The organism is Bacterioplanoides sp. SCSIO 12839 (genome assembly GCF_024397975.1).
In the GTDB taxonomy this organism is placed as follows: Bacteria; Pseudomonadota; Gammaproteobacteria; order Pseudomonadales; family Oceanobacteraceae; genus Bacterioplanoides.
This window is the reverse complement of record NZ_CP073745.1, coordinates 115,343-173,013: the sequence shown is the minus strand read 5'-3', so window position 1 is coordinate 173,013 and position 57,671 is coordinate 115,343. Positions and strand designations below refer to the sequence as shown.

Here is a 57,671-nt window from a genome sequence, read left to right as displayed (position 1 = left end):
ACGAGTTAATCAGACCAATGTTTGGACCTTCCGGCGTTTCAATAGGACATACGCGACCGTAGTGAGTCGCGTGTACGTCACGCACCTCGAAGCCAGCACGTTCACGGGTCAGACCACCCGGGCCTAACGCAGAAATACGACGCTTGTGAGTTACCTCAGACAGCGGGTTGTTCTGGTCCATAAACTGAGACAGCTGGGATGAGCCGAAGAACTCTTTAACCGCAGCAGCAACCGGCTTGGCATTGATCAAATCCTGAGGCATCAGGCCTTCAGATTCCGCCATGCTCAGACGCTCACGTACCGCACGCTCAACACGAACCAGACCCACACGGAATTGGTTCTCAGCCATTTCACCCACAGAACGGATACGACGGTTACCCAGGTGGTCGATATCATCGACGATGCCTTTACCGTTACGGATCGAGATCAGGGTACGCAGTACTTCAATGATGTCCTGCTTATCCAGAACGCCAGCACCCAGAATTTCTTCACGGCCGATACGACGGTTGAACTTCATACGACCTACTGCAGACAGGTCATAACGCTCATCAGTGAAGAACAGGTTTTCGAACAGCGCTTCGGCAGATTCTTTGGTTGGTGGCTCACCAGGACGCATCATACGGTAGATTTCTACCAGTGCTTCCAGCTGGTTGGTGGTCGGGTCAGTACGCATGGTGTCTGACAGGAACGGACCACAATCCAGTTCGTTGGTGTAAATTGTTTCAAACGCATCCACGCCTGCTTCTGCCAGAGAAGCCAGCAGCTCAGCGCTGATTTCAGAGTTGGCCGGAGCCAGAACTTCACCGGTACGGGTGTCGATCACGTCTTTTGCAATCGCTTTACCCAGCAGGTACTCAGCTGGAACAGACAGCTCTTCCACACCGGCTTTTTCTAACTGGCGAATGTGACGCGCGGTAATACGACGGCCGCTTTCAACAATCACATTACCTTCGTTATCCATGATATCGAAGGCCGCAGTTTCACCACGCAGACGCGCAGGAATCAGCTTCAGCATGGCGCCATCGGCACTTAAACGGTAGCTGTCGTTCTCGAAGAATTCCGCCAGAATTTCTTCAGTGCTGTAACCCAGAGCGCGCAGCAGAATAGATGCTGGCAGCTTACGGCGACGGTCGATACGAACGTAAACCAGATCTTTCGGATCGAATTCAAAGTCCAGCCAGGAACCACGGTAAGGAATAACACGTGCGTTATACAGCAGCTTACCGGAAGAGTGTGTCTTACCTTTGTCGTGATCGAAGAATACACCCGGAGAACGGTGTAACTGAGATACGATCACACGCTCAGTACCATTAACAATAAAGGTACCGTTATCGGTCATCAGGGGCATTTCGCCCATGTAGACTTCTTGTTCTTTAATATCTTTGATGGCTTTGGTGGAAGATTCTTTGTCGTAAATGATCAGACGAACCTTCACACGCAGCGGTGCAGCGTATGTTACGCCACGCAGCATACATTCTTTTTCATCAAACGTAGGTGTACCCAGACGGTAGCTTACGTATTCAAGTGCTGCATTCCCGGAATAGCTTACGATAGGGAAAACAGATTTAAATGCAGCATGTAAACCAAGATCGATGCGATCTTCGGAGTTAGCTCCCTCTTGCAGGAACTTGCGATATGAATCGATTTGAATGGCCAGAAGGTATGGCACATCCATGACGTTCGGCAGTTTACCGAAATCCTTTCGGATACGTTTTTTCTCAGTATATGAGTAAGCCATCAGTTATCCCCGGACTGTTGCCCCGATTGGGTCATCATTGGACCTGTGTACAAGCTAGCGCTTGCTGACTGAGCCAGTAAAGGCTGGTAATTCTTGCGCCATTTAGTGTCAGCGCTAGGACAATCGCGTAGAACGCGAAAAGGCTGACGGGTTTAACCCCGCCAGCCAATCGTCGCATCAGACTTTAATGCGACAGTAACGGCATTGCAACAATGCGCAAATTACTTAACTTCAACAACTGCGCCAGCTGCTTCCAGCTCTTCTTTAGCTGCTTCAGCGTCTTCTTTCGATACGCCTTCTTTAACAGCAGCAGGAGCGCCATCAACGATTGCTTTAGCTTCTTTCAGACCCAGACCAGTCAGACCGCGAACAGCTTTGATCACGTTAACTTTCTTGTCGCCTGCAGCGCTCAGGATTACGTCGAATTCAGTTTGTGCTTCAGCAGCTTCAGCGCCACCTGCAGCAGGACCAGCAGCTACAGCAGCAGCAGCAGATACACCGAATTTTTCTTCCATCGCTTCGATCAGCTCAACAACGTCTTTTACAGACATTTCAGCTACAGCATTGATGATATCTTCTTTTGTCAGAGACATGAGACAATTCCTAAATTTAAAGGAGCTTTAAATAGCTCGCTAAATTGTTGGTAGAAAAGGCTTATTTTGTTAAAAATTAAGCCGCTTCTGATTCTTTTTGGTCGCGGATAGCAGCAATGGTACGTACCAGCTTGCCAGCGGATGCTTCTTTCATAACGCTCATCAGTTTCGCGATAGCTTCGTCGTATGTTGGCAGGCTTGCCAGCATCGCTACGTCTACCACTTCACCTTCGAAGGCACCAGCCTTAACTTCAAACGCGTCGTTACCTTTTGCGAACTCTTTGAAAATACGAGCTGCAGCACCAGGGTGCTCGGTGTTAAATGCGATTAAAGTTGGGCCTTTAAACGAGTCAGTCAGACACTCGTAATCAGTACCTTCAACAGCACGACGTGCCAGCGTGTTACGGACAACCTTCATCCATACGCCTGCTTCACGTGCTTCTTTACGTAGAGCGGTCATGGCTTCTACTGTTACGCCACGAGAGTCGGCAACAACAGCAGAAAGAGCACCTTGAGCTGCTTCCTGGACTTCGGCGACAATCGCCTTCTTATCTTCGAGTCCTAAGGCCACGATTAACTCCTACAAGTTAAATTGAGCTCTTACGAGCCAGTCTCGGTGTGACAATTCAGAATTCTGAAGGGGCCACACACCATCTACGCAGGAAATAATTAAGCTCAGAGGTCAGTGACCTCATTGCTCCTGCGGTCTTTGACAGCTACCGCCGGTACAGCTCTGCAGTGCAGAATCCGGCGATAACCCCAAAGATGATTTTGATACTCAGATCAGATGTCTAAAAGGGCTTAGATATCCAGAGCAGAGTGATCAACAGTCAAGCCAGGACCCATAGTCGTAGACAGAGTCACTTTCTTCATGAATACGCCTTTGGCGGAAGAAGGCTTGGCTTTTTTCAGATCAGCCAGCAATGCAGTCAGGTTTTCTTTCAGTGCGTCTGCAGTGAAATCAGCCTTACCGATTGTGGTGTGAATAATACCGTTCTTGTCGTTACGGTAACGAACCTGACCTGCTTTTGCGTTCTTAACCGCAGTAGCAACGTCTGGCGTTACAGTACCAACTTTTGGGTTTGGCATCAGGCCACGAGGACCCAGAACCTGACCCAGCTGACCAACAACACGCATTGCGTCTGGAGAAGCGATCACAACGTCGAAGTTCAGATCACCTTCTTTCATTTTCGCAGCCAGTTCATCCATACCAACTTCGTCTGCACCAGCTTCTTTAGCGGCATCAGCGTTAGCACCCTGAGTGAACACAGCAACACGCATAGTTTTACCAGTACCGTTTGGCAGTACAGTAGAGCTACGAACGTTTTGGTCAGATTTACGAGCGTCGATGCCCAGATTTACAGCAACATCAACAGACTCTTTGAATTTTGCAGCAGGCAGAGAAGCCAGTACTTCAACCGCTTCTTCTACAGAGTAAACTTTGCCAGCTTCTACTTTTTCAGCGATCAGCTTTTGGCGCTTAGTCAGCTTAGCCATTACTCAACTCCTTCCACATTCAGACCCATTGCACGAGCAGAACCAGCGATGGTACGAACAGCAGCGTCCATATCAGCAGCGGTCAGGTCTTTCATTTTAACTTCTGCGATTTCTTCCAGCTGAGCACGGTTTACAGTACCGACTTTCTCAGTGTTTGGACGACCAGAACCGCTCTTGATACCAGCGGCTTTTTTCAGCAGGAAGGATGCTGGCGGAGTTTTGATCTCGAAAGAAAAACTACGGTCGTTGTATACAGAAATAATTACAGGAACTGGTGCGCCCGCTTCCATACCTTGGGTCTGTGCGTTGAACGCTTTACAGAATTCCATGATATTCAGACCGTGCTGACCCAGAGCAGGACCAACCGGCGGACTTGGGTTTGCTTTACCAGCACCTACTTGCAGCTTGATATAAGCTTCGACTTTCTTAGCCATGATTTACTCCAAATGGGTAATAACGCCTTACGGCTTCCCGACACTTAGCACTCGGTTAAGCGTCATTTAATTGCGTTTTACGCGGATTTTTCGACCTGAGTAAACTCAAGCTCAACCGGCGTAGAACGACCAAAAATAGTGACAGCCACCTGCAAACGTGATTTCTCATAATCAACGCTTTCAACCACACCGTTAAAGTCGGCAAATGGGCCGTCAATAACACGAACCACTTCACCTGGCTCGTAAATGGTTTTGTGAGTAGGCTTATCAGCACCATCCTGAACACGCTGCAGAATGGCATCCGCTTCACGCTCAGTAATTGGCGCAGGCTTATCAGCAGTACCGCCGATAAAACCCATCACACGCGGCGTCTGCTTAACCAGATGCCACGAGTCATCATTCATATCCATTTGCACAAGCACGTAGCCTGGGTAGAACTTACGCTCACTCTTGCGCTTTTTACCGTCACGAACTTCAACCACTTCTTCGGTTGGCACCAACACATCACCAAACAAGTGCTGCATTTCGTGCAGTTCGATTCGTTCTTTTAAAGTGTTTTGAACACGCTTTTCGTAACCAGAGTAGGCGTGTACCACATACCAGCGCATAGCCATATCGATTTACCTTCAGCCTACGATTAACGAAACCAGCCAACCCAGCAGAGAATCCAGACCCCACAAGATTAAAGCCATTACAAACACAACAACCACAACAATCATTGTGGTTTGGGTTGTTTCCTGACGCGTCGGCCATACAACTTTGCGACGCTCGATATTGGCTTCTTTCAGCAACTGCAGAAAGGCCTGACCTTTCGCAGTCGTTAACGCTGCGCCCGCAGACAACAACATTAACGCAACAACTGCCAACACTTGGAACAACAGAGGCAGCTCTTCGCCTTGCGCTTCCAGATAGAGATCCGGAGCCATGTAGTTACCCACTACAGCGGCGGCAAAAAGAGCAATCGCTACCAGCCATTTAACAATATCTAATGGCGAATTATTTGCTTTGCTTTCGGTACTCATTACTATTCCCTGAAGCCAAAAAAGGCAGCCGAAGCTGCCATTTAGGAATGTGGCAGGCCAGGAGGGATTCGAACCCCCAACATGCGGATTTGGAATCCGCCGTTCTGCCAATTGGAACTACTGGCCTAAAGTTCACTCAATTAGGGCGCTGTACTATACAGCAGCTTTTTCATTAATCAAGTGCTAGCTCTTGAAAAATCAAGAAATTTTAGGTTTTAACCACAAAGAAAATACTCTTCATGGCCGGAGTGGCGAGCCCATTCACAACCCACCACCCCAAAAGCCAAGTCAAACTGGCTTTTTGAGATAAAACTTACGTTTTACTCTACGATAGTCGCTACAACACCAGCGCCTACAGTACGGCCGCCTTCACGGATCGCAAAACGCAGACCTTCGTCCATCGCGATCGGAGCGATCAGCTCAACAGACAGAGTCACGTTGTCACCTGGCATTACCATTTCAACGCCTTCTGGCAGCTCAACAGCACCGGTTACGTCAGTCGTACGGAAGTAGAACTGTGGACGGTAGCCTTTGAAGAATGGCGTGTGACGACCACCTTCATCTTTACCCAGTACGTAAACTTCTGAAGTGAACTTGGTGTGAGGAGTGATAGAACCTGGCTTAGCCAGTACCTGACCACGCTCAACTTCGTCACGCTTAGTACCACGCAGCAGAACACCAACGTTCTCACCTGCACGGCCTTCGTCCAGAATCTTACGGAACATTTCTACACCAGTACAAGTAGTGGTAGTAGTTTCCTTGATACCGATGATCGCAACTTCTTCACCAGTATTGATGATGCCGCGCTCAACACGACCAGTTACAACAGTACCACGGCCCTGGATAGAGAATACGTCTTCGATTGGCATGATGAAGTCGCCGTCGATTGCACGCTCTGGCTCTGGGATGTATTCGTCCAGAGTTTCTACCAGCTTCTTAACAGCGGTAGTACCCATTTCGTTGTCGTCTTCGCCGTTCAGAGCCATCAGAGCAGAACCTGGGATGATTGGCGTGTCGTCACCTGGGAAGTCGTATTCAGACAGCAGGTCACGCAGTTCCATTTCAACCAGTTCCAGCATCTCTGCGTATTCTTCAGAGTCTGCGCCGCCGCAGTCTTCAGCCAGCAGGTCAGCTTTGTTCAGGAATACCACGATGTATGGCACGCCAACCTGACGAGACAGCAGGATGTGCTCACGAGTCTGAGGCATTGGGCCGTCAGTAGAACCACATACCAGGATAGCGCCGTCCATTTGAGCAGCACCGGTGATCATGTTCTTAACATAATCCGCGTGTCCCGGGCAGTCTACGTGTGCGTAGTGACGGCTTGGGGATTCGTATTCAACGTGAGAAGTTGAGATGGTGATACCACGCTCACGCTCTTCTGGTGCGTTATCGATACCTTCAAAAGCTACCAATTCGCCGCCCCATACTTCTGCACAAACGCGTGTCAGCGCTGCAGTCAGAGTGGTTTTACCATGGTCAACGTGACCGATGGTGCCTACGTTTACGTGCGGTTTGGAGCGCTCAAACGTTTCCTTTGCCATGACTCAATTCTCTTTAAGTTGAGGTTTAACAGTTTTCGATACCGAAAACACTTTTCAAAATCACATACACAAAAAGGCAGACCAATGGCCTACCTTTCTGAATTCTAAATAATGGTGCTGATAGGCAGATTCGAACTGCCGACCTCATCCTTACCAAGGATGCGCTCTACCGACTGAGCTATATCAGCAAACTGGAGCGGGTAGCGGGAATCGAACCCGCATCATTAGCTTGGAAGGCTAAGGTTCTACCATTGAACTATACCCGCGACCTTACAAGTAGGTTCAAACGACCAAGCCTACCTGCTTGCTCCAATAGCCGTATCCGACAGCTATCAAAAATAGTGGTGGTGGGGGCTGGATTCGAACCAGCGAAGCTTTCGCGTCAGATTTACAGTCTGATCCCTTTGGCCGCTCGGGAACCCCACCGAAGTGGCGCGTACTATATTGAGCAGTGCCCTACCTGTCAACAACTTTTTTCTTATTTTTTATAAACTTATCGCAGACACTGCAATGAGTGCCGCAAACATTATTCGGAACAAGCCACCAGCTGCCAGTCGATATTACTGTCACCCGCCTGAATTCGTTCGCGCATCTTTTCATTCAGCTGTGCAACCTGATCAATTTCAACCCAATACTCACGCACCGACTTGGTAATGACACGAATTTCTACTGGAATATCAAAGCGTTCAACTTTCTTTTGCACACTCTGCGCCGACTTCTGATTACGGAACAGACCCAGTGAAACGCCTTCTGCCAGATCCCCCTGAGTAATGATGTAAGAATCTACCTTGCGCTGCTGCAATTCACGCAATGTCTTTAATGCTGCTGCGCGAGTGGCTCTGGGTGGTACATGCACCCAATATTCCGAGGGTTCATCAGTCGAGATATCCACCGAATTAATTTTTCCGGCCAGCGCCAACGCCTGAGCACGAGCCAGCAAATGCCTGGCATCCAATTCATCCGAATACGGCCCGGCAACATAACAACGCGCCTGGCGCACTTCAGAGTCTTCCGGGCGCTCAACAACAGCAACCAACGGCGATTTCAGCTCAGATACCAACTCAAGCTGCTTGTTACTATCAACCACCTGAACGGTTTGCGGAATAGGACGCGTGTCATTTCCCTGCTGCTGCCAAAACACGGCAAAGAGCAGCAAATTGGCAAACACTAGGGCAAAAAAGATCCAGCGCATAAGGATTCCATACCTTCAAAAATTAATTCCGGTGAATGCGTTATATCCACATCCACACCGCCATCAGATTGTAATGCCTGCGATAGCCATAAGCCGTCACCACCACAAACCCAAACACCGCAGCCTGGAAAATCAGTCATCACAGACAACACCAGTGCCAGTAATTGGCGCTGCACACCCGAACTGACACACCCCAGAGTATCTTGCCCAGGCCCGGCATGAGCTGCACCTCTCTCATCAGCAAAGGGATTAACCCGCTGCGTATGCTGAAACAACGCCAGCTGGGCCAGCTGCAATCCAGGAACAATCCAGCCGCCCTGATGGTGATTGTCTTTAGTCAGCAAATCAAGCGTCAGCGCCGTACCGGCATCCACGACTAACACATCACCATCATGCAGCTGACGGGCACCCAACATTGCCAGCCAACGGTCCACCCCCAACCGGCGGTGATCCGCGTAACAATGAACAAACAGTGGAAAGCTTGCCAACGGCTCACTCAGCCAAACCAGTTTATCAGCAAACACCTGCTGCAATTGCTGATGCAGCTGAGGCTTATCCCGCACACAAGACACAACCAGACGCGTGATATCAAACGGCCAGCTGAGCGCAAAAAAATCCGAATCCTGGCAAGCGCCGGTAGTCCAGTGAGCCGCATCGGTAGCAGAGCGGTAACCCCACTTGATACGGGTATTGCCAATATCAAGAAACAGGTCGGACACTGATCTCTCCGGCCACAATAACCTCCATACCCTTATCAGTATGCAACAACAACTCGCCTTTGCGGTTGACGCCTTTCACAATGCCACGCTTATCATTACCCGGACTAAGGATCACAACCTCCTGATTGTGATAAATGTCTCGCTGCGACCAATACTCCTGAAACACCGCAAACCCCTGCTTCTGGAACTCATCCACCGCCAACAGCAGCTCATTCAACAGCACGGTTGCAACATCATTGCGGGATAAGTCCGGGCGGATATTTTTTAATGCCGTCCAGGGCTGGCCGATGTCTTCGGCGTCTTTATCACTCAGTGACAAGTTCAGACCAATACCAATCACCACCTGGCAGTGGCTGTTATATTCTCCGGTGACCTCCAGCAGAATGCCCGCCAGCTTTTTACCATCGGCATAAATATCATTCGGCCATTTAAGGCCAACATCTTTAATACCCAACTTCAGCAATGCCCTTTCAACCGCAATCGCCGTCACCAGACTCAAACCTTCGAGTGCTGCAACACCACCACTGAATGACACCAACAGAGAGAGATAGATATTTTTGCCAAACGGACTGACCCACTGACGACCACGGCGACCACGACCAGCAGCCTGTTTCTCCGCCATCACAGCATAACGTTTGCCCATATGGTCTGAGGCTTTCTGAAACAGATACGAGTTAGTGGAATCAACATCCAGCAGTACCTCCAGACAATCCAGGCGCTGACTGATACCTGACTGAATACGCTCGCCATCCAACAGTTCAATTTCGTCATGCAACCGGTAGCCCTTGCCCTTCACCGAAGAATAAGGAATATCGAGGTCATCAAGCTTCTTGAGCTGCTTCCAGACGGCGGCACGACTGACACCCAAGGACTCTCCCAACTCTTCACCAGAGTGGAACTGCCCATCGGACAATAAGCCTAATAATTTATTCAGCATGTCAGCCTCCCGATCTTTGTTGTTATCAACAAACAATAATTGTCATCGACAAACTATATCAGAAGCCATGCTCGACGAAAGCAGACAACCAGAAAAGTCAGAGTGGTTTACAACGAATAGCCATTTCAAAGACATAAAAAAGGCCACGCAGTTCGCTGCGTGGCCTCACTCATATTCGCTTTAAAGCATTCGAAAAGCGATATCAGAAACGTGCATTCAATGACAGCTTAAAGCCGCGCCCAGGTTGCGCCACCTGGTTTTTCACGAAGGACGTATGGTAACGAATATCTTCATTCAGCAGGTTGTTGCCCTGCAGATCAATACGATATTCAGCACCTTCTGTACTGATAAGATATCCCACACCCGCGGTTAACTGCTGATAGCTATCGGTTTCGATTTCTTCGATTTCATCACCGCCATCCGAGACACCAAAGGTAGCCGTGCGATCCTGTTTAGCAACAAAGGTATGCTGCGCATAAGCGGTCCAGCTGGTTGATTCGAAATTCACCCCAAAACCGACACGATCGGACGGCATACGTGGTAAATAATCACCATTATCGAGCTTGCCACGCACGCCATCGGCCATTGCTGTGACTTCCCAGAAATCAGCCAACTGATAAGCCAGCTGCAATTCAGCACCCGTCAACGTTGCCTCATCCTGTTCAAAGCGATAAGCCTGCAGCCCCTCAACTTCAAGCAAATCCCCCTCCGCGACAACCGCATTCTGGAAAATAAAATCATCAATCTGATTGCGGTATACACTCAGAGAGCCTGTCAGCGCGCCGCTGTTTTTACGCAACGCCAGGTCGACATTTAACGCCTGCTCTTCATCCAGATCCGGATTACCAATGTCATAGCTCAGGGTGGATTCATGAGCACCACAAGAAAACAGTTCTTCAACCGCCGGAGCACGCTGCGCACTGGTCAATGAGCCGGCAACCTGCCAGCCTTCTGATAATTCCTGAATCAGGCCAACCGACACACTGTGATTGGTGAAATCTTTATCATCGACATCCGCAGCAACAAAACCACAGGCTGCATCCAATTCACCCGGATTCGATGGTTTGTGTGAAACACTATCGAGACGCGCACCCACCTCTAAGGTCAGGTCTTGCCACTGCTTCTCACCTAACCAGAATACAGCCAGCTCCTGAGTATCAGTTTCCGGCACCAGAGCCTCACCACCAATGGCCGAAAATTCTTTAGCTGCGATCTGACTGCCTAACACATGTGTCACACCCAGCATTTCCTCCAGCACTAATTCTGCACGCAATTCCTGAGCTTTGTTTTTGAACGTGGTTGGGCCGTGTTCATGTTCGTCTTCATGCTCCTCACCCTCTTCATGTTCTTCTTCCTCGTCGTGCTCTTCTTCACCATGAGCTTCTTCATGCCCTTCGGTGTGTTCATAATCCGTCAGTGCCAGCTTAATACTGAGCGACTCTGCTCCCGCAAACGGCGCTTTAAACAAACCATCCAGATCAATACGGGTACTTTCTAATTCAACCCGAGCCGGGCCTTCTTCCTCTTCGTGGTGCTCTTCACCCTCTTCTTCGTGTTCTTCGCCTTCTTCTTCATGCTCGTCTTCATGACCATGACCTGGCAAACCAAATTCGGCATCCAGACGGCTCACAGCAATACCCACATGACCACCGTCGGCTAACTCGTAACTGCCACCCAAGGCGAACTGACGATTATGCTCAACATCACTATTGTCCTGACGCTTGCCTTCGGCATCGTGACGCTCGATTTCACCATCCTCTTCGCGGTGAATCTCTCCGGCATCAGATGGGATACGGTAATCGTCCGAGCTGGTTTGTGCTGCATCCAGGTGCCAATGCCACTGGTCTTTTTTACCTTCATGGCTCAGCGCAATTTCTTTGCCGTCGTTAACGCTGTTAACACCCAAGCGCACATTGGTTTCAATACCTTCGTGATCATCGGCGTGAGGTACACGATCATCCACCACATTCACCACACCACCAAAAGCACCATTGCCATAGAGCAGTGAGGCCGGGCCACGCAATACTTCCACCTGCTTGGCACCATGGGTATGTACAGCAACAGCGTGATCCGGGCTGACTGATGACGCATCAATGGCCTCTAAGCCTGACTGCAGCACTTTCACTCGAGCTCCGCCCAGACCACGAATCACCGGACGACCCACCTCCGTACCAAAACTGGCATTGTGAACACCTGGCTGCTGCGCCAGAGTTTCACCCAATGATTGAGCACGATGACGATCCAGCTCTTCACCGGTTAACACAATGCTTGGCTGAGCAATTTCAGACTGCGATTGATTGGTTGGTGTTGCCGTAACACGAACCTTATCCAGCTCAACATTTTCCTGAGCATGAACAGGGGTAAAAGACGCACTGGCAACGGCCAACGCCAACAGGTGCTTACGCATGAGGTACTTCTCCAAAATACAGATAAAAATTTGGTTTTATAGTGTTAATAAAGGTGACTGAGAAACAGTGACCATTGGAGGAGCACGAGCCGGAGCACCGACATTGATACGACGTGGCGCAACAAACGCCAGCAACAGTTGAGGAGAGAGGTCCAGCACCAGGGCTGGCAACGCAATTAATAGCGGAGGAATAACACCGGATGGATCTAACGCCTGCAAACAATATTCACAGTGCGTCGTCATGCCGTCATGAGCAAGCTGCTCATGCAGTGTTTGCATACTCGCAACCAGCACCATCAGGACACTGAATACGATCGCTAACAACGATGTATGACGACGAAACGGCATAAGCCAACCAAAAGAGACGTTATAAGATTACAAAGTCTGTCATCACCAAACGAAAGAGTAAAGACAGCAATCCGCTCTATAGGATGCCAGCAAACCGAAAAAGTTCAGATCAGATTTTCCATACGCTTATTAAAGTGCACTTCTATCGCGCGCTGAATATCACGAACACACACTGGCCGCTCGGTATGCACCAGTAAAATCAGAGACTGGGCGTGAACATGGTGATCGCCATCCGGATGTTTGATCACCGAACCTTCTTTGGTTACATACGCCAGCGGTGTACCAAGGTTGGCCTGCACCACTGCATTAACAACATCTGCCCAGCGCTCCCCTTCGAGCCAGACCGGAAATCGCACTGTGTGGTCATCAGCATGGGTAAACATATCCTCAATCACCTGCTCAGATCCAGGCGCTACCATGGCGCGTACGATGATCTCGGGGTATGAACGAATCGGACGCAGAATCACCGGAATATCCAATTCCCTGAGCCGCCCACGATTCGCATCATCCACACATTCGACCATGACTTTATTGCTGATGTGCAACGAGTACAGGCGATGCGCCACATCAAAGGTGAAACTGTCACTGTCAGTGGAATATTCATCCCGGGCCAGCACCACGATGTGGCGAGCACGCTCAGCGCCGGCACGTTTAAGGTCTTCCGGGCGACTGGCTGAACCGCTGACATGCACAACACCCAGCTGACGCAGGCAATCTGGTAAGCCGTCGGTAAAGGCTTCATTCAACAACAAGATGGGAGTTTCCGGATATTCACCACTCTCACGGATCTGGCTGATCAGGCGTACAAAGTAAGCTTCGTGATTGTACTTCGGCGAATTAATAATCAGGATGTGATCGGCCATATTCCAGTCCCAGTGTCCGGTTCGGATTCGCTCCCGTCGCGCGATGCGGAAATCCACATAGTCACTGATCAGAAACGTCATTAACGTAATACCACAAACATACATCAGCACTACCGTTGCCAGCTGCCCTACCGGCGTCGATGCCGACACGTCACCATAACCAACTGTGGTAATGGTGGTGAGTGTCAACCAGATTGCCGTCCAGACCGACATGCCTTCAATCGAAACCATGGCGGCAATATGCAAGCTGACAAACGACAACAAAATAGCCGCCGTGCGTAACACTGCACGGCGGATATTGGCATCGGTCTGATACACCGCATGACGGACACGCTGATGCTGACGAATAAAACGGGTTACCTTGTTCATAGCCGTCATAATAACAGCCTGAAGCAACGCGTCATCCGTCAGACTTGATCTGATGCAAGGGAGCGATACACTGCCATCAACTTATTCCTGATATCGGCTGATTTCCGATATCCACCGACAATAAACAGAGACAATATATGACGTATCACATTTATGGCATCGGCAACGCGCTGGTTGATAAAGAGTTCGAAGTACAGGACGAGTTCTTCACCAAGGCTGGCATTGAAAAAGGCATGATGACCTTAATCGAAGAAGATCAGCTGCATACTATGCTCGATACGTTAAGCACGGACTATGGTCTGAAAAAACGCGCTTGCGGTGGCAGTGCGGCGAACTCCATTATTGGCGCCAGCTATTTTGGCGCCAAAACCTTTTACACCTGCAACGTCGCCAATGACGAAGCCGGTGATTTTTACGTACAAGACCTGCAAGCCGCCGGCGTTGATACCAATATGGACGGTGATCGTGACTCAGGCGTTACTGGTAAATGCCTGGTGATGGTCACACCGGATGCCGAGCGCACCATGAACACTTACCTGGGTATCACCAGCGAATTACACGCCAAACACATCAACGAAGAGGCGTTAAAAAATTCAGACTACGTGTATATCGAAGGTTACCTGGTCACGTCCGACACTTCACGCGCAGCTGCCATTCAGGTGATGGAGCTGGCAAAGAAACACGGTGTGAAAACCGCCATCACCTTCTCCGACCCGGCCATGGTTCAGTTCTTTAAAGACGGCTTAAAAGAAATCATCGGTGACGGCGTTGATCTGCTGTTCTGCAACGAACAGGAAGCCATGTTATTTGCCGATACCGACAACCTGGATGATGCCGTTGAAGCCATGAAAAGTGTTGCCAAAACCTTCGCCATTACTCTGGGTTCCAAAGGCGCACTGGCCTTTGATGGTGAGTTGATGCACCCGATCATTCCGAACCCAACCACCGCCGTCGACTCTAACGGTGCTGGCGACATGTTTGCCGGAGCCTTCTTATATGCCATCACCCACGGTCACGATTTTGCCGCTGCTGGTCGTTTAGCCAGTGCCGCATCTTCCAAAGTCGTTAGTCAGTTTGGCCCTCGCCTGGAGGCTGAACAGCACGAACCATTAAAGTCAGCCCTCGACGGTTAATATCTTTCCCACATTTCTGAACAAGAAATGCCACTAAGAGATACCCGTTTCGGGTATCTCGCTCTGCCAAATCCAGCTATCCTGTATTGATTCAATTGCATTCTTCAGTGGATCCTCAGGCTATGTCCATCACCACTCGTATCATCGGCTTATTACTTTTTTTCGTATTGAGTGCACACGCGCCTGCGCAACCAGAGACAGGATCAAACCAGCCTGCAGAATTAACTCAACATGCGGTCGCAGAAGCACAAATTGAGCAACTGGATAAACCGCTCTACAGTGCTTTTACCGAGCGTTACATCCTGGGTGAGGTTAAAGACCTGCGACAGAGCATTGCCGATGTTCGTCTGGAGTTAACCAGCAAAATTATTGATAAAGAAATTGAGTTAGCCGACCGTGCGTTAACTTATGCCACCGATACCGTTACCTATTTCTTTTATCTGTTGGCTGGTGCGTCGTCATTGCTGGTAATTATTGGCTGGAATTCATTGCGGGATGTGAAAGAACGGGTTGGTTCCTATGCCAACGAGGAAATCAGCCGCATTACCGCATCGTATGAAGAACGTCTGGAAAACCTGGAGAAAGAATTACATCGCAAGTCACGCCACATTAAAGCCGCTCAGGAAGAAATTGTATTAACCAACGAAATTCATTCACTGTGGTTAAAAGCCTCACAAGAAAACAGCCCACAGAATAAAATTTCGATATACGATCAGATTCTGGCGCTGCGCCCGGAAGACCTTGAAGCTCTGACCTACAAAGCCGATGCAGCGTTATTACTTGGGCAAACCGAATGGGCAACCAGTCTTGCGAACCGGGCACTGGAAATTGATCCGGAAAACAGCCATGCCTTTTACCAACGTGCCTGTGCTTATGCCGAATCCGGTTTTGTTGAGGAGGCGTTACGTGATTTGGCGGAGGCGATTCAGCGTTCTGAATCATTACGTATTCAGGCTGGCGTGGATGCCAGTTTTGATAGCCTGAAAGATAATGAGCAGTTTAATGAGATGGTGTTATTGCAAAAGCCGGAAGAAAGTAACGTTATTATCACCGACGATATTTAGGGCCTGTTACACCTCAATCGGTTAAAAACAACGCCAGCAATTCATTTAAATATTGCTGGCCTTTTTCAGTCGCATAAATGCGTTTATCAATATTCAACAAACCCAGCTGTTGGGCTTTAGTGATGGGTTCAGCAACCGCATCCAAGGATAAAAAGGTTCGTTCTTCAAAATCGTCCACCGCAATACCTTGCCGCAGTCGCAACGCATTCATCAGACATTCCAACCCAATATCTTCCGGCTCAATGGTTTGTTTTCCGGCCAAAAAGTGTTTATCCGGATTCAAATAATCCTTCGGTAAACGGGTTTTATTCGTGCGCATAATGGTATTGGCTTCAGAGAGTGTCACTTTACCGTGAGCACCGGCGCCGATGCCAAGGTAGTCACCAAACTGCCAATAATTCAGATTGTGCTTCGAGGCTTTGCCAGGCTGGCAAAAAGCCGAAATTTCATAATGCTCAAAGCCGTGTTGGGCCAATAACTCCAGCCCCGCTTCTTGTATATCCCATAAGGTGTCGTCTTCGGGTAACAATGGTGGGCGTTTATAAAATTCAGTATTGGGTTCTATGGTTAATTGATACCAGGACAGGTGTTGCGGTTCAAAATTGAGTGCCGTTTTCAGGTCGTCTATGGCCTGTTCAATAGTTTGTCCGGGCAAGCCATGCATTAAGTCCAGATTAAAATTATCAAAGCCAGACTCTCGCGCCAGACGAACTGCATTCAGAGCTTGCTCTCGATCATGTACCCGCCCGAGTTTTTCCAGATGCTGCGGCTGAAAGCTCTGAATACCAATGCTCAGGCGATTAATGCCCAGCTGGCGATAACCGGCAAATTTTTCCGCTTCAAACGTTCCTGGATTGGCTTCCAATGTGATTTCGATATCATCCGCAAAATGCAGACGTTTTTTTAATTCGGAAAATAAAGTCTGATAGGCAGACACCGATAATAAACTGGGGGTACCGCCACCGATAAAAATACTTTGGATATCACGTCCCTGTACCCAATGAAGATCCTGTTCAAGATCCGCCAGCAGTGCCTGTATATACTCCCGCTCAGGCAGTGTTTCATCGGCTTTATGTGAATTAAAGTCACAATAAGGGCACTTACGAATACACCAGGGTACGTGAATATAAAGGCTGAGTGGCGGGAGTATGAACATGTTAAGCGGTTTTCTGAGCAGCGGCTTCTTCTTCCGCTAACGCCAGTACATCAAGAATGGATTCAACCTTGGTCGCCCAGGCATTTTTTTCATGAGTCAGCTGGGTAATATCCTGCTTTAACTGTTCCACTTCGTTAATAACGTTTTGTTTTTCTTCCATTAATTGCGCTTTTTCATTTTGCAACACTTCGATGGCGTCTTGAAGTTGTTGCTTTTCGTGTTGTAACGCCTGAACTTCCTGTTGCGTAGTTTCCAGCTCAGAGCGCAATGATAAACGCTCGGCATCACTTTCAATCAGCTGGGCATTGGTGTTTTTCAGCTGATCTTTTTTATTGCCCAGTTCGCTTCTCAGCTCTTCAACCGAGCTGATGGTGTCTAAAATTTTACTTTCAAGTTTTTCTAAAATATCCAAAATACAACTTCTTTTCTAAGATATTAATGCATGTTTATTTATGTGTTGTCTGACATGTTGATTGAGGCTTAAAGCTTAATGTCAGCCATCAGTTTTTGCATGGCGGTGCCCCGGTGAGAAATCCGGTTTTTATGTTCTTTGCTTAATGCCGCAGCGGTGCACTGTTCGCTCTCGACAAAAAATAACGGATCGTAGCCAAACCCTTCGTGACCTTCCGGATTTAACACAATACGGCCTTCCCAGCTTCCCTGAAAAACCTGCGGCGTTGAATCATTGGCATGGCGCATATAAACGAGGACACATTGGAACCGTGCCGTACGTTGTGCGTCAGGCACCTCCTTTAAAGCCTGTAATAACATGGCATTATTGGCGGCATCCCCCGATTCTTCTCCGCGATACCCTTCACGCTGTGCATAACGGGCACTGTAAATACCCGGCGCACCGTTAAGGGCATCCACTTCAATACCCGAATCATCGGCTAATGCAGGTAAGCCCGTTTGTTGTGCGGCATTGCGCGCTTTCAGGATGGCATTCTCTACGAAACTTAAGCCATTTTCTTCTGCCTCTGTCACATTAAAATCATTCTGAGGAATGACTTCGATGGCTTGTTCAGAAAAATGGTTGGCAAACATGGCCGAGAACTCTCTTAACTTACCGGCATTGCCGCTAGCGAGGACGATTTTTTTCATATTTAAAACAGACCTTCCGGTCGACTCTGGTGTTTATTTTCTGACACGCGGTAGATACATCCATGTACGCTCGACTGCCACATCCCTGTGGCAGACGGTCAGAAAACAAACACCAGATTCAACCGTTAAACTTTGAAGAAGAAAATGCGTAATAAGAGAAGGGTTACTCTTTATAAAAACGCTGGCTGAATTTCACATCATAACTGCGCGACTGACCATCTGGCGTAGCCTGCAAGTTAATGTGGTACATATCGCCATCATCAAAACGAAACGTGCTGATGTAATACACCGCATTGGTTTCTTTAATTTCTTTAAATTCAAGCTCTTTTGATTGGCCAATTAAGTTGCGCAGCTGACCGGTTACCTTGCCAGTCACCGGCATGGGTAATTCTGAATTTTTATCATTTTTCAGAATCGAAATACTCAGGTACCCCAAAGAGCCGGAACGGGTGATGCCATAAGCTTCGGCAACATCTGGCGTTAAAAACGTTGAGTTCAAGCCAATGTAATGAACTTCATAATCGCCGAACACCTGTTTTTGTTCACCACGGTCTGCAGCCAATGCGAATGAAGCCATCAGGCTTAACATCAGAGTCAGCATCAGATTTTTGAGAATATTCATGGTTGATCTCCTCATCGATTGTTATTTGCGGGTAATGTGATACACCGCGATTTCTCCCAGCATGGCTGGCCATAACCGAATCGTCCAGTGTTGCTTATGCTCACCATCGACAACGGTCTTTTTAAGAATTTTAATATTTTTTTCGCGACATAAAATTTCAAAGTCACGGAAGGTACACATGTGAATATTTGGCGTGTCATACCAGTTATACGGTAAGGTTTCTGACATCGGCATACGGCCTTTAAACATCAGATAAAAACGCGTGCGCCAGTAACCAAAGTTAGGGAAGGTCACAATCGCTTCATTACCGATACGCAACATTTCATCCAACAATAAATCCGGGCGCTCAACCGCCTGTAACGCCTGAGTCATGATGACGGTATCAATGCTGTTGTCTTCAAAATTGCGCAAGCCGTTATCTAAGTCTTGCTCAATCACATTCACACCGTTACGGATGCAGGCGGTGATATTGTCCGGATTAATTTCCAGGCCATAACCACGCACATTTTTATGCTGTTGCAGGTATTGCAGTAAAGCACCCTGACCACACCCCAAATCCAATACCTGACTGCCGGGCTTTACACCACGCTGAATCAGCGCGTGATCGTCACGCAATACGTCGTTAGCAATATTCATGACTGACCTCCAGCCGTTGGTATGTCAGCAGCCACACGCTCCATATACGCCGAAAAAATATCCAGATAACGTGGAATTGGCAGTAAAAAGGCATCATGACCATTATCGGATTCGATACAGGCATAACTGACGTTTTTATCGGCATGCATCAAAGCATCAACAATTTCCTGCGAGCGCTCAGGAGAGAAACGCCAGTCTGTGGTAAACGACACCACCAGAAAATCGCATTGCGCCTGACTCAGACATTGCACCAGATCGTTGTCGTAATCCGCCGCCGGATCAAAATAGTCCAGTGCTTTGGTCATCAACATATAGGTGTTGGCATCAAACCGGGTAGAAAATTTTTCGCCCTGATAATGCAGGTAACTTTCGACCTGGAATTCCGGCGCAAAACTGTAATTTAATTTGCCTTCTTTCAGCTCACGGCCAAACTTCTGCTTCATCGCATCGTCAGACAGATAGGTCAGGTGACCTAACATACGGGCCTGCATCAAACCGGTTTTCGGAATGGTGCCATGCTCCAGATAATGACCATCGTGGAACTCCGGGTCTTTGGCAATCGCCTGGCGCGCGACTTCATTAAAGGCAATATTCTGCGCAGACAACTTGGGGGCCGATGCAATCACAACCGCATGACGCAAACGTTCAGGGAACTGAATTGACCAACGTAATACCTGCATACCGCCCAGGCTACCACCAACAACGGCGGCCCATTGATCAATCTCTAAGACGTCTGCCAGCCTGGCCTGTGCATTCACCCAATCCCGTACCGCCACAATCGGGAAGTCCGGTCCCCAGGGTTTGCCGGTTTCCGGGTTGATGCTGGTCGGCCCGGACGACCCTGCACAACCACCCAGATTATTCAGCGCTACGACAAAAAAGCGATTGGTATCGATGGCTTTACCCGGGCCAATGGCACTGTCCCACCAGCCGGGCTTTTTGTCCTCCATGCTGTGGTAACCCGCGGCATGGTGGTCGCCGCTTAACGCATGGCAAATTAACACGGCATTGGAGTGATCGGCGTTCAGCTCACCATATGTTTCATACACCAGGTCATAACTGGGTAACACCCGGCCGCTGCGCAGTGTCAGTGGCTGATCAAAATGATGGACTTTGGGAATAACCAAACCAACAGAATCGTTGGGGATTTGTTCCGGCATGACTCAGCAATCCGTACAAAGAAAACGCTTAAGTTTATCAGGCAACCGGAATGATGTAGAGGGTTTACGGCTCGAGACAAGCGATCAGTGTTGGATACACTGTCTTATCAGCGTTACTATGAAATCAACGCAGCTCGGCGGAGAATGGTGATGGCTTATCAGCAACTGATTGGTGTGTATAACGCCGAAGGTTCGATACTGGGAGAAGTTCGTTATGTTGTTGGCAAACTGACCGGCAGCCGTGAGTGTGCTTTGTGTGATATCAGCCACCGGCTTGCCTGGGAAAAAGACAGCTTTTCCACCTTCAAAAATAACTTTCCGATTCCTTTTTTTAACCGCCATCTGGATGAGCTGGAACCCGAACAGCTGACCCTCGCGAAAGACCGCGCTCCCTGTGTATTGGCATTGGATGAAGAAGGCTGGCAGGTGGTGGCCACCAGCCAGCATTTGCAGCAATGTGAACGTTCGGTTAAACGCTTCAGTGAACTGATGTATTCACTGCTGGATTAATTACGAAGCTATTTGTTACGGAACTGGGCGGCGGTAATAAACTGGCCAAACGACTCACACCAGACAATCGCCGTAGTAAAGTCTTCCAGATTCACCGATTCATCCAGCGGCAAAATAAAGCGGTCGAAGGTTTTAATATTGCCAACCGGCGTCATGGTTGACTTCAAACGGTTAAAATCGGCTTCGGTTTCGACAAACTCCGGCGATAAATACAGAATATAATCTGGCCCTGGTGCCAGCTCACCGTCAAAGGCAATAAAGTCGCTACCGACCCGTAATTTGCCTTCTCCCCAATGCAAAAAGTCACTGTCTTTTAAATCACGTTGTACATCAGCCACATATTCGGTGCTGTTAAGCTTTTGCATCATAGCGATATCTGATGGCGAATCGGGCGCGGTCAGAATAGGTAACATATAAATACCTAAAGCAAATCCGATAAACCCAACACCACCATGAGTGGCCAGTAACAATAAGCGATTAAACCATGCATTGGCGAACATTCTGTTTAACTCCTTCGATCCGTATACCCAGAACACTATAGACTACCCAGATCAGACCACCCAGATCATAAAAAGTGCCCTAAGTATTACAGATTACGGCGTGGCGGCATCAGCACATTGGCAAAAATCAGCCCGGCAATCAGCGACATCAGAATCAGAAACACCTGAGGGCCAATCGCCACCTGATTCAGCATCACCTCACCGGACACCATGGCATTTAAACCAATGTACGCTTTGCTGCCCGGCACCAGAATCACAATGCCTTGTAGCAGAGCAATTGAAGCGGGGGCTTTCATCCAGCGGGAATACAAATTGGCGTACACACCCACCGCCAGTGCGCCAAAAAAAATACCGATTGAGCTGGTGAAATATAACATCGCCACTTCGGCCACACTGTAAGCAATCACTCCGGCCAAAACGCCCCACAACATGTCTTTCAGACGGGCACGGAAGATAAACGCCAGTGATAACGATAACAGCGGCACTCCCAACCAGTGCACCCAGGGAGCGACGGCGACCGGCTCAACAAATGCCACCGAACCAAAAAAGGCGCGGCCCAGCGTCATGCCCAACACAGCACCAAAATACAATTTGAACAACAGCATCATGGCGTCCATCACCCGTGCCGTGCCAGAAATCAGATCACGGGCCGCCAGTTCGGCCAGGCCAATGGTGAGTGCCAGCCCCGGTATAAAGACAATAATGCCCGACAGAATCACCACCGGAATATCAATACCGGGGTCCACTAACGCCACGGCACAACCACCAACACCACACAGAATGGCTGCCAACGGCTCCAGCATATCGGCCATGCGTGTTGACCGTTCAGCAAGGTACACCAGCCCGTACACCAGCAGACCAAACAAAGCTGACCACAGCACATTATTCCAGCTGCTTTCCATTAACATGGCAAAGCCCATCGCCACGGTAGCGAATGAAGCGCCCGTCAGTAACGGCCCATACGGGTTCGGCCGGGACTGAATATCCGCCAGGCGCTGCATCGCCTCAGCCAGATTCCGCTGGCCACTGGTCAGTTCATCCACCAGCTCGTCACAACGCGCCAGTGACCCCAGATCCAGCTCCCCGGGATTCACCCGGGCAATGTGGTTATATTCCTGCTCATCATCGTGATTCAGCACAAACGTCATGGTGGTTGGTGTAATCAGGAAATATCCGGTCACCCCCAGATTGGCGGCGACATTCTGCAGATGACTCTCAAGCCGATAAGCCGGGGTGCCAAATTTATGCAGCGCTTTGCCAAGCTGAATAATAAAACGACGTTTTTCTGTAAATTCTTCAGTGCTCACAACATACTTCTCAAACGTGCAGACCAGTGGCCTGCTATTCCTGCCAGTCGGCAAAATGATCCAATAAATACTGGATGGCTAACCGCGCTCTGGCGGGTAAAAAGCGACGATTAGGATAGACCACCCAGCTGTTAATTCCCTGATACCAGTATGGTTCCAAAACCGGAGTTAATAGCCCTTTCTCCACCAAAGGCTGCAGATTCCGTTTGGGCATATAAGAAATCCCTAAGCCACACTCACAGGCGTGTACCAATGCATGCTGGTTATTCGTATGAATGCGGCCAGCCACTTTCACCGTTAACACCCGCTCCGCTTCCTGAAACGTCCAGTGGTCGTTGTTATACACACATTGATGATGGCGCAGGTGGTCGGGGTGTTTTGGCAAACCAAAGCGACGAATATATTCCGGGCTGGCGGCGGCCATCATGGAACGTTTCACCAGTTTGCGAGCCACCAGACCCGAATCCTGTAACTGTCCGAAACGAATAGCAAAGTCGAAACCGCTCTCAACAAAATTCACAATGTGGGTATTAAAGTCGAGCTGCAAACGCAACTCCGGATGTTGTTGTGCAAATGCCACCAGCGCAGGCATCACATGCGTTTCTGCAAAGGTGCCTGCCAGACTCACCCGCAATACACCACTGAGCTGGTACTGCTGCGATCCCAGTTGTTCATTCGCTTGTTGCAGACCGTTTAATAATTCCCGGCACTGCTGATAATACTGATTACCCGCTTCGGTCAGGCTCACCAACCGGGTGGTACGTGCCACCAGCGCCGACCCCAGGCGTTGCTCTAAACGCGACACCTGACGACTGACATGGCTGGTGCTACATTCCAGCTCCCGTGCCGCAGCAGAGAAGCTTTGTTTCTCCGCCACCGCAACAAATTCAACAATACCTTCAAAGCTATCCATGATGCTTCGCTCTTCTTTATAAGACTTTTGTCTTTGCCATACAGCAATAATGATTTTCAGGTTAGCCCCATTATCACCATTACAGCAAACCAATACTATGGTCGTCATTGCGAAGCGCCCCAAACAGCAGCACCCCAAGCAGCGCACTTCGCTACTTAAAGAATCATGTTCTATACAGAGGAATCTGAGATGAAAAAGGTTTTAATCCCGGTAACGAACCATGCCACCCTGGGCACTACCGATCAGGCAAATGGCACCTACTCACCGGAGCTGACACACGTCGTTCATCTGCTGGATGAAGCCAATATTGGTTACGACATCGTGTCGATTCTGGGCGGTAAAGCACCGATCTACGGCACCGACCTTGAGAATGACCCGGTGAATGACCAGGTGCTGGCCGACGACAACTTCACCAGCCGTATGAACAACACCATTCCGGTAGCTCAGGTGAACATCGACGACTATGACGCCATCTTCTACCCAGGCGGCTTTGGTTTGTTATCGGACCTGGCAGAGAACAAGCAGGTGGCGGATCTGGCAGCAGCGCATTACGAAGCTGGCGGTGTTTTAGCAGCGGTGTGTCATGGTCCGGCGAGCTTATTGCCAATCACCTTATCTAATGGTGAAAAGCTGTTAGCCAATAAAGAAGTGACTGGTTTCACCCGTGAAGAGGAAGTCGACTACGGCACCATCAATGACATCCCATTCCTGCTGGAAGAGTCTCTGGCTCGTACCGCCGCAAAATATTCTAAGGTGCAGCCATGGGGTGAGTTTGTCATTGAAGATGACCGTGTGATCACCGGTCAGAATCCATCCAGCGCACACGCTGTTGGTAGTGCACTGGTTAAGGCATTACAGGCGTAATCACATAACCAGTCTGTTGTAGCGATCAGCCTGTTACAACAATCAGCCCACCTCAGCAGTGGGCTGTTTCATGGGTGCCATTGCGGCAATTTCAGCATCCAGTTCATCAATGGTGTTTTGCACCAGCGTATGGCAATGATCGGCCAGCGCTCTGACGTCCTCTTCGCCCATGCCCTCGGTCGAGATTGGGTCCAGATATTTCACCAGACACGTACCTGACTTCAGTCGGCCCGGGTCGATATTTTTATCGCTGCTGGAAAATACGACCGGCACAATCGGCAAACCCGATTCAATCGCCAACGCAAACGCGCCCGATTTAAACGGCATCAAACCACGGCCACGGCTGCGAGTGCCTTCGGGAAAGATATAGACCGAGCATTTTTTCTCTTTCACCTGTTTGGCAACCAGCCCCATGGTTTCCCACGCTTTGGCTTTGTTCTTGCGATTAATAAACAAATTGCCCGCCAACCAGAAAGCGGTACCAAATACCGGAATGTACTTTAACGTGCTTTTACCCAGATACGCCGTATTGGCTGGCACCTGAGCCGTCACGGTAAATACATCCAGGCTGTCCTGATGATTGGAAATATAAATCGCTTGCTGATCGTCGCTCAGCGGATTACGGCGCACAACCTTAAAACGCAGGCCCAGCAGATAACGCCCCAGACTGAGAATCCAGGACCCTTGTTGATTGTTTTTGCGATGAAATGGACGCACTAAACATAAAATAACCACGGCGCCACAGGCAATCAGAAAATACGCGGTTAACAGCAAAACTCGGAGATAAAACAACATAGCATTCTCGTTATTATTATTCAGGGGTTACAGACACATACGGCTGCCGACTCCCTGGCTGTCATCATTTTGTCATTATTTGGCTTTATTGGTCGTCAGGCAAGTTTCTGACTCCAACTCAGTTGTGCCAAAAAAGAAAAAGACAGGCTAAAAACCTGTCTTTTGTATCTTTTTTAGAATTGGTATCGCCAGCACGGCCTCAGAAGCAGGCTTATCTCAGAAACAGTTGATAGGCCTCATTCTGAGTTTCATCCCAGAAACGATAGCCCAACTCATGTAAATAACCTTCCAGCTGTGGCACCTTATCTTCTGGCACCTGTAAACCAACCAATACCCGGCCAAACGCCGCGCCGTGGTTACGGTAATGAAACAGTGAAATATTAAAGCGCTTACCCAGTTTCTTCAGAAAGTTCAGCAGCGCGCCAGGACGTTCCGGGAATTCAAAGCGGTACACCCGCTCATCATTCACACTGCCCGGTGCATGGCCACCCACCATATGACGGATATGATATTTGGCAATTTCGTTATCGGTAATGTCCATCACCGGGTAACCGTGAGATTGCAGCTCATTCAATAATTCCTGACGCGCATTCCCTTCGGCGCCGACTTTCACACCGACATAAATACGTGCTTTGTCGTCATCGCCGTAACGATAATTAAATTCGGTAATCGGACGTTTCCCCAACAAGCTGCAGAACTTCTGGAAGCTGCCCGCTTCTTCCGGAATGGTCACCGCCAGAATCACTTCCCGACCTTCACCAATTTCTGCTACTTCGGAGATATAGCGCATGCGATCAAAGTTAACGTTGGCACCGCTGAGAATGGCCACCAGATTCTGGTCTTCGCAGGTTTCACGCTCAACGTACTTTTTCATCCCGGCTACAGCCAGAGCACCCGCCGGTTCACACACGGCACGGGTATCGTCAAAGATGTCTTTAATCGCGGCACAGATTTCATCTGGCGTAACTGTGATGCACTCGTCGATATGGTCTTTACAGACTTCCCAGGTGTTCTCACCAATCTGAGCCACCGCTACACCGTCAGCAAAGATACCAACCTGATCCAGGATTACCCGCTCACCTTCGGCCATTGCCGCAGCCAAACAGGCCGATTCGGTACTTTCTACCGCAATTACTTTCACTTCCGGACGCAGCGCTTTGATATAGGCAGCAACACCTGCCGCCAGGCCGCCACCGCCCACCGGCACAAACACCACATCCACCGGGTTACGCATCTGGCGCAGGATCTCCATGCCGATGGTGCCCTGCCCGGCAATGGTTTCCGGATCGTCATACGGGTGGATATAGGTCATGCCTTTTTCATCCACCAGCTTTTGTGAATAAGCAAACGCATCATCAAAAGCATCGCCGTGTAACACCACCTTGGCACCGCGAGCTTTCACCGACTTCACCTTAATTTCAGGTGTGGTGCGTGGCATCACAATAGTGGCTTTAATGCCCAGCTCTTTCGCCGCTAACGCCAGACCCTGAGCGTGATTACCGGCCGAAGCGGCTACCACACCGGCGGCTTTTTCGTCTTCAGTCAGCTGCACGACCTTGTTATAAGCACCGCGAATCTTGAACGAATACACCGGTTGTTCATCTTCACGCTTCAGCCAAATCTGATTGCCCAAACGCTCACTGAGAAAGGTGGCAATATGCAGCGGCGATTCAATGGCTACGTCGTAGACACGGGCGCTGAGTATTTTCTTCAGATAATCGTTGAGCAATGGATTCGACATGAGTAGGCCGTTTTAACAGAATTTTTAAGAACTTTTGTGTTTTACAGAGGCATTGTAACCCATCAATGCATATAATTCGCGAATCCCAGATTTGAGACTGAGCAAGAGATTATGAACCAGGATGAATTAAAACGTGCCGTTGGCCAGGCCGCCGTTGACTACATTCTTCCCAAGCTGGAAAAAGACAGCATCGTGGGTGTTGGCACCGGCTCTACCGCCAACTGCTTTATTGATGCCTTAGCCGCACACAAGCACGATTTTGAAGCGGCGGTTGCCAGCTCAGAAGCCTCGGCCCAACGCCTGAAAGATCACGGCATCGACGTTTACGACCTGAACCAAGTCGCTGGCTTTGATTTCTATATCGATGGCGCTGATGAAATTAACCACAACCTGGAGATGATCAAGGGTGGTGGTGCGGCACTCACTCGGGAAAAAATTGTTGCGGCGGTAGCCCGTGAATTTATCTGCGTGGCCGATGAGAGCAAACTGGTGGATATGATGGGGGAATTCCCACTGCCAGTAGAAGTGATCCCGATGGCGCGTTCTTATGTTGCTCGTGAACTGGTGAAGTTGGGCGGCGACCCGGTTTACCGTACAGGTGTGGTAACCGATAACGGCAACCATATTCTGGATGTGCACCACCTGCGTATTGCTTCACCGATGGAACTGGAAGAAAAAATCAACCAGATCACTGGCGTAGTCACCAATGGCTTATTTGCCCTGCGTCCGGCGAACGTTTTATTACTGGGCACCCAGGACGGTGTTAAAACCATTACCAAATAATTCGTGCAGCGATGTATTTGATCACTGAATAAAGAGGCTGTTTTCAAAAGCAGCAACAGGATGTTGCGACCGCCCGGCAGGCATAGGGATGTGCCTTCGGGGCGGCGGCTGAAAATAGCCTCTTTATTTAGTCAATAACGATAAATAATTAAGGGAACAGCAATGAAAAACTGGCTAAAAATATTACTTACCGGTCTTTCTGTTGCCTTACTCAGCCTTTCCCTGTTGCTGCTTTTTTTACCCTCGCTATTAAAGCCGTTACTGAACAGTGGGTTCAGCACCGCACTCAATTATTTTGGTATTCAAAACAGCGAGATAGAAGTCAGCCACTTCAGCTGGCACAGGCTAACCGTTCGTTCGCTGTCGGTGCCACTGCCAGACGGCAGTTTATTTGCTTTAGAAAATTTATCGCTGAGCTATTCACCTGGCCAATTAATCAGCGGTGAATTAAACACGCTGGAACTTGATGTTGTCTCACTGAACCTGGCCGACGAAACCGGAGAAAAACTCGCGGGGGCTGCCGCCGCAGGTGCGGGTAAGGCTGCAACCAATGTTATTGAAACCACGCCCGAAGTAGCCATTCCAGCCTTTAAACAATGGTTACAACTGCCACTGGAATCGTTATCGATTCATCAGATTAATATTCAGCATGCCAGCGTCAGTACGGCGTTACAGGCGCAGGTGACACCACAATTGTGGCGTGTATGGGGCGATGCTCAGCTGGACAATATCCCGCTCCCCTGGCAATTAGAAATGCAGCTGCAAAACAGCGGTGACCTGTTAATTATGCTGTCCGAGTCCAGCCAGCTATTAACCCAGCTGTACGGCAATATTGATCAGGATGAAGCCGGTAATACGCATATTATTTTAAATCAGCAATCCGATCTTAAAGCGATTAACGAACGACTGCTGACGGATTTACCCGTCCATATTCCGTTAACCACGATGCAGTCTCGCAGTGAAATTCAGCTACCTCCCGTGGTGATGATTCCCAATGGCATTGATTTAACCTCGGAAATTACGGTTGAAACGGATGCCGGGCCATTATTAACCGGCTCTCAGTCTACAAAGTCGCAATCCACAAGCCAGCAACCCACAAACCCGCAGCCCGATCTGACGTTGCACTGGCAGTCTGGAGAAATTACGGCGGCCATTCAAAAAGCGGCAGATGCACCACTGTCATTGCAGGTTTTCAGTCAGCATAAAATAAAAGCGGATGTCGCTGGCCAAAGCTATTTGATTCAACAGCAAAATAACCAACCCTTATTAACAACGAGTTGTAATATTGGCCTTACCGGCTGTCAGCTGCAGTCGTTGTTATCCTGGAATATCAATACCGATCAACAACAAGCCAACATCACTCTGAAGCCTGAACTGGAGTGGCAGCAAGAGAAAGGTGTCAGCGGATTTTTAATCGCAGGCATCGACGCAGAACAAAATAATCCGGCCTGGCCTCAGGGCCAGTTCAGCAGCCAGGGGCGTTTTGATTTTTCATTACAAAATAATGGCGATTGGCAACTGACATCAGAGCATGGCCTGCGTAATACACTGGCGTTGGAAGCAATAACACTTAAGCCAACCGACAGTGCACCTGATGAAAAAGAGTCTGATAAAAACGCAGCCACTCAAACAATTCAACGGTCTGAACTAACACGTCAACGATCCGAACTACAGGTATCCGAACTGCAATTAACCTTGCTGGATCAGCTCGATATTAAACACCAGCAACAAGTGTTGTCGTTTGAACCCTTAAGAGTGGCGCTGAAACCCTTCTCCGCGGAACTCAGCGAACAACTGTCATCCCGCCAAACCTCCGTTGCTACGGTGAATATCACCAACAGTTCGGTTGAGTGTTTGCCACAAATCACCCGCAACCTCAGCAACCATAAAGCGGATATTCACTGCCAGCTATCACTGGCAAGCACGCCCTCGAATTTTCAGCAGTGGCCGATTCCGGATATGAGTATCCGTGGGCCATTAAACCTGACACTGCCGTTAGAACAAGAGACATCGCAGCCGCAAGCATCCGATAAACCCACAGTTATAGATGCAGAGCTGGTATTTAGCCTGGCCGATCAGGCGTTACAGTTACGTTCTCATATTAAACACGAGCAACAAGCGGGTGCTCAGCTATCATCCGGCTCCATGCAATGGCAACTGCAGGACACGCCGTTAAACTGGAATGCATTAGGACTCTCCGAACTGACCAATCTTACCAAGCTGCAGCTATTAAATGGTTCTCTTTCTGGCCAGGGCTGGCTCGACTGGCAACAAACGCCTGACCAGCAATGGCAATTAAAACCAGACTTCATGTTGCGTTTTGATGAGTTGGCTGCGACCTATGACAACAGTATCTCATTGGAAAACTGGCGCGGATTATTTGCCATTCGCCGCCCACTTAATTTCACCGGCACGGATTCGGACACGAATTTCAACGATTATATAATCGATGCACAAATTGCTGGCGAAAGTGTGAATACCGGTATTCAGTTGTCGAATATTCTGGCGCGCAGCCAGACGCGTATCCCAGCGGATTTATCCTCTGCATTAATCGAAGTGTATGAAGTCCACACCGAATTATTAGGCGGCCGAGTGCGACTGCCATTAATGAAGTTTGATACCCGTAAAGATGTGAACGCCTTTGGCATTGAGGTGGATAATATTCAACTGAGTGAACTGGCCAAACTGGAGCCCAATGCCGAAGTGGAAGCCACCGGTGTACTCGATGGTGTACTGCCCATTGTGATTACTCAGGCTGGTGTACAAATTCCCGGTGGCAATTTATTCGCTCGTGACCCGGGCGGCGTGATTCGTTACAACAACGCCACCAGCCAGGCATTAAAATCATCCGACCAAACGGTTGGACTGGCGATGCAATTATTAGAAGATTTCCATTACAACCAGCTGGAATCCGGAGTGGAATATCAGCCCGATGGTGAGCTGAATCTGGCGCTGCAATTTCAGGGCAATAATCCGGAATTTTTTGGTGGCCAGGCGACGCATTTAAACGTTAATCTGGATTACAACCTGCTCGATTTATTAGAAAGCTTGCGCATTAGTAATGATTTAATTCAGAAGGTTGAAGAGAAATATCAGCTGTAATTATTTTTCTGGAATGTTTTTTTATCATTAAAAGACATAAAAAACCGGCACTACGCCGGTTTTTTGTGCTTTTTCACTCTTACCGTGGCGCGCCCTGATCCAGCCACTCGGCAATCAAACGCAACTCCGCCGGAGATAATGCATTTTTATAACGCTCACGTTGCTCCTCGGTTAAATCAACCGGACGGAAGAAGCTGTGATCATCGTCCCCATCGTTATCGAACAGGTCAAAGAAGTTGGCACTGAGCACCGCGCCGTTTTTATTCATCAGAGACTGTGTATAACAAGTGAAGCAGTCGTTCTCTGGTTCAATAGAAGGAGGCGGCAAAATACGGCGACAGCTGGCTGGGTTCACCGTGCTGTAACGGTTCAGTAAATACATAAAGGGTGTCCAGTTACTGAATAACCGATCGTATGTGATTGTTGTACCGTCAGAACTTCCAGCACCTAATAGGCTCAGTTCAATAAAGACACGATTTATTTTATCGAGGATCGGTTCAATATGATTGTCATAACGCGCATCAATCACACAGTCATCCTGCCAATTCGTTTCACAGCTGACGGTGGTGGGTTTTTCAGTGGTCAGCGATGACATCGTCACAGCAACCGCATCCGCTGCATTAGCCGTCCACGGATTGTTATAAATCAGATCACCACGAAGACGTTTATTATCAGGCTGATGACGTGCCAGAGTCTGCGCCATGGTTTCACCCACTCGTGCAGTTAAGTCGCTGGTCACACCCGGCCATTGGTTCGTAGCAGCTCCGGCATTGGCACCTGTATTGTCTTGCATCGGCACCAGGTCGCCGTTATCACTGAAACCGATATAGTGCTGCACCTCACCTTCAAGCACCGTGAAGTACTGGTTGCTGCGGGCAAAGTTCTGGTAGCGGTAGTCACTGCCTGCCATTTCATTTAAGGCTTTGCCATATCGATTCACCACTTCCAGTGTCATACGAGCAGTGGAAGAGCTGGCAAACAACACAGAGCCATCCGGTTGAACCGGCACATATCCGGCAATATCAAATTGTTCGCTACCCACACTGCGTTCAACCAATACCCGAACAAAACGGGCGCTGCGATCAACCATGGGGGATAACGTTGGGTTCGCCAGAGTTGTAATGCCCTGCTCGCTCTGATCATTCAGGCCTTTTGCGTAAATAGAGCGGAGATGAATAATACCCACCCCCTCATCAACGGGTTCATCGACATCAACGGTGATATTGAGCGTTGCCTGAATCTGATTACGACTCAGCGGGCGGACGCTTTCATCGCCGCCAAGCTGATCGTCGTTATCGATATCCTGGTTAGCCGCAACCAAAGTCAGCGTAAAAGATTCCATGTGGTCTGCTGCCAGATCTATAGTGATGCTGTTACTGAGCACGTCATCAAGTTGCCAGCTGTTATCAGCAGCCAGCAAACTGGCATCCTGAACAATTGCCATCGGTGGTAAACCGCTGACCTTCATACTGGTGAAAGATTCACTGCCATCGGTGTCGTTCAGGCGATGACTGACTTCGACACGAACGGTTTTTTTATTCTTACTATTATCACCGTCATTGCCATCATCGCCTTCACTCCCATCAAGGCGTTTTACGCTTAACGACGGCACGTCGGCAACAGCATAAATCACAATGTTCAGGCTGCCGTTGTAACTCCGGCTTTTATCATCGGCATCACCAGGGCCATTGGTGTTCACAAACGTGGCTTCAGTTTTTAACACCAGATCATCGGCAGAATGTGTGATGGGTGTCAGTTTCAGCGATGCTAACTGAGCAGCGCTGACCTGCCAGCGGCCAGCGCCTAAATCCGTTGCCGGTGCCAGCGTCACCCCTGCAGGCACATCGGTAATCACCAGCTTGGTCAGTTGAGAAAAGCCGGTTATTTTTGTGGTATCAAAACCAAACACCAGCGTGTCATCTTCGTTAATGGTGAAGTCACCACTAATCGATTGACCTGAAGCATTGGTATCTGGTGTATCCGGATCGCCAGTGTCTGGCTTACCGGTATCAGGGTCGCCGCCTCCTGGTTTATCCGTATCTGGATCTCCGCTCCCAGGCTTATCGGTATCAGGGTCACCATTGCCCGGTTTATCCGTATCAGGATCGCCGCTGCCTGGCTTATCCGTATCAGGATCACCGCCACCTGGCTTATCCGTATCAGGATCACCACTGCCAGGCTTATCCGTATCAGGATCACCACTGCCTGGCTTATCCGTATCTGGATCGCCACTGCCTGGCTTATCCGTATCCGGCTTATCAGGATCAGGGGTTACCGGCGGCTGAATGGGTTCGCCAGGCGGTAAGGCGTCAAACGGTAAACCGTTATTTTCGTTCGGATAACCTAAAACCACTTCGCTATAAATACGGCCAACTTTGGCACGGAGTACCGGGCGTCGCGAATTTTCATTGGCATCAAATACCCAGATGCCATAACGCGGATCGACGTTCTCCAGATTTTCTCCGTTTTCACATAAGCGAACGGTACGACCTTCATTTTTATAACACTGCGACCAACTCACCAACATGCGGCTGCTACCATCACGATACGGCCAGAAGGCACTGTACCAACCCAGGGTACTGGTGGTATTGGATGACGGTTCGGCGTTATCCGATGTCAGCGAACGACCACGTAACTCTTCATACTGCGCCTGCACTTCAGCTGCCGGGCTTTGGTCTGCCGACGCTGACGGGGCATTCTTATTGCCGCTAAATTCGATAATCTGACCACCGGCAAGCGGAGAATTCTGAGTACCAGACAACGCCATTAAACGACCAGCGCGCCCCTGAACCAGGCCCGACAATTGTTGAGTTGGCAACGAAATCTGATTGGTTAACGGCTGTAATGATTGTCCGTCAGCATTCAGTTTCATTAACTGTGGTTGTTTGGCGCGCTCGAATGGGTCGGTCATGCCGGATACCAGTGCTGCCGACATGGATGGCTCTGCAGCGTTCTGGCGAGTAAACACAACATTGCCACTTCCTAATGCCGTCACATCAACATCCTGTTGCTGGCCTTCGGTGATTTGAGTCAGACCGGAGCCATCTCGCTCCATAATGTAGAGATGCGTACCGTCGTCTGTGGTGGAACGGTCTGAGGAAAAAATAATACGGGAGTTGCTGTATACCGGGGCAGTATCGTTACCTGCATTGGCGCGATCGTCATCACGAATAATGCGTTGTAATTGCTGCTGTTCAAAAGCATATTCATAAATATTCCAGCTCTGCCCTTTTTCAGCCCGGGCACTGAACAGCAGATATTTTCCATCATTCGAAACCGTCAGGTCTTTTGCATCGTAGTTGCCATCGGGAAATAGCGTATTAAGAATTTCCACCGGGGCCGCGTCAGAATTCAGCGCATTATGGACGATCAGTTTCGACCCGGGAAAATACTGCTGTGGCTGAGAAGCATCACGGAATACCGGCTCGCCATCACGATACACGTAGGCAAATGGCGTATTATTAGCCGCAACCGCTTCCTGATCTCCCGTTTCACCGGCACCCATACAAGCAGACAATGCCACAGGTAACAGAGGAACCAACCATGTTTTTTGCAGAGTTAATTTTTTCACAGCAACAACCCAGGCGCATTTTTACCAATGCACAACATTCAGAGTAAAAAATAAATGACAGCACCCTGAATATTATCATCCGACCTGTTTCCAATACTGTGACACAGGTTGAAGAGTTTTTATCGAAGAATTAAAAGGCGAACAGAAAAGGACACTATTTAAATTATCTGGCGTATTCTTACGAACCCAATACGCCAGGGCCTGTTAACAGACCCTGGATAAGTAGAATTATGACGGCACAAAGGTGAAGGTATATTGCACAGCGGTGGCAATTACACTTTGCTGGCCAAACTGAATAAGGCGTATTTTATCCAGCATCTTTTGCTCCAGCGGCTGGTTATCCAGTTCACTGCTTTTTATTTTAAGTTTGGCAACTTCACCATTCGGTAAAATCACAAATTCAAAAATAAAACGTCCATTCAGCTCGGGGTTCTGTCGTAACGCTTTCGTGTACAGTGCATAAACAGAACCTTTATGGCGCTCGAGTGTACGACGAATGCTTTGCATGTCACGACGACTCTCTTGCTCTGGCTCGTAATATTCATTTTCGGTTGGCAAATCAACGGCCATAATCGGGCTATCAATGGTGCCAGACTCATGTCCACCTAACTGCAATGCCTGGCCATCAACGGATAACTCACTGCTTGCCAGACCACTGCTGCTACTGAGCGCATTTTTTTGCCCTAACAGGGAACGGCTGCTTTTTTGAACTTTACCGCTTTTGGCAACCAGTACATTTTTTTTCTGGCGCTTGGGTGTATTGGCTTTACTGCGCAGTGCGGTTAATTGTTGAGTTAATGCCTGCAGATCTGCCCGTTGTTGCGGAGCCGCCGCTTTTTGTTCTTTATCTGATGGCTTGGGTTTTGGTTTCACTGCCTGAGGTTTTACCGGTTCTGGCTCCGCTACCTGCTCCACCAACTCGGGCTCGGGTTGATCAAGAACCAGCTTAGTCACTACTTTTTTCTCAACCTCGACGTCTCCGGTGAGATCAGGCAATAACGGCATGACCAGCATAAAAGCCATGACCGGAATAACAATACGCTTCACCAACTTTTGATAACGGCTGGTTTGTTGCTGATCTTCATGCCATGGCAGGACAATATCCAGCGCCAGGTGATCCAATGGTTTTGCCGTTGTTTCTGTCATTCGTTTGCCACCTGCACAACGCCACCCACAACCTGATTAACGGCCAGCGCAATATCGCGGAAATTTTCCTGAGAGCAACTGGCCATCACACTGCGTAAAATTGCATAAGGGACTTCCTGATCCCCCAGAATAGTGACTGAACGCCCATTCTTTTTCTCAAACTCGGACAACTCACCACGCTCGGTGCTTTTCTCCTGCAGCACTAACATCAACTCATCCACAGCTTTGCCATCCGCAGCGATGACGGTATCAATCGAAACCACCGGCACATCATCGATCTGGATATCGTTATTGGTGACAGTAATTAACAGGTCATTGGTGAACGAACTTTTCGCCTGAGAATCCGGCAGGGTAATAAATTTTGCACTTTCAATTTCCTGGCTGTCACCACTGTTCATCAACAGGAAAAAAACCAGAATGGTAAAAATATCCATCAAGGAAACCAGGTTAAGACCCATGGTTTTCTTTTTTTCTTCGCGTTTATAAAAGGTTGTTGCCTGCATGATTATTTTCCCTTTTGTTTCGCCGATAAATCGCCGAGCGATATTTCAGGGAATAATTCAACATCAACCAGGTCCGCAGCAATCACGGTTTGATACGATTTAACCGTATCCATGGTATTGATCAGAGTCTGATATTCTAATTCTTTGCCTAACATAATCAGGGCATCACGCTTATCACTGACCTGTTTTTTCAGTTCCCGCAAGACCAGCGAAAGCGTCTGGAAGTCATACTGACTCTGTTCGTTTTTAGGAATATCTTTGATCAGAGTACCGGCCGGGAAATACACACCCATACCGTTTTCACGCACCTGAATTTCAAGCTGAGACTGATCCAGTGATGTGGTTCCCGGGCCGCCGTTTAATTCCGGCAGATTGATTTCCATGACGGTGATTTTAGTAAACGTCATGCTCATCAATAGCACAGGCACCAATACAATCATCAGATTCATAAAACTGGTGACGTCAATATCGGCAGCATCGGTATTCGAGCGTTTAATTTTAAAGCTCATTGGATTAACTCCTTGCGCTTAACCCTGACCGATTCAGCCCAGCTGTGACTTCGGCATACCCGCTTCAATGGCGCGGTTCAGCGTCATCACATTCAGAAACTTCACTCCGGCCATTTCAATGCTGCCAATAATGGCATTGGTTTTATTGGTCAGAATCGCATGGAAAACCAGCAGAGGAATGGCCGCAATCAAACCAAACGCCGTGGTATTCATCGCCACCGAAATCGATTCTGATAACAGACGGGATTTTTCCGCAGGGTCAGCGCTGGCAACCGCGGTAAACGCAGCGATCAAACCGATGATGGTACCCAGCAGGCCTAAGAGTGTTGCCACATTCGCCAATACCGCCAGGTAGCCAGTGCGCTGCTCAAGACGTGGCACAGATTCCATCATGCCTTCGCTCATCGCCTGCTCAACGTCGGCGCGCATTTTTGTCACTTTCATCATGTCCAGGCCACAGCCAATCATGCGCGATACCGGCGCCGTATTATCACGAGTAAACAAGGTCATTTTTTCATGATCATCGGTGCGTAATAACGGCAGGAAATCATCAAAGGCTTTCAGGTTTCTGACCTTTTCCTGCTTCAGAAATCGCCAACGTTCAATGGTGATAGCAATACCTATCGCAAACACCAGTGCTATCGGATAAATAAAGAAGCCACCCTGCTGGAAAAAAGTGACAATGGCTGAGAAAAATTCCATAAAAACCTCTGTACCCTTATTGTGGGTTACGACCTTCTAAATTCATTTCGTTATAAATACGCATAGAGCGCAACATTACTTCGCGATCAACGCTGTCGATGCTTTTTTCATATTTATCTTCCTGCTTCTGATACAGTTTGTCGGCACCACCTGGCCCTTTCCAGGGCACAAAATAACTCACCGCCGGCTGCTCTTTATCACCAACAAAGCTACTTTCCAGTTTTATCGGTTCCTCTGCTTGTACTGGCATCACAAAAGCCAACATCAGCATCATCAATACGATTATTTTTCCGGACATACCTGACACCTGATTTAATTATTCCGTGGCCGCTTGCTGCAAGAAACGACTCGGACTGGTTTTTTGCCCAATATCACTATCACTCACCCCGGTGCGCTGAGCCAGATTCTGAAGCCAGGCAAAGTCCTGGGGATCAACGTCTTTTTCAAGAAACATATACGCTTCCAGATGTTGCTGCGCTTCCACTTCTTTATTCAGGTAAGCGTCATACAGCATGGCCAGGTTATAGTGCGCTTCGGGAAAATCCGGCCATAACATCAGTGCTTTAGCCAGGGTGTTTTGGGCGTTGAAATAATTCCCCTGAAGACGCTGAACCTGAGCCAGCAAGGTATACGCATTGACATTATTAGCGTTCAGGCTGAGTGCTTTTTTAAGATATTCCTCTGCCTTTGAATATTGCTGATCACGCAATACCAGTCGTGCTTTCATCACCCAGGGGCCGGACAATTGCTGATCATTTTTAATGATGACATCGAGCTTTTGTTCAACCGTGGTGAAGTCTTCTGCACGCCAGGCTTTTTGTGCTTCCAGAAATAACAGTACGGAACCTTTATTAACCTGAGTTTTATTGAACAGATACGGATTTTTTTGCGGTGAATACGCCAGCCACTGACCTTGTGCATCTTTTTGCTGAACAGGCAGCGATGCCTCAGTTGAAAGAATTTCCAGCTTGCCATTATGGGCTGCAGGCAGTTCGTCTTTAATCACACTGGCACTTTGGTTGTGCTCTGCAACTGACTCTTTCGTTTGATTGGTTGCACAACCTGCCAGGCAAGCCGAGATCGACAAAGCCAGCAAGCTGGCTGTTAAATTAACGGATTTCATCGCCATAGTGTGCTACCTGTTCGGTTCGGTCAAAACGCAACGGAGATAATTCACGCATGGTGTCAAAGCTCTGTTGAATCCAGTTGTTGTAATGCCCTTGCCAGGCCAGTTCAAGATTTGCCATGTAGTAGTCCTGAGACAACTGTTGTAATGGCTCAGACTGCTGCTGGAATATTTCGGTAAACAGGGCTTTGTCGGCTGCCGACAAACTTTCCGGAGTGGGTGCCGCTAACAGCTCATCAGCAAACTTTTGATAGAGCTTGCCCAGTGTATGGTTAGACTGGCTGGTAAATTCCAGAATGCCGTAATCGGCTGCACCGCTGTACCAGGTTTGCGCATCTTGCAGAAACTGATTTTTACGGGCGATACTTTTCTCAATCGGCAGGCGCAGTTTGCGGCGGTTGAATTCCCAGGCAAAATAATCACCATATTTTGTGCTTGCCCAGGCACCCAACCACTGACTACGTTCGGTGCGTTGATCTCCGGCTTTTTTATCAGCCTGAACAATGCGTCTTAACCAGAACAACTGACGGTTATAATCTTTTTGCTTTTCGTAAAGACTGGCGAGTTTATAGCGTGCTTCCATACGGTTATCGAATGGCTGCTCGTACTTGTGAGCGTAATCACGATAATAAGAGATGGCTTTTTTATCATCGCCGGTTTTTTCCGCCAGCCCTGCGGCAATAAACAAGGCTTCCTGTTTTACCCCGGCATCAGGGTCGTTATTAAACAGATATTCGTATGCCAATAATGACTGCGGCCAGTCTTTTTTGCTTTCATAGGCGAAAGCCAGTTTACGTGGAAACTCTGCAGACAAAGTATGTTTTGGGTAAACCGATTTCAGCTGTTGTAATTCTGCAATCGCTTCATCCCAGCGCTGATCGGCCAATAACATCGAGGCCGCATCGTATTGTGCAACCACACGGGTATCGGTATCAGGAGCCAGTGTTTTTAACGACAACAGTTGAGGAATTGCTTCGTTTATTTTTTGTTGTTGTTTTAATATTTCAGCATGCTGATAAACCGAAGTCGCAATGTTATTACTCGCCTGACGATATTCTTTGCTGGCAGGCTTCATCAATTTTCGTTGCGCCTGATAGTTACTGGCTGCCAGAGAATACTGCTTCAGGCTGAAACGAGACTGAGCCAGAATACCAAAGGCTGTTTTTTTCAACTCGGTATTAGAGTTTTCAGCATTTTCTAACAAGCCACTGGCAACCTTAATGGCCCGCTCATATTGTTTCAGATCAAACATCGCTTGTGATGCATTGGTTAAAACGGCAGTTGAACGAACGTCCTCATGGAAAACTTCGGTAAACTTCAACATGCTTTCTAAAGATGCAGCACGCCATTGATTAATATCATCACGACTGGCCTTATTATTTTCCAGCGTTTCGATATGTGCCTGGTAGGATACGATAGCGGCATATCCAGCTTTGTTGGCGAGTTTATACTCAACCTGAGTATCAGCGCTCTGCGGGTAACCATAAGCCACCTGCTGATAATCGCTGGCTGCCAACCCATATTGCTGGTTTTCAAACTGGGCTTCTGCCTTTTTAAAGCGTATTTCGGCGTTGGCTTTGTCAGCCACAAATAAGGTCAGATAACGCTGATAAAAGTCTGTTGCACTCACCAGCGATTTTTCACCCAGCTCAGATAAATGCGCTTCTTTGGGTTTCTTTTTATGTTGTGCCAACGCCTGCTGACCCTGGCTGTGATAATGACTGGCCAGTTCGACGTAATAGCCTTTCAGGTCGTTACGAATGTCATCCTGTAGCTGCGGGAAGCGTGCATAATAATCACTTTCAGGGCCGTATTGGTTGGCGTAGATTTCCTTCTCTTCCAATACCAGTTTCGGAAATGCGCCTTTAACGTACACGCTGATTAACTCAGTATGAAAACGACTGGTACGTTCACGCATAGGAAAACGATCAATAAATTCACGATAGGTAGCGGCACTGTCGGAATAGAGATTTTTCTTCAGATAAAAACCGGCCAACTGCTCATACAGACGCCAGACATAGGCACGGTTTTTTAATTGTGAGACATCACGTATGGCTTCTGCGCCCCCCAGATTCACCAACGCCAGACTCATACTATGTAAGGTGTCGTCGATCAGCGATTGTTCAACATTATTCAGCTCTGCGGTACTGCCATCTTCCTGGTGCAATGCGTTCAGCACCCAGGTAAATTCTTCCAGGGATTTATCAAATGCACCTTGCTTATATAAGGTCCAGGCGAGCATGTAGTGGGCGTTATTATTCAGTGACGCTTTATTATATTGTGCTGTTTTACGATAAGCTTTTTCAGCCTGAGGGTAACGGGCTGCATTAAAGTGCAGGTCACCCATACGGAAATACACTTCAGGCATGTGCTCATAGTCAGGGTGGAACTTTTCCAGGCGGCGCATCATGGTGAGCGCATTATCCGGTTGCCCTTCAATATCATAGGCTTTGGCCAGCTGATACAACACTTCAGCGTTGTCCGGACTGTTTGGGTATTTCTCCAGAATATCGCGATAGCTGGCGATGGCGTTGCGATAATACCCCTGCGCCGGCGGATTATTCGGGTTAGCTGAACGCGCATCACTTTCCTGCATATGCACACCGGAAATACGTCGTTCGATCTGCTCTTTAATATAGTCATCATCGACCAGACCAAGAATCTCCTGGTACTGATCACGGATCTGTTGATGACTGAGCTGATCAATTTCAACTTCTTGTAATTCTTCCGTTTCAACCTGATTCAGACTGCCAATCGTGCCCTGCGAACTACAGGCCACCACAACAGAGCCGATCATAGCCGGTAACAACAGACGTATTTTCAGCATGATTAATTCACCTCAGTTGGAGCGGCCTGAGACTGCTCCAGATTGAGTAAAGTACGGTCGTACAAACGCGCTTTACCTAAGCGAGCCTGTGCCCAGTAATACTTCATTCGTTCTTCGTGTTTATCCAATTCAGCATTCACAACCCGGCGCATCACATGCTCCAGCTTGTTAATTAACTGATCCACCTGAGCAGATTTCACATCGATTTCCCGATGCAGCTGCGCCATACAGGCTAATTGTTGTTCGGACTCGCGATAGGGTTTTTCGATCCGGCGAACTTTTTTCAGCATTTTTTCCATCTGATCAAAATCATCACGTACCTGCTCCAACAAGGGTTCAAAGCGCTGTTGTTCCTCGACACTCAAAGCCACGCTATGCAGTTCAATTTCGCTGACTTTGATCTCCATATCGTCTTTTTTCTGCTGGTGTTCCGTCACAAATTCATTCAGAGTTTCACTGCTCCAACCTTGCTGGCGATGGCGAATAATTAATTGATGTTCATCTGCCTGGCGACGCCAATAATCCAGGTTGTACTGCAAGGTGTATAAATCGCGCAGTTCTTTAATCACGATGTGAAACGGGTTACTGGACATTAACTCGATTAAAAACGGCGTCAGCTTGTTGTAGTCGAGACTGGGCTCACTGCCATACCAATCGGTTTCATCCATCATGGCTTCCAGGTTACGGACAAACTCTTGTGGAATTCGCTGACCTGCAATCACACGACGAGCACTGGCAATGGATTCCATACCGGAAGCGAAAGATTTTTCAGCCAACAAATAATGTTTTAATGCTGTTCGATGCGCACCCTGCTGCTCGTATAAATGCGCCAATAACACTTTGGCTTCCTGCACTTCCGCAATACTGATAGAGCGCTGATTCAACGCTTTTAAGGCTGGAATCGCCTGGGCGTATTGCTCCATTTTAATAGCGGTCCAGCCATAACTCAGGAGTGCACGATTACTATACAGCCCGGTTGTACGTACATGCTGTAAGTGACCCCAGGCTGCCAACAAATCATCCTGCTCGACCTCAACATGTGCCAGTGCTTGTTTGGCTCGGTCAGCAAGCACGGCAAACTCTTCCTGCGGATGCGTTTTCGCGTATTCAACAACACGCTGGAAATTAACCTGGCTGTCCGCCCCTCGATTACTCGCCAGCTGCGAAGCTGCCAGGTTAAAAATCAGATACGGCTCATAAACACTGCCTTTGACGCTGGCTGCAATAGCCTTTTCTGCAATATCAAAGTGGTTATTACGAATATTGATCAAGGTTGCAAGGTAATTAAATTCGTTACGGATATCACTCGGGATATCACCCTTGATGCGTGACAATGCCGTCACCGCTTTATTCACTTCACCTTTCTGGTAATACAATTTACCAAGATAAAACCAGGCCTTATTGCGATCGGGCTCTGAGACCGTCTCTGACGCTTGCTCCTTTTCGGTCGTATTTTCTTTTAACAAGTCCAGGAAGATGGTCTCTGCCTGCTGTGGCAAGCCGTAAGAAAGGTTCATTCCTCCCTGTAACAAACGCGCTTCATTTTTCTGATGTTTCAGCTCATCTCTGGCTTTAGCGACTTCGTAACCAATTAATGAATCAAAATAATTCTGCTGATAAAAGTCATATAGGATGGTGCCAAATTTTAAATCCCGGACAACCTCACTACCCCAGCTAAGTGATGCCGTGAATAAACCGATTGCCAGCCATAACCCTCTCATCGGTTACCACTGCCTGATAACAAAAGTAGGTTCTTGTTTTTTGTGATCATCGACCACAGACAACTCGATAAACTGACTGCCTTTTTGTTTGGTAAAGCTCAGTTCGGAGGCACGTTTATATGGCCGGCCATTGGGGCCAATACCGGTAAAGAAAGCAGCTAAGGTATGCTCACCAAGATTGAGGTTAGTCAGATACAACCGCTGCACACCACCACGAGCCAGTGCACTTCGTTGTTTATCGCTGTAAATGTGGCTGACGACTTGTTTGTTATCGAGTTTTAACCGAACACTTTCCAGCTTAAAAAACTGACCAATATCCAGAGAGACAAATACCGACACTTGCGAACTGGAAGGAAACAACAACTCCTCTTCCATTAATCTGAGGTCTTTATTCAGGCCAACAATCTCGGTTTTCAGCTGCTGAATTTCAGCCGATAAACTTCTTACCGTATCCAGTGCCTGTTGTGCGCTCTGTTGTTGCTGGTCTGCGGCAAACTCAATGGTCTCTGCCCGGGCCATGAAACCGGCAATCAGCAGCAGACTACAAAGCAATGCTTTAGTCACGCTTGCGCTTGTCATTACGACAGCTCCTGAGTCATGGCAGCCACCTCTGCTTGTTCAATAACGTTTGTTTGAACATCTGTGTTGGTTGAATAAGGTTGGGGTTTTTAAAGACTGATTTCAGACTTATAACGCCAATGTGCCTGAGCGGCAGATTGCGAAGCATACGAATGTGCCGCCATGGCATTCAAACAACGACTTTTCTTTTTTAGAACAGGTGCACAAAAAACCTGAAAAAATATACAAAAAAGTGACTTACTTGGCGTTTTGAATGCGTTAGTGACATTTTTTTGTAAATCATTAAGCAGCTCACAGTTATCAAAAAAATAAACTGATAGCGTTGCCACTCGTAAAACTGATGCTGATTTTCACCGATTAAGATCAGCCACGATGGGCTCTGCAAGGTGGTATAACGTTTTGTCTTTTTTTCAACGGTTTTCGCCACAGCTGTTCGCCTTGCTTTTGTTACAGCCTTTGTTGTCAGTAAAAGGCGTCATGGCCAATGAGGCAGCAATTCCTTCATCTCAAACTGCACCCCAATCTCAAACCGATAGTAGCGATAACATCGTCACCCGATTGATTGCCTCTCAAACGGAAGCAGATCCGGATACGCCCAATGTTGAGTTGTCGGTTATCGATTCATTCATCGAATTACACAGTGGCCCGGGCCGCGGTTATCCCATCCTTAATACCATTGAGCAAGGTGAAACGGTCCATGTGTATAAACGTCGTGGCACCTGGTATCTGGTGTCGGACAAGCGGTTAAATCAGGGTTGGGTGCCACAGGATAAGCTGGCGCGCACGATTGCCTCGACGGGTTTGCCGGCCGCCCTGCCAGATGTCAATCATGGCGACTATCTGGCACAAAAAATCCGTATTGGTTTTTCAGCTGGAAAACAGGATGACGACGAAACGGCCAATATCATGCTGGGCTATCGCTTGCTTAGCTTTGCCAGCATTGAAGCTGAAGTGGGCCAGATTTTCACCGATCGCTCGGATGGTTACAGCTACGGCGCCAACCTGCTGATCGAGCCTATTCAGTCGTTATCGTTTACACCCTTTATCAGTTATGGCTTAGGCAAATCTGAATTTAAAGATAAAGCCACACAGAGTGTTGGCAGTGATTCCCGCAGCAGTGACTACCACTTCTGGGGTGCCGGTATTAACTATTATATTGGCCTTAATTTTGTTGTGCGTGGCGAATATCGCAAAGTGCATCTTTCCAGTAACAATGATTCAGCGAGTACTTCAGCATGGCGAATCGGTTTCAGCAGTTTCTTTTAGCTTCCTTATTCTTTTTGCCATCAGCTGCTATTGCGGATGCAGAAGATGGCGCTGTCGATATTAATCCGATCATTGTGGTTGAGCCGGACAATCAACAGCGTGAAGCGTATGAAGCACAAATTGATACGGAGTTCTTCGAGATCGGAGCTTATTACGGCATTTTATCGATTGAGGATTTCACCAGTAGTGATGTGATTGGTATTAAGACGGCTTTTCACGCAACTGAAGATTTTTTTCTGCAAGCCAACCTTGGGCAAGCCAAAGCAGGAACCTCATACGCCGAACAACAAACGGGCGGTTCGCGCTTATTAGAAGGTGATGACCGAAATTACACCTATTACAACCTGTTGCTTGGCTACAATATTTTCCCGGGTGAGACTTTTGTCACACAATCATTAGCATTTAACAGTGCATTCTATTTAGTGGCCGGTGCGGGTAATACTGAATTTGCCGGAGACAAACATTTCACCCTGACCTTTGGCAGTGGTTACCGGATTATTCTTAAAGATTGGCTGACCATTAATGTGGACTTTCGTGATCATACCTTTGAGTCACAGCTGCCAGCCAACAAAAAACGAAATCACAACCTGGAATTTACAACGGGCGTAACGGCCTTTTTCTGAATCAAATGCGGAGGCTTAAACAGATGATGAATTTCACACATTGTGTTCTGACTGCCGCATTAGCGGTCATAACAACTTCACTACTACAAGCAAGTGAAGAACAACCCGGGGATTATGACAAAGTCTGCACCTGTGTTCAGGAAGAAACCGGCTTGCGTCAGATTCCAGTGACCATTCGCGACTTTACCGCAGATCATCCGGACTTTGAAATTCCCTACAGTGAGTACTCCCAGGACATTCGTGATAGCAACATCATTGAAGAGCAGCTTGGGTTAGATGGTCGACCTGTTTACCGCGATCACCCAACGGGCACTGATACCACCCGTGGTAAAGAATATTTTGATCAATGGTATCGCGATGTACCGGGTGTGAATAAAACATTATTAAAAACATTAACCATGCGTCCCAGCAGTGACGACAGCCCGTATAAATACACCTACGAAAACTGGCGATTTTTTCCCATTGATGGCGAAGGCTTTGGCAGTTCAGCATACGACTTTGAAGGTAATTATCGTAACTTTCATTTTACGCTGGAGACACACCTGAAGTTTTTTTATGTTGAAGGCGGCACCTTCCGTTTTTTAGGTGATGACGACCTCTGGATTTTTATTAATGGAAAACTGGCAATCGAATTAGGTGGCTTGCATCCTGCGTTAGAGCGTGTTGTAAAACTGGATGATCTCGCGGATGAATTAGGTATTGAACCAGGTAATAGCTACTCGTTCGATTTATTCTTTGCCGAGCGTCATACCACCGCTTCCCGTTTTATTTTCGAAACCAGCTTCGAGCTTGAGTGTTTGTAAGCCTATGAAAAAGGTGTTGTCACTGTACCTTATCGGAATGTTATCACTGCCGTTAGCAGCCATTGCCGATGGCAATCAGCCCGGCGACTATGACGAAGTCTGTCAATGTGTTGACCCATATAATGGCGTACGTCAGATCCCGGTTTTAATCCGCGACTTTACTGCCGACCACCCGGATTTTGAGGGCGGAATTTTTGGCTGGGATTATGGCATCGTTAAAAAAGATCTCGGCCTGGATGGTTTGCCGGTATATGCCGGCAAAACATACACCACCAATGGCGAAGCGGCTTTTAATCAGTGGTACCGCAATGTACCCGGGGTGAACACTCCAATTTCAACCACGTTGGAAATGCACGAGGTCAGCCCCGGTTTTTATCGTTACAGTAATGCCGCTTTTTTCCCAATTGATGGCCAGGGTTTTGGCAATCAGGGCAATAGCCATAATTACCACTTCACTCTGGAAACCCATCTGAAGTTTTTTTACGTCGAAGGTGGCCATTTTAAATTCGATGGTGACGACGATTTATGGATTTTTATTAATGGCAAACTGGCCATTGACATTGGCGGTGTGCATGGCCGAACGGAACAAACCGTGTATCTGGATGATGTTGCTGATGAGTTGGGCATCAAACCCAACAATACCTATTCATTTGATTTGTTTTTTGCCGAGCGCCACACCGTTCATTCGTCGTTCCGGTTTGAAACCACTTTCGAGCTGCAGTGCCTGTAATTTTATTCAGGCACGTTTTAACATCTCCGCAGACAACAAGACCAAACGCTGCACGGCACCACGATTATTATTCACCACTCGCTGTCCGGTTTGACCCATCAGCTGACACAAGGCCGGATCATTCAGATACTGCAGAATATCCTGCGCCAGCTGTTCTGGCTCAACAACCGCCAACGCTTGTTCTGCAACTAAGGCATCCACTACCGCAGCAAAGTTAGTGTAATGAGGGCCGGTTAATGTCGCTTTACCCAATGCTGCCGGTTCAATCGGATTGTGCCCACCATGAGGAATCAGGCTGCCTCCCATCAACACCAGATCAGCGGCCGATAACAGCTGTAACATTTCGCCCATGCTGTCGGCCACATACACCTGGCAATCCGGATTAGCATTACCCTGTGAACGGCGCTGTACATTCAAACCTGCTTGTTTCGCTGCCTGAGTAACCGCATCAAAACGCTCTGGATGACGTGGAATTAACAGCAGCAACAAATCGTCATGACTTTCCCTTAAACGGGAATAAATGGCCAGCAACTGTTCGTCTTCTCCGGCATGGCTGGACGCCAGCGCCAGCACTTTACGCGACTCACCCCATTGTGCCCGCAATGCTTCACCAGCCCGTTCAATATCAATCGGTAAATCGACATCAAATTTCACACTGCCGGTTACTTCCAGTTTGTTTTCTGGCAGACCCAGCTCAATAAAACGCTGACCATCGGTGGCATTTTGTGCCGCTACCAGCGTCAGCCGCTGCAACATAGGAGTCGTTAAGGCTGAAAACTTGGCATAACCGCGGGCTGATTTTTCCGACATTCGAGCATTGGCTAACATCACCGGCACCTGGTGTTGTTCACAGGCCGCCATCAGGTTTGGCCATAGCTCAGTCTCCATTACCACTAACAACCCCGGCTGGATACGACGCAAAAACGGCTTCCAGAAAACAGGCAAGTCATACGGTAAAAACATATGGAAGACGCGCTCACCAAACAAACGCTTCACCTGTTCTGAGCCGGTGGGCGTGGTGGTGGTGACAATAATCGGAAGGTCCGGGTATTGCTGCTGCATGGCCTTGATATACGGAGCCGCAGCCAGCGTTTCACCAACCGATACCGCATGCACCCATAAACCATTCGCCGACGGACGATGCGGCAAACGACCAAAACGTTCTGCAATACGCTGGCGGTAACCCGGGTTCTGGCGACCACGCCACCAAAGCCGGGCAACAAATAACGGAAGCAGACAGGAATATAACAAGGTGTAAAAAAAGCGAGCCACGCAAAGCCTTACAGCAAAATCATCGGAAACGCTGAGTCTAGCATAATGGCCTCTCTAAACCTGCCTTGTGATACACTAAGCGGCTTTAAAATTATGTGTGTGAACTCAGTGATGGATGTAACCATTCCCGATTTTCATCAAGCCCGTGTTTTAGTGTTTGGTGATGTCATGCTGGACCGCTACTGGCAGGGTCCGACGTCGCGGATCTCTCCGGAAGCTCCGGTGCCCGTCGTTAAAATTCAGGATAATGAAAACCGTGCCGGTGGTGCTGGCAACGTAGGCCAGAATATTTCTACTCTGGGTGCAGGTGTGGATTTGCTTGGCATTATTGGTGATGACGACAACGGTGCCGCGCTGCAAAGCATGCTGAGTGATGCGCGCATCGACTGTGATTTTCTCAAACATCCACAACACCCAACCATCACCAAGCTGCGCATTATGAGCCGCCACCAGCAGTTGATTCGGCTGGACTTTGAAGAAGCTTTTGACGCCACCGATTTAACACAGCTGTATCAGTCGTTTGATCAGAAAGTGGCTGAATCAGGTGTGGTGATTTTGTCTGACTACGGTAAAGGCGCACTGAATAATCCCCAACGCTTAATCGACAGTGCCCGCCGTCATAACGTGCCGGTGTTAATCGACCCGAAAGGCACCGACTTCGAACGTTACCGTGGTGCCACGCTGATTACTCCAAACTTGAGTGAGTTTGAAGCGGTGGTTGGCCCAGCCAGCGACGATGAAACCTTAGTCGCCAAAGCGCGTACGTTAATAGACGACTTTGATCTGCAGGCCGTTCTGGTGACCCGCAGCGAAAAAGGTATGACCCTGGTTGAGCGTGACCAGGAACCCTTCCATCTGCCAACCAAAGCGCGCGAAGTGTATGACGTGACCGGCGCTGGCGACACCGTGATTTCGGTATTAGCTGCTGCATTAGCCGCCAAGCAGTCGCTGCAACAGGCCACCGCTTTAGCGAATACCGCTGCGGGTATTGTGGTGGGTAAACTGGGTACCGCCACGGTATCGACCGAAGAGCTGCGTCAGGAGATCCGTTCTGAGAGTCATCAGGGTGCCGGTATCTTCGACGAACAAAGCCTGCTGCTGTTAGTGGAAGAAGCCCGACAGCGCGGTGAAACGCTAGTGATGACTAACGGCTGCTTCGATATTATTCACCCCGGCCATGTGCAATATTTAAAAGAAGCCAAAGCCTTGGGTGATCGGTTATTAGTGGCGGTGAATTCCGACGAATCCGTCAGCCGCTTAAAAGGCCCAACCCGCCCGATTAATCCACTGGATCATCGCATGGCGGTACTGGCCGGATTAGAAAGTGTCGACTGGGTAGTACCTTTCGGCGAAGACACACCCGAGCGCCTGATTTGTAACGTACTGCCGGATATTCTGGTGAAAGGTGGCGATTACACAGTGGAAGAAATTGCCGGAGGCGCGTGTGTGCAAAAGAATGGCGGCGAAGTGATCATTCTCAGCTTTAAAGATAACTGCTCCACCACCGCCATTGTTAAACGTATTCAGGCGGAAGATTCACCTCTTTAATTCGCCGGTACACTTTAGAATATACATAGAAGCATAATGGTTAACTTGGCTCGGGGCGTGCGCTGTAGGGAACATCGCCCGAGCGTACAGGGACAAAACGCAGGAGCAGTTTTGCACAGCGAAGCTGCCCGAAGGGCAAAGTACAGGATGTACTTTGTGATGTATTTACAGCGTCCCTGTGCAAGTTATCCACTAGGCTTCGATCAGCTTTAACAGGATACGATTATGATTATTGTAACGGGCGGTGCCGGATTTATCGGCAGCAACATCGTCAAAACCCTGAACGAACAGGGTCGCAAAGACATCATCGTGGTTGATGATTTAAGCGACGGTAAAAAGTTCTACAACATCAGCGACTGTGATATCGCTGACTACCTGGATAAAGACGACTTTATTCAGCGCGTGCAATTAGACGACGGCATTCTCGATGACGTCGAGGTGATTTTCCATGAAGGCGCCTGTTCCTCCACCACCGAGTGGGATGGCAAGTTTATGATGGAAAATAACTACGAATATTCCAAAATTTTGCTGCACGCCTGCCTCGAGAAAAAAATTCAGTTCTTGTATGCCTCAAGTGCCTCAGTCTATGGCGGCAGCGATGTATTCAAAGAAGAGCGCTCTCACGAGAAACCACTGAACGTCTACGGCTACTCCAAGTGGCAGTTCGACCAATACGTGCGCTCCATTGAACACACATTTGAAAGCCAGGTCGTTGGTTTCCGTTATTTCAACGTCTATGGCCCACGTGAGCAACACAAAGGTTCGATGTCATCGGTGGCATTCCACTTTAACAATCAGATTCAGGACAACGGCATCTGCAAACTGTTTGGTGGCAGCGGCGGTTATGGTGATGGTGAACAGCGCCGTGACTTTGTATTTGTGGGTGATGTGGTGAAGGTGAACCTTTGGTTCTTCGCCAACCCGGACAAGAGCGGCATCTTCAACTTAGGCACCGGCAACTGCCAGAGCTTTAATGACGTCGCCGATGCTGTGATCAAATGGCATGGTAAAAAAGGCACTCAGGGCTCAAAAGAATACGTTCCTTTCCCAGATCATCTGAAAGGTGCCTACCAAAGCTTTACTGAAGCCGATATTCAGAAGCTGCGTGACGCTGGCTACAGCGAGCCGTTCGCCAATGTTGAACAAGGTGTGTTTGCCTATATGGACTGGCTAAACCGCTGATTCAACGGATTCTGACCCACAGATACCAGCAAAAAACCGGAGTTTGTCTCCGGTTTTTTCGTTAAATACGACCTGCATCAGTTGCCCCGGCACCATTCTTTTCTATGCTTAAAGGCAGCCTGAGCCATGTTGTCCACAGGAAGCGAATATTGCCGCAGCCCAATGTAGTTTCGAACTTGTTTTTGCACTTACGCCTTCACTGGTGGGTTCCGGCCCTGATGACGGTCGTGCTGATTCCTGTTTCGCAGTTTAATACTCTGTTGTTCCATACCCTGGTCGAGCTGTTTGCTTCCGGCACCGCGCTTATCTGTTTTATTGTTGCCTGGAACACCCATCAGCTCGCCAAGAACCAATACCTGCTGGTCTTAGGTTGCGGCTATCTGACGGTGGGTATTCTGGACCTGGCCCACGCGGCCACGTTCTCCGGCATGCCGTTTTCACCGGATAACGGCGGCAACATGGCGGTTCAGTTCTGGATCGTGTCACGCTTTGCTGAAGCCGGGTTGCTGATTATTGCGCCGTTGGCGTTGAGTCATTATTTCAAACCGCATGCCGTATTAGGCTCATCTTTACTGGTGCTGACCTTCGCCATCCTGCTGGTTATATCTGGGGTTTTGCCGGATATGTTTATTGCCGGAGCAGGGCTGACAGATACCAAGGTTCTTTCAGAGTATCTGATTATTTTATTGCTGATCATTGCCGGCTTTATCATTCATCAACATCGGCAACAGCTGGATAAACGGGTACTGCTGCTGACGTACACATCGATCAGCATGACCATTGTGGCTGAGTTAGCTTTCACTCTATATGCCAACTTCCACAGTTTCAGCATAGTGCTGGGGCATTTTCTGAAGCTGTTTTCATTCTGGGCAATTTATATTGCACTGGTGGAATCCAGCTTACGTGAACCCTTCCGCAACCTTGCTCGTGATGCCAATACCTACGACGCAATCCCTGACGAAACGTTATTGATTGATAACCATGGCATTATTCGTCAGAGCAATCAGGCCGCCCGGCGAGATTCCGGTCTGAATTCTCAACAACTGGTTGGCCGCCACTGCCACGAACTGCAGCATGACCCGATGACCAAAGCCGAACATTGCGTAGTGTGTCAGTCAATTCGCAGTGGCCAACCTCTCAACCATTTCCAGTTTTACGACAATCGCTGGTCACGCTGGTATGAAATCAGTTTGTCGCCCATTCGCCACGGTTCTGAATTTGCCGGTATGGTTCATGTGCGCCGCAACATCACTCAGGGCAAGCAGGCCGAGGCTCGCTCGGCGACGCTCAACCGCTTATATAACGTCCTTAGCCAGGCCAACAAGGTGGTTGCTCAGCCAGAATCGGTCGATCAGATTTTTCAGGATATTTGTCGTATCGCACAGCGTTATGGCGGTTTTAAGATGGCCTGGGTTGGCCTGATCGAGGGCCAACATATCATCCCACGTGCATCGGCCGGAGATGACCACGACTATTTGAAAAACATCGACATCCGCATTGATGATTCTGCCCAGGCACACGGCCCGGTGGGAACCGCCGCCCGGGAGAACCGGGTGACCTGCGTGAACAATACCCACAGCGATCCAACCTTTGCGCCCTGGCGTCAGGCCGCATTGCAACGGGGTTATCATTCGCTGGCCTCCGTACCAATTCGTCAACGTGGCAACGTCATTGGCATCTGTGCGTTTTATTCAGCACTCACCGAAGCCTTTGATACGGAAATGCTGAACCTGCTCGCCACCTTAGGCAGTGACATGGGAGCCGCACTGGAGCGCTTGCAGCAACAAAAGGATCAGGCCATCACCCAACAGATGTTGAACCAGCTCTCGATGGCAGTGGAGCAAAGTGATAATGCCATTGTGATTACCAACACCGACTTTCACGTCGAATACGTTAACCGCTCATTTATCGAAATGACGGGCTTTGAGCTGGCTGAAATCCAACAGGACAGCCCGATGGTGCTGTACAGCCAAATGGAAGACAAACAACCCATTTATGAACTGTCACGGGTTATTCGTGCAGGACGCCAGTGGGATGGTGAGCTGCAGATCAGCCGCAAAGACAACAGTACGTTCCGGGCTTCACAGTCTATCTCACCGCTGATGAATGATCAGGGTGAGATCATCAACTACGTTTCCACCTTTGAAGATATCACCAGTCTGCACCACGCTCAGCAGACCATCGAAAAACTGGCGTTTTTTGATCCACTGACCAACCTTCCCAACCGGCGCTTATTAGCCGATCGGCTGAAGCAGGCGATCGAAAGCTGCAAGCGTCAGCCCGATACGCTGGTCGCCGTCATGATGTTTGACCTCGATAACTTCAAAACGGTTAATGATTCGCTGGGCCATAATCTGGGCGATGAGTTATTACAGCGTGTTGCCGAGTTATTCAGCCAGAAAGTCCGCCAGGAAGATACCGTAGCGCGCCTGGGTGGTGACGAATTCACCATTGTGCTCAGCAACATGAAATCCATCGAAAAAGTGGCGGATATTGCCGCTTCTCTGATTAAAACACTGAAGCAACCGCTGGATGTGTCTGGCCATCAGGTGGTCATTGGCACCAGCATCGGCATCTCCATCTATCCCGGTGACACACAGCAACCGGAAGAGTTAATCCGCAACGCCGACATCGCCATGTACCACGCCAAAAGTGAGGGCAAAAATAACTTCCAGTTTTTCACCGCCAATATGAATGAAAAGGCACAACAACGGCTGGAGATGGAGAGTCGTCTGCGTTATGCCATCGAGCACAACCACTTCCAGCTGTATTACCAACCTCAGGTGAACTTATTAACCGGAAAGATCACGGGCATTGAAGCTCTGATCCGTTGGCAAGATCCGCAACGAGGCATGATTTCACCGCTGGAGTTTATTCCCCTGGCAGAAGACACCGGCATGATTGGCCCAATCGGAGACTGGGTGATTCAGACAGCCTGTACTGAGATCAAACAGCTACAGCAGCAAGGCTTCCCGAAAGTGAAAGTGGCGGTGAATGTTTCTGCCTACCAACTGCACCATGGCCATCAACTGACCCAGGTGATTGACCAGTCTTTGAAAGACAGCGGCCTGGCCGCTCAACACTTGTCGCTGGAAGTCACTGAAAGCATGCTGATTGACGGCATTAAAGAAGCCAGTCAGCTGCTCGATGAATTGCGGAAGCGTGATATCACCATTGCCATTGATGACTTTGGCACCGGTTATTCATCCCTCAGCTATCTGAAACAGCTGCCCATCGACGTACTGAAAATTGATAAGTCGTTTGTGCAGGATTTACAGGATGACGGCGGTAATGACGCGATAGTGAATGCCATCATCGCAATGGCCCACAAGCTCGACATTAAGGTATTGGCCGAAGGGGTGGAAACCATTCACCAGCAAACCACGCTGATTCAGCAAGGTTGTGACTTTGCGCAGGGATTCTTATATTGCCGGCCATTGCCTAAAGATGAATTGTTTGCCAAATGGCTGGAGCAACCCGAAGCTTCAGAGATCCCGCAATAATCGCCACAAAAAAACGCCGAGTCAGTTACCTGAGTCGGCGTTTTTATCATCAAATGGCAGTTATCTCTGCACGATAAAGTCAGGCCAGAACCAGATCGGTTCCCATGGCATTTTTCAGCTTTTTCATCGCATTCTTTTCCAGCTGACGAATACGTTCAGCCGATACCTGATATACCGCAGCCAGATCATGCAGCGTCGACTTTTCTTCGGCCAACCAGCGTTGTTGCAGAATATTACGGCTGCGCTCATCCAGTTCACTCATCGCCTGAGCTAAACGGCCGTGAGCATCTTGCTCGTAGTTGTCGTTTTCAACCACGGTGGCCGGGTCAGCGCTGTGATCTTCCAGGTAATACACCGGCGCCTGAGGCGCGGCTTCATCACTGTCATCATCAACACCGCCATCAAAGGCTGCATCGTGCGCATTCAGACGGCCTTCCATCTCGAATACCGTTTTGGTTTCCACGCCCAGATCATCGGCAATGGACTTGGCTTCGTCCTGGCTTAACCAGCCCAGACGTTGCTTCTTCGAGCGCAGATTAAAGAACAGCTTACGCTGTGCTTTGGTGGTAGCGACCTTCACGATACGCCAGTTGCGCAGAATGAATTCGTGCATTTCCGCTTTGATCCAGTGCACGGCAAACGACACCAGACGCACACCCACTTCCGGGTTAAAGCGTTTTACGGCCTTCATCAGACCCACGTTACCTTCCTGAATCAGATCGCCCTGATTCAGACCGTAACCGGAATAGCTGCGAGCAATATGCACAACGAAGCGCATATGCGACATAACCAATTGACGGGCTGCTTCCAGATCACCTTCGTAATGAAGACGCTCAGCTAACGCTTTTTCTTCGTCAACCGACAATACCGGAATTGCATTAACCGTCGTGATGTAGGCCTCCAGGTTGGCACCTGGTGACAAAGCATTAACGGCTAATAAACCTTGGTTCATCAAATACTCCTGAAACTTTCGCTTCAATAATACAGCCCTGAGAGAAATTTATGATCAGAGCTTTATGGCAAAGAAGTGTAGCACCTGCTTTCTCAGACAACCAATCCCTCTTTGCAGTTCCTTACTGGAACAATCTATTTTAATTTAAGCCAATTATGACTTTTAAGAAGCCCAATTAATCAAGGCTCAATCTGATCCAGATGACGCGCAACTGACCACCAGGCTCCGAGCCATCCCAGCAACATTGCCGACAACAACAAAGCCATGGCAGCACCTGCCGACAAAGGTTTTAATTCAAAGCCAGATCCATATAAACGCGCCAGCTCATCAACCGGGCCGGATAATAGTAACCAGCAGGACGCCAGCAGTATCCAGGCTAATAAGCCGCCCACCAGACCATACCAAAGCCCGGTGTATAAAAAGGGGCGGCGCACATAAGCATTAGTCCCACCCACCAATTTGGTCACGCGGATTTCGTCGACCCGTGCCGCAATGGCCAAACGAATGGTGTTGCCAACCACCAGCAGAATAGCCAGTGCTAACAACACGCCCAGTACCCAGATTAATCGTTCCCCCAGTGCCAACATGGCCAGCAAACGTTCAACCCAAGCCATATCGAGCTGAATCGAATCAACAATCTGATAAGCGGCCAGTTGCTCTGCCAGGCGGTTTACCTCGTCCGCTTGTAACCCCAATGGCGGCTCAACCAGAATCACAGCAGGCAGCGGGTTTTCAGGAAGAAACTCCAGCGCCTGTTGTAAGCCGCTGTTGGTTCGGAAATCATCTAAAGCACTGTCTGAATCAATAAAGCTGGCACTTTCAACATCTGGTAACGCCGCAATGCGCTCCATGAGCTGTTGCCCAGCTTCGATACTGGCCTGCGGCTCAAGGTATAAGGTGATTCTGCCGGACGCCTGAAAACGACCGCTGAGCTGCTCCATATTATCCAGCGTCATCCACAGAGCGCCGGGCAATGTCAGTGCAATCGCCACCACCAGCCAGGTTAATAGTGCTGAGGCTGGATTCGCCAGCAGCTTCACCAACGTTTCAACGGCGGTCAGCTGGTGATGCGCGAACCAGGAAGAGAAGCGCGCCCGCACGCCAATGTTATGTCCGGATGCACCCTGAGCCGATGGTTTGGATACCGATTTAGAGGCTGCCATATCGCTCTTCCTTGAGTTGACCTTGCACCATCTGCCCCTGATCAAGGATCAGACGACGATGACCCATACGCTCAATCAAGGCGATATCGTGGGTCGCAATCAATACCGTAACGCCCACTTGCTGGAAACGGGTAAACAGATTCATGATTTCTTCAGAGAGTTCGGGGTCAAGGTTGCCGGTGGGTTCATCGGCGAGCAGCAGAGGTGGTTTGTTAACAACCGCACGAGCAATACCCACGCGTTGCTGTTCACCACCCGACAGCTCAATGGGATTACGCTTTTCCATACCTAACAAGCCGACAGAATCTAACGCGGCACGAACACGGCGACCGGCTTCGGCGGGAGTATAACCGGCAATCTGTAACGGCAGCGCGACGTTATCAAATACGCTGCGATCAAACAGCAGTTGGTGATTCTGAAACACCACCCCTACTTTACGGCGGTGATACGGCACCTGCGACTGGCGTAAGCGCGCCAGGTTCTGACCATCAATAATGACCTGACCACGGCTCGGACGCTCCATCAGCATCATCAGCTTCAGCAGGGTACTTTTCCCGGCGCCACTGTGACCGGTCAGAAAGGCGAATTCACCACGCTGCAGTTCAAAGTTCACACCCGTCAGGGCATCTTTGCCACCACCGGTATCACTGCTGTAACGCTTACTGACCCGGTCAAACCGGACCATTACCTCAGAATTCGCCATGTTTGCCTCAGTCTTGTTTGAACAGCGCCCGGGTAAATTCATCGGCGTTAAACGGGCGTAAGTCATCAATACCTTCACCCACACCAATAAAGCGTACCGGAATCTCAAACTGCTTCGCCAGCGCGAAGATAATGCCACCTTTGGCGGTACCGTCCAGCTTGGTTAACGTCAGGCCGGTGACGCCCACAGCCT

The 57,671-nt window shown here is 48.8% G+C and carries 53 protein-coding genes and 4 tRNA genes (2 of these 57 running past the window's edge); 13 read left to right on the top strand and 44 right to left on the bottom strand.

Features of this window, described 5'->3' with window-relative positions; all coding sequences use genetic code 11:
• The 18 genes from rpoB to KFF03_RS00735 form a co-directional block, all read right to left on the bottom strand.
• On the bottom strand, positions 1 to 1,738 hold the 5' portion of the coding sequence (gene rpoB / locus KFF03_RS00820; protein ID WP_255858391.1) for a DNA-directed RNA polymerase subunit beta. The gene continues 2,336 nt to the left of window position 1, outside the view; only the first 1,738 of its 4,074 coding nucleotides appear in the window; its start codon is at positions 1,736 to 1,738; its stop codon lies beyond the left edge, outside the window.
• A gap of 221 nt (positions 1,739 to 1,959) precedes the next feature.
• On the bottom strand, positions 1,960 to 2,331 hold the full coding sequence (gene rplL, locus KFF03_RS00815) for a 50S ribosomal protein L7/L12 (RefSeq protein ID WP_255858390.1): 372 nt from the start codon (positions 2,329 to 2,331) through the stop codon (positions 1,960 to 1,962).
• Positions 2,332 to 2,407: 76 nt separating this feature from the next.
• Entirely contained in the window at positions 2,408 to 2,902 is a 495-nt protein-coding gene (gene rplJ, locus KFF03_RS00810; protein ID WP_255858389.1) for a 50S ribosomal protein L10, read from the bottom strand.
• A 230-nt stretch (positions 2,903 to 3,132) separates the two neighbouring features.
• On the bottom strand, positions 3,133 to 3,828 hold the full coding sequence (gene rplA / locus KFF03_RS00805; RefSeq protein ID WP_255858388.1) for a 50S ribosomal protein L1: 696 nt from the start codon (positions 3,826 to 3,828) through the stop codon (positions 3,133 to 3,135).
• Positions 3,828 to 4,262 carry a 50S ribosomal protein L11 gene (rplK, locus tag KFF03_RS00800; RefSeq protein ID WP_255858387.1) on the bottom strand — a complete coding sequence of 145 codons (435 nt, stop codon included), beginning with the start codon at positions 4,260 to 4,262 and terminating at the stop codon, positions 3,828 to 3,830. Before rplK ends, rplA begins: the two co-directional genes overlap by 1 nt.
• Positions 4,263 to 4,339: 77 nt before the next feature.
• Positions 4,340 to 4,876 carry a transcription termination/antitermination protein NusG gene (gene nusG / locus KFF03_RS00795; RefSeq protein ID WP_255858386.1) on the bottom strand — a complete coding sequence of 179 codons (537 nt, stop codon included), beginning with the start codon at positions 4,874 to 4,876 and terminating at the stop codon, positions 4,340 to 4,342.
• 12 nt (positions 4,877 to 4,888) lie between these two features.
• A complete protein-coding gene (gene secE / locus KFF03_RS00790) occupies positions 4,889 to 5,284 on the bottom strand; it encodes a preprotein translocase subunit SecE (RefSeq protein WP_255858385.1) in 396 nt (131 codons plus the stop codon).
• A gap of 50 nt (positions 5,285 to 5,334) precedes the next feature.
• A tRNA-Trp gene (locus KFF03_RS00785) sits at positions 5,335 to 5,411 on the bottom strand.
• A gap of 193 nt (positions 5,412 to 5,604) precedes the next feature.
• Positions 5,605 to 6,828 (bottom strand): elongation factor Tu, encoded by a 1,224-nt coding sequence (gene tuf / locus KFF03_RS00780; protein ID WP_255858384.1) that lies wholly within the window; start codon positions 6,826 to 6,828, stop codon positions 5,605 to 5,607.
• Positions 6,829 to 6,940: 112 nt separating this feature from the next.
• A tRNA-Thr gene (locus KFF03_RS00775) sits at positions 6,941 to 7,016 on the bottom strand.
• 4 nt (positions 7,017 to 7,020) lie between these two features.
• Positions 7,021 to 7,094, bottom strand: a tRNA-Gly gene (locus KFF03_RS00770).
• A 76-nt stretch (positions 7,095 to 7,170) separates the two neighbouring features.
• A tRNA-Tyr gene (locus KFF03_RS00765) sits at positions 7,171 to 7,254 on the bottom strand.
• Between the two features lie 100 nt (positions 7,255 to 7,354).
• Positions 7,355 to 8,020, bottom strand: coding sequence for a hypothetical protein (locus KFF03_RS00760; RefSeq protein ID WP_255858383.1), 666 nt, complete (start codon positions 8,018 to 8,020; stop codon positions 7,355 to 7,357).
• The gene (locus KFF03_RS00755) at positions 7,996 to 8,739 is read right to left on the bottom strand and encodes a type III pantothenate kinase (protein ID WP_255858382.1); all 744 of its coding nucleotides are present in this window, start codon (positions 8,737 to 8,739) and stop codon (positions 7,996 to 7,998) included. The genes KFF03_RS00760 and KFF03_RS00755 overlap by 25 nt, the downstream gene beginning before the upstream one ends.
• Positions 8,720 to 9,676, bottom strand: a complete 957-nt coding sequence (birA, locus tag KFF03_RS00750) for a bifunctional biotin--[acetyl-CoA-carboxylase] ligase/biotin operon repressor BirA (RefSeq protein WP_255858381.1) — start codon at positions 9,674 to 9,676, stop codon at positions 8,720 to 8,722. The genes KFF03_RS00755 and birA overlap by 20 nt, the downstream gene beginning before the upstream one ends.
• Before the next feature lie 202 nt (positions 9,677 to 9,878).
• A complete protein-coding gene (locus KFF03_RS00745) occupies positions 9,879 to 12,083 on the bottom strand; it encodes a TonB-dependent receptor (RefSeq protein ID WP_255858380.1) in 2,205 nt (734 codons plus the stop codon).
• 36 nt (positions 12,084 to 12,119) lie between these two features.
• Entirely contained in the window at positions 12,120 to 12,431 is a 312-nt protein-coding gene (locus KFF03_RS00740; RefSeq protein WP_255858379.1) for a hypothetical protein, read from the bottom strand.
• 104 nt (positions 12,432 to 12,535) lie between these two features.
• Positions 12,536 to 13,672 carry a potassium channel family protein gene (locus KFF03_RS00735; protein ID WP_255858378.1) on the bottom strand — a complete coding sequence of 379 codons (1,137 nt, stop codon included), beginning with the start codon at positions 13,670 to 13,672 and terminating at the stop codon, positions 12,536 to 12,538.
• A gap of 128 nt (positions 13,673 to 13,800) precedes the next feature.
• Between KFF03_RS00735 and KFF03_RS00730 the strand changes: the two genes are divergently transcribed.
• Positions 13,801 to 14,796 carry an adenosine kinase gene (locus KFF03_RS00730; protein WP_255858377.1) on the top strand — a complete coding sequence of 332 codons (996 nt, stop codon included), beginning with the start codon at positions 13,801 to 13,803 and terminating at the stop codon, positions 14,794 to 14,796.
• A 122-nt stretch (positions 14,797 to 14,918) separates the two neighbouring features.
• Entirely contained in the window at positions 14,919 to 15,860 is a 942-nt protein-coding gene (locus tag KFF03_RS00725) for a hypothetical protein (RefSeq protein ID WP_255858376.1), read from the top strand.
• 13 nt (positions 15,861 to 15,873) lie between these two features.
• On the opposite strand, the gene hemW is transcribed toward KFF03_RS00725, so the two are convergent.
• The 6 genes from hemW to KFF03_RS00695 all read right to left on the bottom strand — a co-directional run bounded on the left by hemW (position 15,874) and on the right by KFF03_RS00695 (position 20,535).
• The gene (gene hemW, locus KFF03_RS00720; RefSeq protein WP_255858375.1) at positions 15,874 to 17,016 is read right to left on the bottom strand and encodes a radical SAM family heme chaperone HemW; all 1,143 of its coding nucleotides are present in this window, start codon (positions 17,014 to 17,016) and stop codon (positions 15,874 to 15,876) included.
• A gap of 1 nt (position 17,017) precedes the next feature.
• Entirely contained in the window at positions 17,018 to 17,428 is a 411-nt protein-coding gene (locus tag KFF03_RS00715; RefSeq protein WP_255858374.1) for a hypothetical protein, read from the bottom strand.
• Positions 17,429 to 17,496: 68 nt separating this feature from the next.
• Positions 17,497 to 18,117: an RdgB/HAM1 family non-canonical purine NTP pyrophosphatase gene (gene rdgB, locus KFF03_RS00710; RefSeq protein WP_255858373.1), complete on the bottom strand. Its 621-nt coding sequence runs from the start codon at positions 18,115 to 18,117 to the stop codon at positions 17,497 to 17,499.
• Between the two features lie 163 nt (positions 18,118 to 18,280).
• A complete protein-coding gene (locus KFF03_RS00705) occupies positions 18,281 to 18,739 on the bottom strand; it encodes a DUF4426 domain-containing protein (RefSeq protein WP_255858372.1) in 459 nt (152 codons plus the stop codon).
• A gap of 21 nt (positions 18,740 to 18,760) precedes the next feature.
• Positions 18,761 to 19,354, bottom strand: coding sequence for a methionine biosynthesis protein MetW (gene metW / locus KFF03_RS00700; protein WP_255860806.1), 594 nt, complete (start codon positions 19,352 to 19,354; stop codon positions 18,761 to 18,763).
• 17 nt (positions 19,355 to 19,371) lie between these two features.
• Entirely contained in the window at positions 19,372 to 20,535 is a 1,164-nt protein-coding gene (locus KFF03_RS00695; protein WP_255858371.1) for a homoserine O-acetyltransferase, read from the bottom strand.
• Positions 20,536 to 20,685: 150 nt separating this feature from the next.
• Here KFF03_RS00695 and KFF03_RS00690 point away from each other — a divergent pair, with 150 nt between their 5' ends.
• Positions 20,686 to 21,045: a hypothetical protein gene (locus tag KFF03_RS00690; protein ID WP_255858370.1), complete on the top strand. Its 360-nt coding sequence runs from the start codon at positions 20,686 to 20,688 to the stop codon at positions 21,043 to 21,045.
• An 8-nt stretch (positions 21,046 to 21,053) separates the two neighbouring features.
• On the opposite strand, the gene KFF03_RS00685 is transcribed toward KFF03_RS00690, so the two are convergent.
• The 3 genes from KFF03_RS00685 to KFF03_RS00675 all read right to left on the bottom strand — a co-directional run bounded on the left by KFF03_RS00685 (position 21,054) and on the right by KFF03_RS00675 (position 23,873).
• Entirely contained in the window at positions 21,054 to 21,545 is a 492-nt protein-coding gene (locus tag KFF03_RS00685) for a DM13 domain-containing protein (RefSeq protein WP_255858369.1), read from the bottom strand.
• Positions 21,546 to 21,631: 86 nt separating this feature from the next.
• Entirely contained in the window at positions 21,632 to 22,852 is a 1,221-nt protein-coding gene (locus tag KFF03_RS00680; RefSeq protein ID WP_255858368.1) for a threonine/serine exporter ThrE family protein, read from the bottom strand.
• Positions 22,853 to 22,886: 34 nt separating this feature from the next.
• A complete protein-coding gene (locus tag KFF03_RS00675; protein ID WP_255858367.1) occupies positions 22,887 to 23,873 on the bottom strand; it encodes a LysR family transcriptional regulator in 987 nt (328 codons plus the stop codon).
• Between the two features lie 81 nt (positions 23,874 to 23,954).
• Here KFF03_RS00675 and KFF03_RS00670 point away from each other — a divergent pair, with 81 nt between their 5' ends.
• The gene (locus KFF03_RS00670; RefSeq protein WP_255858366.1) at positions 23,955 to 24,629 is read left to right on the top strand and encodes a type 1 glutamine amidotransferase domain-containing protein; all 675 of its coding nucleotides are present in this window, start codon (positions 23,955 to 23,957) and stop codon (positions 24,627 to 24,629) included.
• Between the two features lie 42 nt (positions 24,630 to 24,671).
• Here the strand turns inward: KFF03_RS00670 and KFF03_RS00665 are convergent, their stop codons facing one another.
• Both KFF03_RS00665 and ilvA read right to left on the bottom strand, forming a co-directional pair.
• A complete protein-coding gene (locus tag KFF03_RS00665) occupies positions 24,672 to 25,424 on the bottom strand; it encodes a 1-acylglycerol-3-phosphate O-acyltransferase (RefSeq protein WP_255858365.1) in 753 nt (250 codons plus the stop codon).
• A 211-nt stretch (positions 25,425 to 25,635) separates the two neighbouring features.
• Positions 25,636 to 27,165 (bottom strand): threonine ammonia-lyase, biosynthetic, encoded by a 1,530-nt coding sequence (gene ilvA / locus KFF03_RS00660; RefSeq protein WP_370647424.1) that lies wholly within the window; start codon positions 27,163 to 27,165, stop codon positions 25,636 to 25,638.
• Positions 27,166 to 27,276: 111 nt separating this feature from the next.
• Between ilvA and rpiA the strand changes: the two genes are divergently transcribed.
• Both rpiA and KFF03_RS00650 read left to right on the top strand, forming a co-directional pair.
• A complete protein-coding gene (gene rpiA / locus KFF03_RS00655) occupies positions 27,277 to 27,948 on the top strand; it encodes a ribose-5-phosphate isomerase RpiA (protein ID WP_255858364.1) in 672 nt (223 codons plus the stop codon).
• Between the two features lie 162 nt (positions 27,949 to 28,110).
• On the top strand, positions 28,111 to 31,050 hold the full coding sequence (locus KFF03_RS00650) for a YdbH domain-containing protein (RefSeq protein WP_255858363.1): 2,940 nt from the start codon (positions 28,111 to 28,113) through the stop codon (positions 31,048 to 31,050).
• 79 nt (positions 31,051 to 31,129) lie between these two features.
• Here KFF03_RS00650 and KFF03_RS00645 read toward each other — a convergent pair whose 3' ends face one another.
• The 10 genes from KFF03_RS00645 to KFF03_RS00600 form a co-directional block, all read right to left on the bottom strand.
• Entirely contained in the window at positions 31,130 to 34,621 is a 3,492-nt protein-coding gene (locus tag KFF03_RS00645; RefSeq protein ID WP_255858362.1) for a hypothetical protein, read from the bottom strand.
• 228 nt (positions 34,622 to 34,849) lie between these two features.
• Positions 34,850 to 35,767, bottom strand: a complete 918-nt coding sequence (locus tag KFF03_RS00640; RefSeq protein WP_255858361.1) for an AgmX/PglI C-terminal domain-containing protein — start codon at positions 35,765 to 35,767, stop codon at positions 34,850 to 34,852.
• Positions 35,764 to 36,270, bottom strand: coding sequence for a biopolymer transporter ExbD (locus KFF03_RS00635; RefSeq protein ID WP_255858360.1), 507 nt, complete (start codon positions 36,268 to 36,270; stop codon positions 35,764 to 35,766). The genes KFF03_RS00640 and KFF03_RS00635 overlap by 4 nt, the downstream gene beginning before the upstream one ends.
• A gap of 2 nt (positions 36,271 to 36,272) precedes the next feature.
• A complete protein-coding gene (locus KFF03_RS00630; RefSeq protein ID WP_255858359.1) occupies positions 36,273 to 36,779 on the bottom strand; it encodes a biopolymer transporter ExbD in 507 nt (168 codons plus the stop codon).
• 33 nt (positions 36,780 to 36,812) lie between these two features.
• Entirely contained in the window at positions 36,813 to 37,481 is a 669-nt protein-coding gene (locus KFF03_RS00625) for a MotA/TolQ/ExbB proton channel family protein (RefSeq protein WP_255858358.1), read from the bottom strand.
• A 16-nt stretch (positions 37,482 to 37,497) separates the two neighbouring features.
• Positions 37,498 to 37,779, bottom strand: coding sequence for a hypothetical protein (locus tag KFF03_RS00620; RefSeq protein ID WP_255858357.1), 282 nt, complete (start codon positions 37,777 to 37,779; stop codon positions 37,498 to 37,500).
• Between the two features lie 18 nt (positions 37,780 to 37,797).
• On the bottom strand, positions 37,798 to 38,610 hold the full coding sequence (locus KFF03_RS00615) for a M48 family metallopeptidase (protein WP_255858356.1): 813 nt from the start codon (positions 38,608 to 38,610) through the stop codon (positions 37,798 to 37,800).
• On the bottom strand, positions 38,591 to 41,434 hold the full coding sequence (locus KFF03_RS00610; RefSeq protein ID WP_255858355.1) for a tetratricopeptide repeat protein: 2,844 nt from the start codon (positions 41,432 to 41,434) through the stop codon (positions 38,591 to 38,593). The genes KFF03_RS00615 and KFF03_RS00610 overlap by 20 nt, the downstream gene beginning before the upstream one ends.
• Before the next feature lie 2 nt (positions 41,435 to 41,436).
• A complete protein-coding gene (locus tag KFF03_RS00605) occupies positions 41,437 to 43,155 on the bottom strand; it encodes a lipopolysaccharide assembly protein LapB (protein WP_255858354.1) in 1,719 nt (572 codons plus the stop codon).
• Between the two features lie 3 nt (positions 43,156 to 43,158).
• Positions 43,159 to 43,734: an AraC family transcriptional regulator gene (locus tag KFF03_RS00600; RefSeq protein ID WP_255858353.1), complete on the bottom strand. Its 576-nt coding sequence runs from the start codon at positions 43,732 to 43,734 to the stop codon at positions 43,159 to 43,161.
• A 477-nt stretch (positions 43,735 to 44,211) separates the two neighbouring features.
• Between KFF03_RS00600 and KFF03_RS00595 the strand changes: the two genes are divergently transcribed.
• From KFF03_RS00595 to KFF03_RS00580, 4 genes are read left to right on the top strand one after another with little or no spacing between them, the layout of a single operon-like run.
• Positions 44,212 to 45,000, top strand: a complete 789-nt coding sequence (locus KFF03_RS00595) for an outer membrane beta-barrel protein (protein ID WP_255858352.1) — start codon at positions 44,212 to 44,214, stop codon at positions 44,998 to 45,000.
• Positions 44,970 to 45,623 (top strand): outer membrane beta-barrel domain-containing protein, encoded by a 654-nt coding sequence (locus KFF03_RS00590; protein ID WP_255858351.1) that lies wholly within the window; start codon positions 44,970 to 44,972, stop codon positions 45,621 to 45,623. Before KFF03_RS00595 ends, KFF03_RS00590 begins: the two co-directional genes overlap by 31 nt.
• Positions 45,624 to 45,646: 23 nt before the next feature.
• Entirely contained in the window at positions 45,647 to 46,426 is a 780-nt protein-coding gene (locus tag KFF03_RS00585; protein WP_255858350.1) for a fibro-slime domain-containing protein, read from the top strand.
• A 13-nt stretch (positions 46,427 to 46,439) separates the two neighbouring features.
• Complete coding sequence (locus KFF03_RS00580; protein WP_255860802.1) at positions 46,440 to 47,156, top strand: fibro-slime domain-containing protein; 717 nt, start codon at positions 46,440 to 46,442, stop codon at positions 47,154 to 47,156.
• Between the two features lie 6 nt (positions 47,157 to 47,162).
• On the opposite strand, the gene waaA is transcribed toward KFF03_RS00580, so the two are convergent.
• The gene (waaA, locus tag KFF03_RS00575) at positions 47,163 to 48,428 is read right to left on the bottom strand and encodes a lipid IV(A) 3-deoxy-D-manno-octulosonic acid transferase (protein WP_255858349.1); all 1,266 of its coding nucleotides are present in this window, start codon (positions 48,426 to 48,428) and stop codon (positions 47,163 to 47,165) included.
• Between the two features lie 111 nt (positions 48,429 to 48,539).
• Between waaA and hldE the strand changes: the two genes are divergently transcribed.
• From hldE to KFF03_RS00560, 3 genes are all read left to right on the top strand, one after another.
• Entirely contained in the window at positions 48,540 to 49,976 is a 1,437-nt protein-coding gene (gene hldE, locus KFF03_RS00570; RefSeq protein ID WP_255860800.1) for a bifunctional D-glycero-beta-D-manno-heptose-7-phosphate kinase/D-glycero-beta-D-manno-heptose 1-phosphate adenylyltransferase HldE, read from the top strand.
• 225 nt (positions 49,977 to 50,201) lie between these two features.
• Positions 50,202 to 51,158, top strand: coding sequence for an ADP-glyceromanno-heptose 6-epimerase (gene rfaD / locus KFF03_RS00565; RefSeq protein WP_255858348.1), 957 nt, complete (start codon positions 50,202 to 50,204; stop codon positions 51,156 to 51,158).
• Between the two features lie 218 nt (positions 51,159 to 51,376).
• On the top strand, positions 51,377 to 54,661 hold the full coding sequence (locus tag KFF03_RS00560; RefSeq protein WP_255858347.1) for an EAL domain-containing protein: 3,285 nt from the start codon (positions 51,377 to 51,379) through the stop codon (positions 54,659 to 54,661).
• Positions 54,662 to 54,740: 79 nt separating this feature from the next.
• Here the strand turns inward: KFF03_RS00560 and rpoH are convergent, their stop codons facing one another.
• The 4 genes from rpoH to ftsY form a co-directional block, all read right to left on the bottom strand.
• Positions 54,741 to 55,613 (bottom strand): RNA polymerase sigma factor RpoH, encoded by an 873-nt coding sequence (rpoH, locus tag KFF03_RS00555; protein ID WP_255858346.1) that lies wholly within the window; start codon positions 55,611 to 55,613, stop codon positions 54,741 to 54,743.
• A gap of 179 nt (positions 55,614 to 55,792) precedes the next feature.
• Positions 55,793 to 56,776 carry a permease-like cell division protein FtsX gene (gene ftsX / locus KFF03_RS00550; RefSeq protein ID WP_255858345.1) on the bottom strand — a complete coding sequence of 328 codons (984 nt, stop codon included), beginning with the start codon at positions 56,774 to 56,776 and terminating at the stop codon, positions 55,793 to 55,795.
• A complete protein-coding gene (ftsE, locus tag KFF03_RS00545) occupies positions 56,763 to 57,461 on the bottom strand; it encodes a cell division ATP-binding protein FtsE (RefSeq protein ID WP_255860798.1) in 699 nt (232 codons plus the stop codon). Before ftsE ends, ftsX begins: the two co-directional genes overlap by 14 nt.
• A gap of 25 nt (positions 57,462 to 57,486) precedes the next feature.
• Positions 57,487 to 57,671: the final stretch of a signal recognition particle-docking protein FtsY gene (ftsY, locus tag KFF03_RS00540; protein ID WP_255858344.1), read on the bottom strand. The gene runs 1,111 nt beyond the window's last position; only the last 185 of its 1,296 coding nucleotides appear in the window; its start codon lies off the right edge, out of view; its stop codon occupies positions 57,487 to 57,489.

Excerpts from the sequence above, each read along its gene's own strand:
- rplL (WP_255858390.1), bottom strand. The coding sequence starts at position 2,331 with ATGTCTCTGACAAAAGAAGATATCATCAATGCTGTAGCTGAAATGTCT.
- rplA (WP_255858388.1), bottom strand. The coding sequence starts at position 3,828 with ATGGCTAAGCTGACTAAGCGCCAAAAGCTGATCGCTGAAAAAGTAGAA.
- rplK (WP_255858387.1), bottom strand. The coding sequence starts at position 4,262 with ATGGCTAAGAAAGTCGAAGCTTATATCAAGCTGCAAGTAGGTGCTGGT.
- nusG (WP_255858386.1), bottom strand. The coding sequence starts at position 4,876 with ATGGCTATGCGCTGGTATGTGGTACACGCCTACTCTGGTTACGAAAAG.
- secE (WP_255858385.1), bottom strand. The coding sequence starts at position 5,284 with ATGAGTACCGAAAGCAAAGCAAATAATTCGCCATTAGATATTGTTAAA.
- tuf (WP_255858384.1), bottom strand. The coding sequence starts at position 6,828 with ATGGCAAAGGAAACGTTTGAGCGCTCCAAACCGCACGTAAACGTAGGC.
- KFF03_RS00760 (WP_255858383.1), bottom strand. The coding sequence starts at position 8,020 with ATGCGCTGGATCTTTTTTGCCCTAGTGTTTGCCAATTTGCTGCTCTTT.
- birA (WP_255858381.1), bottom strand. The coding sequence starts at position 9,676 with ATGCTGAATAAATTATTAGGCTTATTGTCCGATGGGCAGTTCCACTCT.
- KFF03_RS00745 (WP_255858380.1), bottom strand. The coding sequence starts at position 12,083 with ATGCGTAAGCACCTGTTGGCGTTGGCCGTTGCCAGTGCGTCTTTTACC.
- KFF03_RS00740 (WP_255858379.1), bottom strand. The coding sequence starts at position 12,431 with ATGCCGTTTCGTCGTCATACATCGTTGTTAGCGATCGTATTCAGTGTC.
- KFF03_RS00735 (WP_255858378.1), bottom strand. The coding sequence starts at position 13,672 with ATGACGGCTATGAACAAGGTAACCCGTTTTATTCGTCAGCATCAGCGT.
- KFF03_RS00730 (WP_255858377.1), top strand. The coding sequence starts at position 13,801 with ATGACGTATCACATTTATGGCATCGGCAACGCGCTGGTTGATAAAGAG.
- KFF03_RS00725 (WP_255858376.1), top strand. The coding sequence starts at position 14,919 with ATGTCCATCACCACTCGTATCATCGGCTTATTACTTTTTTTCGTATTG.
- hemW (WP_255858375.1), bottom strand. The coding sequence starts at position 17,016 with ATGTTCATACTCCCGCCACTCAGCCTTTATATTCACGTACCCTGGTGT.
- rdgB (WP_255858373.1), bottom strand. The coding sequence starts at position 18,117 with ATGAAAAAAATCGTCCTCGCTAGCGGCAATGCCGGTAAGTTAAGAGAG.
- KFF03_RS00705 (WP_255858372.1), bottom strand. The coding sequence starts at position 18,739 with ATGAATATTCTCAAAAATCTGATGCTGACTCTGATGTTAAGCCTGATG.
- KFF03_RS00695 (WP_255858371.1), bottom strand. The coding sequence starts at position 20,535 with ATGCCGGAACAAATCCCCAACGATTCTGTTGGTTTGGTTATTCCCAAA.
- KFF03_RS00690 (WP_255858370.1), top strand. The coding sequence starts at position 20,686 with ATGGCTTATCAGCAACTGATTGGTGTGTATAACGCCGAAGGTTCGATA.
- KFF03_RS00685 (WP_255858369.1), bottom strand. The coding sequence starts at position 21,545 with ATGTTCGCCAATGCATGGTTTAATCGCTTATTGTTACTGGCCACTCAT.
- KFF03_RS00675 (WP_255858367.1), bottom strand. The coding sequence starts at position 23,873 with ATGACGACCATAGTATTGGTTTGCTGTAATGGTGATAATGGGGCTAAC.
- KFF03_RS00670 (WP_255858366.1), top strand. The coding sequence starts at position 23,955 with ATGAAAAAGGTTTTAATCCCGGTAACGAACCATGCCACCCTGGGCACT.
- KFF03_RS00665 (WP_255858365.1), bottom strand. The coding sequence starts at position 25,424 with ATGTTGTTTTATCTCCGAGTTTTGCTGTTAACCGCGTATTTTCTGATT.
- ilvA (WP_370647424.1), bottom strand. The coding sequence starts at position 27,165 with ATGTCGAATCCATTGCTCAACGATTATCTGAAGAAAATACTCAGCGCC.
- rpiA (WP_255858364.1), top strand. The coding sequence starts at position 27,277 with ATGAACCAGGATGAATTAAAACGTGCCGTTGGCCAGGCCGCCGTTGAC.
- KFF03_RS00650 (WP_255858363.1), top strand. The coding sequence starts at position 28,111 with ATGAAAAACTGGCTAAAAATATTACTTACCGGTCTTTCTGTTGCCTTA.
- KFF03_RS00640 (WP_255858361.1), bottom strand. The coding sequence starts at position 35,767 with ATGACAGAAACAACGGCAAAACCATTGGATCACCTGGCGCTGGATATT.
- KFF03_RS00635 (WP_255858360.1), bottom strand. The coding sequence starts at position 36,270 with ATGCAGGCAACAACCTTTTATAAACGCGAAGAAAAAAAGAAAACCATG.
- KFF03_RS00630 (WP_255858359.1), bottom strand. The coding sequence starts at position 36,779 with ATGAGCTTTAAAATTAAACGCTCGAATACCGATGCTGCCGATATTGAC.
- KFF03_RS00625 (WP_255858358.1), bottom strand. The coding sequence starts at position 37,481 with ATGGAATTTTTCTCAGCCATTGTCACTTTTTTCCAGCAGGGTGGCTTC.
- KFF03_RS00620 (WP_255858357.1), bottom strand. The coding sequence starts at position 37,779 with ATGTCCGGAAAAATAATCGTATTGATGATGCTGATGTTGGCTTTTGTG.
- KFF03_RS00615 (WP_255858356.1), bottom strand. The coding sequence starts at position 38,610 with ATGGCGATGAAATCCGTTAATTTAACAGCCAGCTTGCTGGCTTTGTCG.
- KFF03_RS00610 (WP_255858355.1), bottom strand. The coding sequence starts at position 41,434 with ATGCTGAAAATACGTCTGTTGTTACCGGCTATGATCGGCTCTGTTGTG.
- KFF03_RS00605 (WP_255858354.1), bottom strand. The coding sequence starts at position 43,155 with ATGAGAGGGTTATGGCTGGCAATCGGTTTATTCACGGCATCACTTAGC.
- KFF03_RS00600 (WP_255858353.1), bottom strand. The coding sequence starts at position 43,734 with ATGACAAGCGCAAGCGTGACTAAAGCATTGCTTTGTAGTCTGCTGCTG.
- KFF03_RS00595 (WP_255858352.1), top strand. The coding sequence starts at position 44,212 with ATGGCCAATGAGGCAGCAATTCCTTCATCTCAAACTGCACCCCAATCT.
- KFF03_RS00590 (WP_255858351.1), top strand. The coding sequence starts at position 44,970 with ATGGCGAATCGGTTTCAGCAGTTTCTTTTAGCTTCCTTATTCTTTTTG.
- KFF03_RS00585 (WP_255858350.1), top strand. The coding sequence starts at position 45,647 with ATGATGAATTTCACACATTGTGTTCTGACTGCCGCATTAGCGGTCATA.
- hldE (WP_255860800.1), top strand. The coding sequence starts at position 48,540 with ATGGATGTAACCATTCCCGATTTTCATCAAGCCCGTGTTTTAGTGTTT.
- rfaD (WP_255858348.1), top strand. The coding sequence starts at position 50,202 with ATGATTATTGTAACGGGCGGTGCCGGATTTATCGGCAGCAACATCGTC.
- KFF03_RS00560 (WP_255858347.1), top strand. The coding sequence starts at position 51,377 with ATGACGGTCGTGCTGATTCCTGTTTCGCAGTTTAATACTCTGTTGTTC.
- rpoH (WP_255858346.1), bottom strand. The coding sequence starts at position 55,613 with ATGAACCAAGGTTTATTAGCCGTTAATGCTTTGTCACCAGGTGCCAAC.
- ftsX (WP_255858345.1), bottom strand. The coding sequence starts at position 56,776 with ATGGCAGCCTCTAAATCGGTATCCAAACCATCGGCTCAGGGTGCATCC.
- ftsE (WP_255860798.1), bottom strand. The coding sequence starts at position 57,461 with ATGGTCCGGTTTGACCGGGTCAGTAAGCGTTACAGCAGTGATACCGGT.